Raw genomic sequence first — 55819 nt, forward strand, 5'->3', positions numbered from 1 at the left:
TAAGTCGCCGTTACCGCAGAAACGGATATGTACTCCGTCAGGCCGCCTTCGCGAGCAGGCTCGCTCCCACAAGGAATATCCGAAACATGGCCTAATGTTGGCAGCGGGCATTTCAGGCCTTGGCGACAACCCATGTCGTTCGCCAAGACCTGTTCACGTCAACTCAAACCAGCTTGAGCACAACGTTGATGTTGTTGCGCGTGGCTTTCGAGTACGGGCAGTACTGGTGCCCGGTGTCGACGATTTTCTGCGCGGTTTCGCGATCCAGCCCCGGCAGGCTGACATTGAGCCGCGCCTGCAACAGATAGCCGCCTTCGTTGGTGCCCAGGTCGACTTCGGCATCCACGGCCACATCCTTGGGCAGCGCCACTTTCATTTCCCTGGCCGCCACCTGCATCGCGCCGATAAAACAGGCTGACCAACCGGCAGAGAACAGTTGCTCCGGATTGGTTCCGCCGCCACCCGCTCCCGGAGACGACAGCTTCACGTCAAGAATTCCGTCAGAACTGCGGGAAGCGCCGTCGCGCCCCCCGGTGGTGTGGGTTTTGGCGGTGTACAACACTTTATCGATCTGGTTCATGGTGACCTCCTGATTGAGTTGTAAGGAACCGGTTTCAACACCCCATCCGGTCGTTGGGATGGTCAATCAATATAGACGTCACAGCCCCACAGCGTGGTCGATCCGACCGACGCCCGCTTGTTCTTTTTACTTACGCGCCAACTTGTACCTGACGCAGTCTTCATAAAAGCTCTGCCGTACGGCCGTCGGTTTCAATCGCGACGGACTGTCATAAGTTTGTTCTGTAATGCCAAGTGCCATCATGCGCATCCATGTTTTGGCAAACTTGTAGACCTGTATTTTCTGGCGCGCGGCGTACAGGGAAACACCTGAAAGCTTGAGCTCCTGAGCCCTTGCAGCGGTGCCAGCGCCCCAGCTGCACACGTACTGATCATTGCTGGCCAGCTCTTTGGCGTGAGCCGAACTGGCTATGCCCGCAACAACTAGCGGGATTAATGCGATCCATGTCTTGCGCATCTTGACCTATTTAACCGGTTGAAAATGAACTAATTTTGCTGAGGATTTTTAAACTTGGGGGCCAGCATCCTGCCTTTTTTGCGATTTAGTGCAAAAACCGAAATGGCTGAGGTCATTTCTTGCGAGTTTTCAAACCTTTGCTATAGCTAAGACTCTCAATCGCCAACTAAGTGAGGCAACGGAATGTCAGTCGCAAAGAAAATGAGTGTGGGGCAACTGACAATGTTGACCGCGGTCAACATGTTGGGCTCAGGCATTGTGCTACTACCGACGAAACTCGCGGAAGTCGGTGCAATTTCGATTCTCTCCTGGCTGGTGACGGCCACCGGCTCCCTCGCTCTGGCCTACGCCTTTGCGCGATGCGGGATGCTCAGCCGCAAGACCGGTGGCATGGGCGGCTATGCCGAGTACACCTTCGGTAAAGCGGGTAACTACATCACCAACTACACCTACGGCCTCTCACTGTTGATTGCCAACGTGGCGATCAGTATTACTGCCGTGGGTTATATCCAGGTGTTGTTCGGGATAAAACTTGATTCCCTGCAAGTAGGCCTGGCGACCATCGCCTTGTTATGGATCACCACCTTCGCCAACTTTGGCGGCGCCAGCATTACCGGCCGGATCGGCGCGGTGACAGTCTGGGGTGTGATCGCACCGGTGGTGCTGGTATCCACGGTCGGCTGGTTCTGGTTTGACAGCAGCGTCTACGCCGCCGGCTGGAACCCCCACGACAAGAGCTGGTTCGAAGCGGCAGGCGCCTCGGTGGCGATCACCCTGTGGGCCTTCCTCGGCCTGGAATCGGCTTGCGCCAACACCGACGCGGTGGAAAACCCCGAGCGCAACGTACCGATAGCCGTACTGGGCGGCACCCTGGGTGCGGCGGTGATCTACATCGTTTCCACCAACGTCATCTTCGGTATCGTCGGCAACGCAGAGCTGGTCGCGTCCACCGCACCTTTCGGCCTGGTGTTCGCCAAGATGTTTACCCCGATGGTCGGTGACATCGTGATGGCGGCAATGGTGCTCGCCTGCATCGGTTCGCTGCTGGGTTGGCAGTTCACCATCGCCCAGGTGTACAAAAGCTCGGCAGACACCGGTTACTTCCTGTCGATCTTCGCCAAGGCCAACAAGGCGGGAACGCCGATTGTCGGCATGATGGTATTGCTCACCGCGCAGACCGCGCTGGCCCTGCTCACCATCAGTCCCGACCTGAGCAAGCAGTTCGACACCCTCGTCAACCTCGCCGTGGTCACCAACCTGGTGCCTTACATCCTGTCCATGGCCGCGCTGATGACCATGCAGAAGGTCTCCAACGTACCGGAAGGCAAGGCGCTGGCCACCAACGTCATCGCCCTGGTCGCGGCAGCCTACAGCTATCTGGCGCTGTACAGCTCCGGTGAGCAGGCGCTGATGCTGGGCGGCGTGGCCACCATCTTTGGCTACACCCTGTTCGGGTTCGTCAACAACCGCCTGATCCGCCTCGAAGCTCTCAACAACAGCGTACCGACGCAAACCGTCAGTGCGCAGCACCTCACTGCCGAGCCAGTGCCGGTGAACAACCTGACTAATGCCACTCTGGAGGTTCAATCATGACGGAATATAAACACTCGCTGGGAATGCTGGCGCTACTGGTCAGCAGTCCGCCGGACAAGCGAACAGTGTTTGGCCGTGCCCTGGATCAACTGGTTCACGACGTAGAGGGACGTGGCGTCAGTGTCCTGGCCTCGGAAAGCCTCAGTGATGCCGCCTCGATCCTGCGCTCGGACCCTGCCGTTCAATGCGTGCTCATCCGATGGGAAATGGACGCGAGCGAAGGCCACGCCGACTGCATCAAACTGCTGGTCAAACTGCGCGAACGCAACACACGTGTGCCGGTGTTCCTGATCAGTGACCGCACCACCGCCTCGAGCATTCCGCTGCTGGTGATGCAACATGCCGACGACTTCATCTGGCTGCCCGAAGACACTTCGCGCTTCCTCAGCGGGCGTATCCTGGCCGCTATCGAACGTTACCGTCAGGCCGCCCTGCCGCCGATGTTCGGCGCACTGGTGAAGTTCGCCCGTACCTATGAATACTCCTGGCACACCCCCGGTCATGCCGGTGGTACAGCGTTTCTCAAGAGCACTGCGGGACGTGCCTTCTACGAGTTCTTCGGCGAGAACCTGCTGCGCTCCGACCTGTCGATCTCGGTCGGCGAACTGGGCTCGCTACTCGATCACAGTGGCCCTATCGGCCAGGGCGAACGCTATGCGGCCAAGGTCTTCGGCGCGCACCGCACGTACTACGTGACCAACGGTTCGTCGATGTCCAACCGCGTCATCCTCATGGCCAGCGTCACGCGCAACCAGATCGCCCTGTGCGACCGCAATTGCCACAAGTCCGCCGAACATGCGATGACCCTGTCCGGGGCGATTCCGACCTACCTGGTGCCGACCCGCAACCGCTACGGCATCATCGGCCCGATCCTGCCGCAGACCCTGAGTGCAGAAGGCGTGAAAGCCGCCATCGCCAGCAACCCGTTGGTCAAGACAGGCATCGACCCGACGCCGGTGCACGCCATTGTCACCAACTCCACCTACGACGGCCTGACCTACAACGTCACCCGCGTCGAAGAGTTGCTGGGCGAAAGCGTTGACCGTCTGCACTTCGACGAAGCCTGGTACGGTTATGCGCGCTTCAACCCGCTGTACAGCGGACGCCATGCCATGCACGGCGACCCTGGCGATCACGACAAGTCCAAGCCGACCGTGTTCGCCACCCAGTCGACCCACAAGTTGCTGGCCGCCCTGTCCCAGGCCTCGATGATCCACGTGCGCGACGGCCGCAACCCGATCGAACATGCACGCTTCAACGAGTCGTACATGATGCACGCCTCGACCTCGCCGAACTACGCGATCATGGCGTCCTGCGACGTCAGCTCGGCGATGATGGAAGCACCGAGCGGGCAGATCCTCACCAGCGAATCGATCGAAGAAGCCATCAGTTTCCGCCAGGTGCTCTCGCGCATGCACAACGAGATGCTGAGCAAGGACAACTGGTTCTTCACTTGCTGGCAACCACCGACCGTACAGGTGGGCGCAGCGACCGTGCCGTTCCATGAGGTCGACCCGGTACAGCTTAAAACCGACCCGAACTGCTGGGTCCTGCACCCGAACGCGGTATGGCACGGTTTCGGTGACATCGAAGACGGTTACTGCATGCTCGACCCGATCAAGGTCTCGGTACTCAGCCCGGGCATGGGCGATGACGGCACCCTGCTCGACTCCGGCATCCCCGCTTGCGTGGTCACGGCGTACCTGGGCCGCCAGGGGATCGTGGTCGAGAAAACCACCGACTTCACCATCCTGTTCCTGTTCTCGATCGGCATCACCAAAGGCAAGTGGGGCACGCTGCTCAACGCCCTGCTCGACTTCAAGCGTGATTACGATGACAACGCCGAGCTCGAGCTGTGCCTGCCCGACCTGTACAACGCCCACCAGCAACGCTATGCCGGCATGGGCCTGAAGGATCTGGCCAACGAAATCTTCGCCGCCATGAAGAAACACAAGACCACCGCCAACATGTCCCAGGCCTTCGGCACCCTGCCAAAAGCCGAGTTCAGCCCGGTGGAGGCGTACGAAAAACTGGTGCGCAACGAAATCGAACTGGTCACCCTCAAAGAAGCGGCCGGGCGCCTTGCCGCCACCGGTATCGTGCCGTATCCACCAGGCATCCCGCTGCTCATGCCAGGTGAGAACGCAGGGCCTGCGGACGGTCCGTTGCTGGCGTATCTCAAGGCACTGGAGGCGTTCGACACATCCTTCCCGGGCTTCACCCATGACACCCACGGGATCGAAGTCGAGGACGGCGTTTACCGGATGCTGGTATTGAAATAATTCAGGCAGGTTCATCGCAACCCCTGTGGGAGCGGGCTTGCTCGCGAAGGCGTGGTGTCAGTCGGCACAACTGTCGATTGACACCACGCCTTCGCGAGCAAGCCCGCTCCCACATTGCTTTGCTGCCCCTCAAAATCCCTATGGGCAAATTCGATCACGGCGCTCTATGATTGAATCCCATGACCACCTGCGCTCCGATTCGCCAACCCTGCCCGCCCGGTGCCTGCGACTGCGGGCGTGATCCGCTGCTGGAAACACCAGGGGCGGATGTGCGCATTCTGTTTCTGACCCGCAACGAAGAAAAACGCCTGATCGAACGCCTGGAGAACCTGCAGAGCCTGAGCGATCTGGAGCACGTGCAACAACGCATGTTCGAACAGCTGGGGATCCGCGTGGACATCGCCCCCGGCTTCAATGAAGTGCGCACCATGCGCGGCATCGGCATCCAGATTGGCGAACTGCCGGGGCTGTGCCGCAAGACCCGCGCCAGTATTCCCGCAGCCATTCGCCGTGCCATGGAGAAACGCCCGGAGATTGCCTACGAACTGCTCAATGCCAACGACCTGTTGCGTGATGCCTGATGAAACCTTTTCTCGAATTCCCTTGCACCGACGAGATTCTCACCTCGTTCGCCCTGGCCATCGGTGCCGACCTGCAGGGCTACCGCAACCATATTTACCGGGTACTGAATTTCCATAGCGCCCTCAGTGGTGCCGAAAGCCTGCCCCCGCTTGCCATACAAATCGCGGCGGCGTTTCATGACCTGGGCATCTGGACCGATGACACCCTCGACTACCTGCCGCCATCCATTGCCCTGGCCACTGAATACCTCGACGACCAACATCGGCCGGAACTGAAGGAAGAAGTCAGTGCCTTGATCCTCGAGCATCACAAGGTGCGTCGGTATCAGGGCGCTCATGCCGACAGCGTCGAACCCTTCCGCCAGGCCGATCTGGTGGATGTCTCCCTGGGCCTGGTCCGTTTCGGCTTGCCCCGAAGCTTCATCAAGACCGTGCAGTCGACTTTTCCCGACCATGGTTTTCACTCGATGCTGATCAAGCGTTCGTTCCGGCAATTCATCCACTCGCCGCTGCGACCGCTGCCCATGTTTCGCTGGTGAAACAAGCCACTGCCCTCCCCCTCGAACAACCACCTGAACAGGATCAGCGGTCGTACATGAATCGCGAGGCGCTGCTATGCCTTCCATGGGAGATTCTGCCGCAAGCCAGCCAGGACGGACCTGTAAACCCCGCGCGGCCACGGCCCCGGCGCCAGCCAGGTGCGCGCATGAAAACCGGTGCCGATCCGCAACAGGAGGTGGCCTATGTTATTCATCGTCAGTTGGACAATCAGCCCGGACAACCGAGATGCCGCCATCGCGCGTTTTCTCAAGACCGGTGGCGCACCGCCCGCAGGCGTCACCATGCACGGACGCTGGCACGCCGTAGGGAGTTCGGCCGGCTTCGGCATTGCCGAGGCGAGCGACCTGGTACAGATTCAAAAATGGGTGCTGGAGTGGAACGACCTGATGAGCATGGACGTGCACGCCGCATTGACCGATGAGCAAATGGCACCATTGCTGGCCGCCACTGCGGCCCGGTGATGACGATCAGGGCGGCGGGCACCGCTCGCCGCCCTGATCTGGCCGGTGTCCTTGGCGGAGCATATTTTCGGCTAAATGCGCCTGAATCAATGCTTTCTGACTACTCATTACTGGATATTTCGCAATTCAAACCTACGCTCAAAGTTCACTGGGATAGCTATGGTCGAACGCCAATGATCACGGGAAAAAGTCCGTCGAACCGGCATGAAATCTTCTACTTTGGAGAGAGTGTCCCGGATGCAATCCGCAGCAATGGGTTCAAGTACCGCTTCATCGACCATCCTGATGTCAGGTAAACAGCCAAATTCAGGGGTGGCCGGTACAGTTCACCCCCGAACTCAAAATGGACATTTGACGAGGTAAGTACATGCCGACGAGAACACTTGCCCGGCCTGCTTGCGCGCTTCTCGCCCTGTGCTGTCAACAGGCCTGGGCCGGCGGCATCATGCTTTACGAAATCGGCACCGATAACGCCGGCCTCGCCAACGCCGGCGCCGCCGCCCGCGCCCAAGGCCCCTCGACCATCGCCAGCAACCCGGCGGGCATGAGCTACCTCCCCGGCACGCAGATCACAGCCGGCTTGCAGGTCCTGTACGGCGATTTGAGTTTCGACCGCGATTCCGGCACCAACGTTTCGGGCAGCGGCAGCGGCAATGCCCTCGATCCGATTCCCGGTGGCAGCTTCTTCATCAGCCATGAACTGGACGAGCACTGGAGCGTCGGCTTCGGCCAGTACGGCGACTTCGGCCTGGCGGTCAAATACGACAACGACTGGTCCGGCCGTTATTTCGCGCAGGAATCCAGCCTGCTCGGCTTGTCCCTTGTACCGAGCGTGTCTTACCGCTTCAACGAGCAATGGTCGGTAGGCCTGGGTCTCAAGGCCATGTATGGCATGCTGAAGGCACAAACGGCGATCGACCGCTCCCCCTTCGGCTTCACCGACCGCACCGACAGCCAGTTCAAATACAAGGACAACGCCTGGGGTTATGGCGCCAACGTCGGAGTGATCTACGCCCCACAACCCGGCACGCGCATTGGCCTGACCTACACCAGCCAGGTCGACCTGGACTTCAAGGACCGATTGGACGTCAAGGGCGACGGCCGCCTGCTCGAGCGCGTCAACAACACCGATACCGAACTGGACATCAAGGTGCCGCAGACCGTGACCCTGAGCCTGTTCCAGCAGCTGGACCGGCAATGGGCCCTGCTGGCCTCCGCCAACTGGCAGGACTGGTCCGAGTTCGGCGATATCGGGGTACAGGTCGACACCACTGCATTCGGCGCGCAATCGAAAACGATCGACGCCGGTTTCAAGGACACCTGGCACCTCTCCCTTGGCGCGCAATACCAGGCCACCGAACAGCTGTTGTGGAACTTCGGCGTGGCCTATGACAGCAGTGCCGTCTCGGACGGCAACCGTAGCGTGATCGTGCCGATGAACGAATCCTGGCGCATTGCGACAGGAGCCACCTATGCTCTGAACAAGGACACCGATGTCAACGTCAGTTGGGCAATGGTCTGGCTGGGTGATATGCCGGTCGAGCAGACCAAGTCCCCATCGGGCAATCAAATCTCCGGTCAATTTGACAATGCCTGGATTCAAGCCTTGACCGGGAACATGACCTGGCGATTCTGATGCACTGCAAACGAAAGAACGACGATTTCATCCAAGGAGTAAACACCACTATGAATCTGTCCCGAAAACTGCTGGTCGGCGCTGCGCTGGCAAGCCTGTTGCTAGGCGGTTGCACCTCGAAAGTGACTGAAAAGGCGCAATACTCAGGTTTCCTGTCCAACTACAACAACCTGCAGGAAGTCCAGACGCCGAGCGGTGGAACCGCGATGCGCTGGGTCAGCCCTTCGTGGAACCCGAACGCTTATGACACCGTGGTGTTCAACAAGTTGGAGCTGTACCCGGCCCCAAAACCCAATGAGCGGGTCAACCAGCAGACCCTCGCCGACATTCAGAACTACATGACCAGCAAGGCCAAGGCCACGCTGGGTCAGAAGTACCGTGTAGTGTCCGACACCTCCGCTGCACCGGCGGGTTCCCGGTCACTGATCATGCGTGCGGCGATCACCGGGGTGAGCGCCGAAAACGAAGGCATGAAGTGGTATGAAGTGGTCCCCATCGCGGCCGTTGTCGGGGCAACGCAGGCAGCCACCGGTCACCGTGACCAGGAAACCATCCTGTTCATCGAAGCCGAATTCATCGACGCCAAGAGCAACCAGACCGTGGCCAAAGTAGTGCGCAAGGTATTTGGCACCGCCCTGGAGAACGAGAGCCAGAAGGTTACCGCCAAGGACTTCAAGGCGGCGATCGACAAAATGGGTGCCGACTTCCAGGCGTTCCTCAAGTAACACGCTCTTGTGGCGAGGGAGCAGGTTCCCTCGCCACAGGGAGTCCGCTACGAGCCATTCCCCCCTCCGATGCTTCCCGGCAGTGATTGCCTCTTCGCGAGCAGGCTCGCTCCCACACTGGATCTTTTGCCAAGGGCAGATGCACCCGTCAGGCCGTCCCCCGGGCCTGCTGCTCCAGGTGCAATTGCAACTGCGGATCGATCTGCAATGCCGCGGCCAGTTCATCCAGATAGTTGCGCTCGGCGTCCTGCTGATCGTCCACCAGCATCACGCTGGCCAGGTACATCTCAGAAGCCATGCCCGGGTCGGTGGCCGACTGTGCCACTTCACTGGCGTCCAGTGGCTTGGCGACCTCATCGTCCAGCCATTGCTGCAATTGCGGATCGTCGGTATGACGCCCGATTTCAGCGCTGATCATCTGCTTCTCGGCGTCATCGATCCGGCCATCGGCCTTGGCCGCGGCAATCAATGCCCGCAGGATCGCATGGCTGTGTTCTTCGGCTTCCGGGCCGGCCAGCAAGTCCACGGTCCGTGGCGCCTCTTGCGGTGCCGACGCCTGACTGCGCTGCCAGGTCTGGTACGCCTGGAACGCCATCATGCCGAGGGACGCCAGCGCCGCGTAATTGGTAGCGCCGCCGGACCGGCTTTGCGCTGCACCGCCCATCGGCGAGCCGCCGCCAAGCAAGCCACCGAGCAAACCGCCCAACCCTGCGCCACCGCTACCCGCACCGGTGCCGCCGCCCATCAACCCGCCCAGCAATCCACCGAGGTCGCCGAGCCCGCCCTGGGCCGAGGCGCCACCGCCGCCCTGTTGCGCCATCGAACCCTGGCCGGCGCGCAATAACTGTTCGAGCAGATCGCTGGTGTTCATGACGCTTGTCCTCTTGGGAAGGGTTTTATCCAGTCAGGCAACGATAGACCTCGCAGACGAATGTGCCAGCACCGTTGGGCTGACACGCCCGCGCTACCCGGGATTTGTCCGGGGTGTTTTTTTGCCGGGCAGCTAAGATTCATAGGTGGTGAACCTTATTCCCGGATCCCCGGTCGATACCTGCAACCCGACCCGCTTTGCCACCGCCCCCGTTCGCGGGGTGACAACTGGCTTGCTTCATTCACTGGAGAACGCCCCCATGATCTCAACCCTGCACATCGCCAGACTCAAAGCATGGGGCGCCCATGGTTTCACTGCCACCGGCGTAGTCACCGCCTTCCTCGCCACCCTGTCATTGCTGGATAACCAGCCGACCCATTGCCTGCTGTGGCTGGGCGTTGCCCTGATCGTCGACGGACTGGACGGCGCGCTGGCGCGCAAGGTCAACGTGCAGTCGGTGTTGCCGAGCTTCGATGGCTCGATCCTCGACCTGGTGATCGATTACCTGACGTATGTGTTTATCCCGGCACTGTTCATCTATCGCTACATCCCCTTGCCGGACTACACCTTGCTGCTTAGCGTGTCGCTGATTCTGGTGTCGTCGCTGTTCTGCTTCTGCAACGTCAACATGAAGAGCAAGGACAACTATTTCCAGGGCTTCCCCGCCGCCTGGAACGTGGTTGCCCTGTGCCTGTACATCATCGCCCCGTCGCCGTGGATCACCTTCCTTACCGTCATAGGCCTGGCCCTGCTGACCGTGACCCGGATGAAATTCCTGCACCCGTTCCGGGTGCGCCGGTTCATGCCGATCAACATTGCGGTGACGGCCATCTGGTTGCTGTGCAGCTTGTCGCTGGTGCTCAACCATCCGCTGATCAACCCGTTGGTGATGGGGCTGTGGCTGCTGATGTCGGCGTATTTCCTGGGCATCTGCTTCTGGCGTACGGCGCTGGAGTGGATCGACGAATCGCGGCTCAAGTAGCCATGCCGGTCCATATCGTTCAACTCGGATCACCCCGTCGTCCCGATGAAGGGTTGCGCTTGGGCACAGTGCGCCGCCCTCCCCGTGGCGTACCGAAAGCCGAATTCGCCAGTCGGGATTTTTATGATGTGTGGCAGCCGCTGCTGTCGCCCAGTACGCAGTTGGTGGCCGAGGCCAAGGCTGCGCAGGATGCCAAGGCCTGGGAGGTGTTCCGGCGCAAGTTCAAGACCGAGATGAACCAGCCCGCCGCCAGTCAGATGCTTGACCTGCTGGCCGCGCTGTCCCACCAGACTTCACTGGCCGTGGGCTGTTATTGCGAGGATGAAGCGCATTGTCACCGGTCGGTGTTGCGCGAGTTGCTGGCGGCGCGGGGTGCCGAAGTGATCTAGATGCCATGACCAGCACACAATCCCTGTGGGAGCGGGCTTGCTCGCGAAAGCGGTCTTTCAGTCGAAGATGCTGTGGCTGACACACCGCTTTCGCGAGCAAGCCCGCTCCCACATTGGACTTGGGTCAACTCAACGCCGCGTAATCACCACTTCCAGGTATTCACTCGGCACCACCAGCGACTTGTCACCCGCCCGGTTCATCCGGTTGATCAGTTCGGTCAGGTCCGTCTCCAGGGCCTTGGCGCCGTCGGCGGGCAGCGCGGCGAAGGCCTTGTGCATCGGCCCGTACCAGTTGCGGAAGGTGTCGATGAAATGCGCCGCCGAGCGATAGCGGAAATTGAACGTGCGACGCGTCACCTGGAGCAGAAATTCGCGCTCGTCAAAATGCTCGTGCAACCAGGCTTCGGTGCCCCAGCGCGACGGCGGACTCGCGCCCGGTGGAGGTGGCAGGTGCTGGCCCAGGGTCTTGAACATCTGGCCGACGAAGCCTTCCGGCGTCCAGTTGGCCAGGCCGATCCGCCCACCCGGGCGACAGACCCGCGCCAGCTCCGCAGCGGCCTTGGGCTGGTCCGGCGTGAACATCACGCCGAAGGTCGACAGTACGGCGTCGTAACTCGCATCGGCAAACGGCAAGGCTTCGGCATCGGCGACCTGGAAGGCGACGTTCAGGCGTTCTGCCCGGGCCCGCTCTTCGCCGCGCTCGAGCAAGGCCGCGACATAGTCGGTGGACGTCACCTGGCAACCACGGCGCGCCGCCGCGAGGGTCGCATTGCCGTTGCCGGCGGCAACGTCGAGCACGCGCTCATCGCACAACAGGTCGCAGGCTTCGGCCAGCTGCTCGCCGACAATTTGCAGGGTGGTGCCGATCACGGCGTAGTCGCCGCTGGCCCAGGAGGCCATCTGGCGGTTTTTCAAGGCAGTCAGATCAATGGGTGTACTCATGAAGACAGTCTCTGGTTCGAAACACGAATCGGGCCTGACCGCGGTTACTCCGCCGTCGTCGGATCGATGATGTTCATGACCTGGGAAATGCGGTTGGCGGGAAAACCGCTGATTCTGGCGTGCTCCTGGATCTGCGCCTCGCTCGGCGAGATATACACGCAGTAGAGCTTGTCACCGGTGACATAACTCTGCAGCCACTGCACCTCTGGCAACTCACGCAACGCCCGGCAGGACTTTTGCGAAGCGGCTTTCAAATCCCTTTCCGACAGAGCTCCGGCGCCCTGGATCTCACGTTCAATGACGAACTTCGGCATGGCAACCTCTCTTTTCTTGTTGTGGGTGGCAGGGCCGGTACAGACCCTGTGAACTCACTATCGTCCCGACGGGCGCTGGCGTCCTGTCCGATCGTCGCCCAACCCTGCCCGATCGTCCGGAGATTCCACGTTGCACGCCGAGGCGTTCACAATCAGGAATCCTTGCACGGGAAACCCCAATGGACGCCCTGTCACAGACCCTGCGTGTCGTGCACCTGGTCGGCGCGATCTTCATCAACGCCCGGTTCACCGCGCCCTGGTGCTACCAGTCGCCCAGTGCCGACACGGCGGCGCCTTTTCTGGAGCCCGATGCGGAACGGGTGGTGATCTTTCACCTGATCACCGAGGGCGAGTGCTACGTGGAACTGGGTGATGACCCGCCGCTGCTGCTGAGCGCGGGCGACGTGGTGATCTTCCCCCAGGGCGATGCCCATCGCATGTGCTCCCGACCGGGATTGCCCCCGGCCACGGGTGCGCGGCTGGATGCGGTGCTGGCGCGCCGGCCCCGGCAGTTGAGTTATGGCGGCGGTGGCGCAGTCACCCGCCTGGTGTGCGGCTACCTGGCGTGCGACACGCGGCTGGCGGGCATGTTGCTCAAGGGCTTGCCGGCCGTGGTGCGGGTCAATGTGCGCGGTTCGAGCGCCGGTGTCTGGCTGGAGTCTTCGGTGCGCTATGCCCTCGCCGAAGCCCGCTCGCCCCGCCCCGGCGGCGAAGGGGTATTGGCCAAACTCGCCGAAGTACTGTTCATCGAAGTGCTGCGCCTGTACATGAACGAACAGGGCGAAGGTCGCACCGGCTGGCTGGCCGGCGTACGTGACCGCATCGTCGGCGCCGCCCTCAACGCCTTGCACAAAAAACCCTGCTACGCCTGGACGCTGGACGAACTGGCACGCACCGCCAGCACTTCAAGATCGGTGTTGGCCGAACGCTTCCAGCAACTGGTGGGGATGTCGCCGATGCAGTACCTGACGCAATGGCGCATGTTGCTCGCCGCCAATCTGTTACGCAGCAGCAACAGCTCCTTGACGCGGATCGCCGAAGAAGTCGGCTACCAGACCGATACCGCCTTCAGCCGGGCCTTCCGTCGCGAGTTTGGTGCGCCGCCGGCGGCATGGCGGCGCGGTCAGGAGAAAAAGGACATGGCCCACGAGGCAAGACCTGTGAGCCATTGATCGAGCGGGTCAGGCCGCTGGCGCGCTGGCCTTGGCCTCCTCCAGCAACTGCTGAATCATTTTTTCCTGAGTGTCGTAGCTGCCTTCACCGAAGTGGCTGTAACGCACCTGACCCTTGGCATCGATCAGGTAGTGCGCCGGCCAGTACTGGTTGTCGAAGTTGCGCCAGATCGCGTAGTTGTTGTCGATCGCCACCGGGTAGGTGATGCCATACTCCTTCACCTTGGCCTTGACGTTGTCGATGATGCGCTCAAAGCCGTATTCGGGCGTGTGCACGCCGATCACCACCAGGCCGTCCTTTTCATATTTCTTCGCCCAGTCCTTCACGTACGGCAGGGTGTGCCTGCAGTTGATGCAGTCGAAGGTCCAGAAATCCACCAGCACCACTTTGCCTTTCAGGGCTTCGTTGGTCAGTGCAGGCGAGTTGAGCCAGTCCACTGCGCCGGACAGCGAAGGCATCGCGCCCTGGGCATTGTCCATGGTGCTGTCGGCCTTGACCTTGCTGACCAGGTAATCGACGACTTTCGGCACGGTTTCCAGCACGCCTTTCTCGACACTGCTGACACCTTCGGACGAGGTGTTGGCCAGCAGCACGTCATTGGCCCCCGTTGCGATCACCGCCGCACCGGCCAGCACCGCAACCCCGGCGCCGCGACGCAACCAGCCGGTGACCGGAATCGACGGCTTCAGGCGATTGACCAGGCCGCGACCGGCAAAGATCAAGGTGCCCAGGGACAGCGCACTACCCGCGCCATAGGCCACCAACAACAGGCTGGTGCCGGCGTTCGCGCCTTGCAGCATGGCGCTGGTCAGAATCACCCCGAGGATCGGCCCGGCGCAGGGCGCCCAGAGCAACCCGGTGGCGACACCGATCATGATCGAAGCCAGCGGCCCGGACATCTTGCGCGAGTCCGGGTCGATGCGATTGCCCAGCAGCACGAAGGGACGGGCCAGCCAGTCGCCGACCCGGGCGGAGATCAGCGACAGGGCGAACAGCACCATCACCGCCAGCGCTACGTGGCGGCCGGTGTTGCTGGCCTGAATCACCCACTCGCTGCTGACCACCGCCAGGCTGGAAACCAGTGCAAAGGTCAGGACCATGCCGCCGAGGGTGAGCAGGATCGAGGAGCGTGTGCGGTCGGTTCCAGCGAACAGGAACGGCACGACCGGCAGGATGCACGGGCTGAGGACGGTCAATATGCCGCCCAGGAAAGCGATGAGTAACATGGGATCACCAGATACAGATTAAAGGGCGACATAAGGCCAGTGTGGGAGCGGGCTTGCCCGCGAAGACGTCGGAACATTCACTAGAGATGTCACCTGCAAGGCCGCCTTCGCTGGCAAGCCAGCTCCCACAGTGGATTCGGGTGTTCTCAAGCTGTTTGCTCATCCAGCCGTTGGCCCTGAGGCGTGCGGCTGGCGCCGTTCTCGGCGAGCATCTGCCCTTGCGGTGTGCGGCTGGAGCCGTCTTGCGCGAGGAAGCCCTGGGTGCCCTTCTCGGCTATCGGCGTGAGCTGGAAGCAGGTGTTGCTGGCGCAGGCGCTTTGCTCGACAGCGGCGTTGGCGTGGGCTGCCGCACCGGCGACGGCAAAGGCGATGGCGGTCAGGTAGCGGGAAATGTTTTTCATGATGTCCTTCCTGTTTCAAATGGATTAAAGGGTGGTTGATCGCAACACTCAGTTTTGCGAGTTGCAGTTGTCGGCGAATTTGCGGTAATCCAGCACCTGGGTTTTCGATTGGGAGTCGAGGTACGTCAGCCGCGCATTCACCACGCCGCAAGAAGGTGCAGAGTCCTCGGTCAGCGCCACCACCTTCCTGATGTCAAGTTGGGTGCCGTAGGTGTAGGTTTTTGGAGTGACATCGGCTTCGGCACGGGCCGACAGGGTGCAGATGTTCAGGGCGGCAAACAGGCAGGCGGCGTAGATGGCTTTGGTGTTCATGGCGAGTTCCTCAAGGTTTCAACAGGCTGATCGTTGGTTGATCCGAGGCGCTCTGGTTTGCCTCGATGGAACCTATTAAAAGCTTGCGAGGTATCTCGTCTGTGTCGGGAATCGGCGAGAATCAATCGGTACGTATCAGAACGGTGCCTGGATACAAAGCAATACAAAACCGCTGGAAACCGGCTTTTTTGCCTTCGTGTGTATCCGCAGGCAGGCCGGATACACTGCAATACAAAGGGCGGCAGGCGACCCCGCCGAGGCTCGATAGACTGTGTGGCAATCCCCATTCATCAGAGGTTTGGCCCAATGGATCACGTTGATCACATCCTCATCGTTGACGATGACCGCGAAATCCGCGAGCTGGTAGGCAACTACCTGAAGAAGAACGGCCTGCGCACCACCGTCGTGGCGGATGGACGGCAGATGCGCGCCTTTCTGGAAACCACCCCGGTGGACCTGATCGTGCTGGACATCATGATGCCGGGGGACGATGGCCTGCTGCTGTGCCGCGAATTGCGCGCCGGCAAACACAAGGCCACGCCGGTGCTGATGCTCACCGCCCGCAACGATGAAACCGACCGCATCCTCGGCCTGGAAATGGGCGCCGACGACTACCTGGTCAAGCCCTTCGCGGCCCGTGAACTGTTGGCGCGGATCAACGCGGTACTGCGGCGTACCCGCATGCTGCCGCCGAACCTGGTGGTAACCGAAGCCAGCCGCCTGCTGGCCTTCGGTCGCTGGCGCCTGGACACCTCGGCCCGTCACCTGCTCGATGCAGACGGCACCATGGTTGCCCTGAGCGGCGCCGAGTATCGATTGCTGCGGGTGTTTCTCGATCATCCGCAACGGGTGCTCAACCGTGATCAATTGCTCAACCTGACCCAGGGTCGCGACGCCGATCTGTTCGACCGATCCATCGACCTGCTGGTCAGCCGTCTGCGCCAGCGCCTGCTGGACGACGCCCGCGAACCGGCCTACATCAAGACCGTGCGCAGCGAAGGCTATGTGTTTTCCCTGCCGGTGGAAATCCTGGGCGATCAATCATGAGGCAGGCGTTGCATTGGCCGCGCACCCTGGCTTCGCGGCTGTCGCTGATCTTCCTGATCGGCCTGATCCTCGCCCAGGCATTGTCCTTTGGCGCGCAGTACTACGAGCGCTACGAATCCTCGAAAAACACCATGCTCGGCAACCTGGAAACCGACGTTTCCACGTCCATTGCCATCCTCGACCGCTTGCCCGCCGATGAACGGGCCGGCTGGCTGCAACAACTGGAACGACGCAATTACCGTTACCTGCTCAATGAGGGCTCGCCGGGCACGCCCATACGCACCGACATGCCCGATGCGCCCATCGCCATCGCCTCGATCAAGGACGCCATCGGTCACGATTACCCGATGAGCTTTACCGACATCCCGGGGCCGAACAAACATTTTCAGGTGCACTTGAACCTGGCCGATGGCAGCCCGCTGACCATCGACGTTCGCCCGGCGATGGTGCCGTTGTCGCCCTGGCTGCCCATCGTGTTGCTCGGGCAGCTGGCGCTGATGCTCGCCTGCTCCTGGCTGGCGGTCAGAATCGCCATCCGCCCCCTCACCCGCCTCGCTGACGCTGTCGAGAACCTGGACCCCAATGCCCACCCCGTGCTCCTGAACGAAAAAGGCCCGAGCGAAGTCGCCCACGCCGCCAAGGCCTTCAACTCGATGCAGGCACGCATCGCGGCGTACCTGAAAGAACGCATGCAATTGCTCGCGGCGATTTCCCACGACCTGCAAACCCCGATCACCCGCATGAAGCTGCGCGCCGAATTCATGGACGACTCCAGCGAAAAAGACAAACTGTGGAACGACCTGGGCGAGATGGAACACCTGGTACGCGAAGGCGTGGCCTACGCCCGCAGCATCCACGGCGCCACCGAAGAAAGCCGCCGCACCGACCTCGACTCGTTCCTCGACAGCCTGGTGTTCGACTACCAGGACATGGGCAAGGACGTTCAACTCACCGGCAAGAGCGCAACCGTCATCGACACCCGCCCCCACGCCTTGCGCCGAGTGCTGGTCAACCTGACGGACAACGCCTTGAAGTTTGCCGGCGCAGCCGAGTTGCAGGTGGAAAAACAGGCCGATGGCAACCTGTCGATCAAGATCCTCGACCGCGGCCCGGGGATCGCCGAGGAAGAACTCAAGCAAGTGATGGAACCCTTCTACCGCGTGGAAAACTCCCGCAACCGCAGCACCGGCGGTACCGGGTTGGGGTTGGCGATTGCCCAGCAATTGGCGATCGCGATTGGCGGAGGGCTGACCTTGAGCAACCGTGAAGGTGGCGGGTTGTGTGCCGAGCTGAGATTGCCGGGCCAGGCGTAAGGAAAGGGTTGGGTGGCAGGGTGGCTTCGTGAGCAATCCGGCTTGCGAAGGCTTTTTGGCTGGCGACGTTGTTTTTGTGTACATATCCGGTTCTGCGGTAACGGCCACTTAAGGTTCCGCTCTTACAGCGGGTTACTTGGAAGAGCCCCAAGTAACCAAGGGCTCTTGCCCCTGACGTTCGGTGCCTCGCCAAGGCTCGGCATTCCCTCGCTCCGGTCCTGCTCCGTGGGCCCGCCGCGATCGGCCATCCATGGCCGTACGCGGCTAACCCGCCATCCATGCCGGGTTGCCCACTGCGCAGAACCTGCGCTCGGCCTCTCGAGGGGGCAAGCAGATCAAAAGCAAAAGCAAAAGCGAGGCGGCCTACTGGCCGACCTGATCTAACGTGACCGCGCCCCCCCTGTAGGAGCGAGCCTGCTCGCGAAAAACGCCAGGACACCGCGGGGATTCAGACCGCCCGCGTCATCGTTGACGTCCATCGTCGGAACGCCGCCCGGAGCAAGCTCGCTCCTACAGATGCTGAGTGCATCTGCAAGAAATTGGTTGGCTGGCAGGCCGCCTTCGCGAGCAGGCTCGCTCCCACAAAGTAATTGGGCATTCCCTGTAGCTGTGTCTGGCCGAGACCCCATGTGCTTGAACTGTTTTGTTACCTATGTGGGTGAGTCATACCCGAGCGTTTTTTTGCTTACTTTTTTTAGGCGCTTGTAAAAAAAGTGAGTCGCCGTAAGGGCGAAACCGCCAGCCGCCACAACCCAAAAAACGGATATACACACAGCACAACAACAGCCTGGTCGGCCCAAAGGCCGCCAAGGTCAAACAACCCCAACAACCCCCTCCCCATGCATCTGCCGCAACAACCCCAACCCCCCCTCGAAAAACACCGAAGAACCCACCTGCCCCGCCTCCACCGCCAACCCCTGCAACTGCTCACCCCCGGTCAGCCCGGGAAACTCACCAATGCGCTGCAACAACCGCCACGCCAACGGACTCAACCCGGAAAACCTCACACTCCAGTCCTCATCCCGACGCACCAGCAAAAAGGTCGGCTGATCAGGTAAAACCTCCGGCTGAAAATCGGGCCCCAACAACTGCACCGGCCAGGCATACGCCAACGGCCAGGCCAGCGGCGACACCTGCAAGGGCCGATCCAGCAACATCGCCGCATCACCGACAACCAGGGGCTCGGCATCGGACTGCTGCAAAACCATTTCCACCCACTCGTAATGCGCCAGCTCCACCATGAACGACGGCCAAGCCCCCTCACTCAACGCCTCGGGCCCGGTCGCAAGAAACTCGACAAACTCCTCAGCGATTTCACCAAACTTCGGAGTCCGGGCCCGGTAGTCCCGCAAAAAGATCCGCACCAGCGAACGCCATTGCTCATCCCCAATAATTTTCAACAGCACCGGAAAAGTGCCACTGAGCAGCGAAGACAGATTGGCAAACACCAGATCACGGTAAACCTGTGCCCGGGCGGGGTCCATTTCGGCGGGTGGCGCATTGTGTTCAGGGTCACGCAGGTACAGGCCCATGGTGGTTTGTTGATGCAAAAGCCCCGACTTATCCACGGTTCACGCCCTCCTGCTGCAAACGGCGAATGGTCTGCAATTCCGCCACCAGTTCGGCGAATGCCGGAAAGTTGAAATCGCGCTCCAGCAAGGTCGGTTGCGCACCGAACCGGGCATACGCCTGGGCCAGCAACGACCACACCGCCGGTTTGACCGAAGCGCCATGGGTATCGATCTTCAAGGTATCGGACTCGTCGAAATGCCCGGCAATGTGCATGGCCACCACCCGACCGGAATCGATGCCGGCCAGAAACGCCTGGGGATCGAAGCCGTGGTTGATCGAATTGACATAGACGTTGTTGACGTCCAGCAGCAAGTCGCAATCGGCCTCACGCAGCACGGCATTGGTGAATGTCACCTCGTCCATGTCCTGTCGGGGAGCGGCGTAATAGGAAACGTTCTCCACCGCCAGGCGTCGACCGAGGATGTCCTGGGCCTGACGAATCCGCGCGGCGACGTGGTGCACCGCTTCTTCGGTGAAGGGCAGCGGCAACAGGTCGTACAGGTGACCGTCGTCGCTGCAATAGCTCAAATGCTCGCTGTACAGCGGCACGTTGTAGTGATCGAGAAAGCCGCGGACTTCCTGCAAGAACCCGACGTCCAGCGGCGACGGCCCGCCCAGGGACAGGGACAAGCCATGACAGGACAACGGATAACGCTCAGCCAGGGCCCGAAATGCCGCACCATGGGCGCCGCCGATGCCGATCCAGTTTTCCGGGGCGACTTCCAGAAAGTCGAAATCGCCTGTCGGTGCGGCCTGGAGGTCTTTGAGTAAACCGCGACGCAGGCCAAGCCCTGCGCTGGCCTTGGCTACGGGGGGAATGGGTGTCTGCATGATGTCGATCTCAAACGGTGTCTGGGGTGCGAGCACCGTATGGATGCTCGCCGTCAGACACAGTTAATCGAAGGGGTGTATCGGGCCTGTGTTCATTTGTGCCGGAAAATGCCAGCGTCTGTATCGCCGGCAAGTCCATACACACTGCGGTACAAACCCGCCACTGGCTGTCAGGCCAGATCGTATTTCTCACGCACCAGATGGCCGATGCCCATGCGATCGAGCACCGTCATCGGGCACAGGAACGTCACACGCACCGTGCCCGGCAGGCGACTGATATCGATCGAGCCGGTGATGGTGGCGCGGTTGAGGACTTCGTCATAAGGCAGGCCGGTGACGGAAGCGGCGCGTTGCAGGCCGTTTTCCACCGCCAGATTGAGGTTCTCGCCGCTGCCGATGAAGGTGATCGGCCCGCTCTGTTCGATCTCGTGCTGCCCCCAACGCTCGCCCAGCTCACGGACTTTAGCCTTTTGTCCGGCGTTCATTGGCCGGGCCATCGGCGGCAAGTCATCGAGGTTTTGCAACAGGATCGGCCCTTCCAGGGTCAGGTTCTTCACCACTTCCACTGTCACTTCGGTTTCCCCGGAGCAATCGGTGGCGTGTCCGGCGATCTCGCCGTTGCCCTGCTGGGCATGCATGTCACCCATGTACACCCCGGCACCGGGAACTTTCACCGGGCAAATCAGCACGCAACCCTCGCGGATCGAGTTGGTGTCCATGTGGCCGTCGGTTTTCGCCGCGTGCAGTTCTTCGCGGGTCATGCCGAAACGGTGCGGTGCATTGATCAGGTACTGACCGAAGTCGGCGCAGTTGTGGGAGTCGGGCAAGTCCCGCGATGGCAAGGTGCCGATGTTGCCGAGAAACGGCCGCATGTGAGCCGCAACGCCGGGGATATCGGCACGGGCCAGGGACAGGATCGAATGTTGGGCAGCGAACTCCGGCAGTGCCGACATTTCTGAAGCGTTACCCGCCAGGCGATTGGCGATGTCCTGATTGACCGTCAGGCTGACCTGGTTCTGCGCATCGAACACAATCACATAACCGTGGCTGAACCGAAACGCGCTGACCTCAGCTCCACAATGGTTGCAGCGAATGGCCTCGGCGCCGATGCCTTCGACATGGCTGGCGGGATGATCGGCGCCACAGGTGGAGCAGAATTTCGAGACGAACGGATCGCCGTTGTAGCGCCCCTCGACAAAGCTCATGACCCCGGACGAAGTCGCCAGCGACGTCACGCGCATGCTTTTGATCTTGATGGCCACCGCATCACCGATTTGCGCCCCGGCGATCGCCACCGGTTGCGTCACTTCATGCCCGCCCTCGAAGGCTGGCGTGATCATCGGCCCCCAACAGCCCGGCGGTGTACCGGTGATCAGCGTGCCGCCGTCGGCCAATGGCCCGAGCATCGGCTGGCTTGGGCCGATGATGCCATGGGTGTAGTGATCGACCCGCAGGCGATCCACGGGTGTGACGTCGGGATCGGTTTGAGACACAAGCGTTGTCATGGATATCCCCTTGACCGCATCAGGCGCGGAACAGAGTCAGGAGCGTACGACCGCCGGTTGCGACGGCCAGGGAAAGCGTCTTGGCCGCCACGGATCAACGGCGCCAAAACGGCCTTCACAGTTCATCGCAGGTTTGTATCGGGACTGTGTTCGGCAGGGGCCTGAAGTTGCGCGGGACTGTATCGAAAGGCCGGTGAGATACAGTGGGATACATCAGCCCTCTGTGGGGGTCAGTGTCGCTCGGGGACAGGTAGCTTTCGTCGCTCAACGCCGCGCTGCCAGGGCTGCAAACTAAACTTAATGCACACAGGACCGGCTCAGCGTCCTGCACATCCCCACGACCACCGCCCAGTGGCGAATGCCCCGCCAGACAATGCCCCTGGACCGTGATCCTGCTGAAGGAGCACACGTGATGGACGAGGCCAGACTCAACGATTTCATGGGCAATCTGGTGAATGACATGGGCGGCGCGGCAATGCTTGCCAACGTCATCCTCGGCGAAGAGCTCGGCCTGTACCGGGCCATGGCCGACAGCCAGCCCGTCACCCCCGAAACCCTTGCCGGGAAAACCGGCTGCAACACCCGCCTGCTGCGCGAATGGCTCAGCGCCCATGCCGCCTCCGGCTACATGGAACACCACGACGGCCAGTTCCGCCTGCCCGAAGAGCAAGCCCTGGCCCTGGCCATCGAAGATTCACCGGTCTATATCGCCGGTGGCATCGGTGTCGTCGCTTCGTTTTTCCACGACAAGGACAAGCTGGTCAACGCCATGCGCGGTGACGGAGCCCTGCCCTGGGGAGAACACCATCCGTGCATGTTCAGCGGCACCGAACGTTTCTTCCGCCCAGGCTACAAGGCCCATTTGGTCGCCGAATGGTTGCCGGCCCTCGACGGCGTGGTGGCCAAACTGCAAGCCGGAGCCAAAGTGGCGGACATCGGCTGCGGCCATGGTGCTTCGACGGTGATCATGGCCCAGGCCTTTGCGGATTCGCGCTTCGTCGGCTTCGACTACCACGCGCCCTCCGTGACCGTCGCCACCCAAAGGGCCGAAGAAGGCGGCGTGTCCGGTCGGGCCCGGTTCTTCCAGGGCACGGCCAAAAGCTACCCCGGCAGCGACTACGACCTGATCTGCTACTTCGACTGCCTGCACGACATGGGCGACCCGGTGGGCGCGGCCAGACATGCTTATGAATCGCTGAAAGACGACGGCACGGTGCTGCTGGTCGAGCCCTACGCCAACGACTTGCTCGACGACAACGTCAACCCGGTCGGACGCCTGTTCTACGCCGCCTCGACGTTTATCTGCACGCCGAACTCGCTGTCCCAGGAAGTCGGCCTCGGCCTCGGCGCCCAGGCCGGTGAAGCGCGGTTGCGCAAGGTGTTTACAGAGGCCGGTTTCACGCGCTTTCGCCGGGCCACCGAAACGCCGTTCAACCTGATTCTGGAGGCGCGCAAATAAACACCCCCCGCCATCTCTGTAGGTGTAGGAGCGAGCTTGCTCGCGATAAACGCGATCACGCCGCGGGGTGTCAGGCTTACAGTGTTATCGTTGACGACCATCGCGAGCGAGCTCGCTCCTACAGGCCTGCACAACATGTTCGACAAGCTGATCCACGAACAGCTCGATCGCCTCCATCAGCTCATGGCCGACGCGCCGTTCGCGGTCCTGACCGGGGCTGGCATCAGCACGCCCTCGGGCATCCCGGATTATCGCGACAACCAGGGCGTGCGACGGGGCCGGCAGCCGATGATGTACCAGGAATTTCTCTCAGCCCCGCAATCCCGGCAGCGTTATTGGGCGCGGGCGATGCTTGGCTGGCCACGGGTGCGTCAGGCGCAGCCGAACGTGGCCCACGACACCCTGGCCAGTCTGCAAGGCCGGCGACAGATCGGCGGGTTGATCACCCAGAACGTCGATACCCTGCACGACCAGGCCGGCAGCCATGACGTGATCGAACTCCACGGCAGTTTGCATCGGGTGTTGTGCCTCGATTGCGGCCGGCGCAGCGAGCGTGATTCGATCCAGCGCTTGATGGAAACACAGAATCCGTACCTGGCCGGCGTCGATGCCGTGCAGGCGCCGGACGGCGACACCTTGCTCGACCCGGCCTTCGAGGCACGCTTCCAGGTCCCGCATTGCCCGCATTGCGCCGGGGAACGGCTGAAGCCGGATGTGGTGTTTTTTGGCGAGAACGTCGCGCAGGCCACGGCGGCCAGGGCGATGGCCGCCGTCGAACAGGCTGCCGGGTTGTTGGTGATCGGCTCGTCGTTGATGGCCTATTCGGCATTTCGCTTGTGCCGGGCCGTGGTGGATCAGGGCAAGCCGTTGATTGCGATCAACCTGGGCAAGACCCGGGCGGACGAGATGCTGGAATTGAAGATCGAGGGGGCGTGCGAGCAGCTTTTACCGTTGTTGGCCGAGCGACTCTCTTCCTGATCAACACATACCCCTGTGGGAGCGGGCTTGCCCGCGAAGAGGCCGGCACATCCAACATCTTTTTTGCCTGACCCACCGCTTTCGCGAGCAAGCCCGCTCCCACAGGAAACAGTGATCAGCCCATGGCAACTCGTTGCCCGAAATTTTCTTCTTTCAACACATCAAACATCGCCTGCGCTGCCGCCGACAGTTCTCCCCCCGGCAACGTCAGTACCCCAAGCGCCCGCTCCACGACCGGGTCACGCAATGTGATGCAACGCGCACCCAGTTCACGCATCTGCCCGGCACACAAGGCTGGCACGGCGCTTACGCCCAGGCCACTGGCGACCATGCGCCCGACCGTCGCCAGTTGATGGCTTTCAAACTCCACCGGCAGCTTCATGCCGCGGGCCTGCAGGTGCTCTTCCAGCATTACCCGCACGGTGGAAGGTCGCTGCAAGGTGATGAACGGCTCCTTGAGCAGAGTCTGCCAATCGATGTCATCCAGCCCGGCCAGCGCCGAGTCCAGGGGCACCACCGCGACGAAACGGTCGATGTACAACGGCGTGAACTGTAGCGACGAACTCATTGTCGGCTCGAACGCCACCCCCAGTTCAACCTGGCGGTCACGGACCATTTCCAGTACCTGCTCGTTGATCACATCGTTGACCGTGACGTTGACATTCGGATAGCGGGCGCGGAACGTCTTGAGGATCGGCGGCAGCAGGTTGCCGGCGAACGATGGCATCGCCGCCAGGGTCACCCGGCCGCGTTGCAGGGTGAAGCGCTGGCGCATTTCGTCCTCGGCATTGTCCCAGTCGGCGATCAGGCGGCGCGCCAATGGCACCAGGGATTCGCCTTCGGCGGTCAGCGCGACGTTACGTGTGTTGCGGGTGAACAGCCGCCCGCCCAGGCCCTCCTCCAGCGCCTTGATGGTCAGGCTCAGGGCCGACTGCGACAGGTGCAGGCGCTCGCAGGCCACGGCGAAACTCAGGCTCTGGGCCACGGCCAGGAAGGCACGGATCTGCTTGATGGTCATCTCGCTACGCTCAAGTTGTAAGCTGCTAGCTTCAAGCTGCAAGTTTAGAGCAGCAGTTTATTGAGTTTTATCTATCAATCAACCTTAAAAATCAACTTAACAAATGAATCAAGCAGCGCGACACTCAACCCCATTCGGCTAGCCAGCCGCCCACAAAGAATAAAAGAGGTGCATATGGCAGGTTTCGACAAGCGCGTGAGTTCCTATGAGGAAGCTCTGGCAGGTCTTGAAGACGGCATGACCGTGATCGCTGGCGGCTTCGGCCTGTGCGGGATTCCGGAGAACCTGATCAACGAGATCAAGCGCAAGGGCACTCGCGACCTCACTGTGGTCTCCAACAACTGCGGCGTCGACGGTTTCGGACTGGGCGTACTGCTGACCGACCGCCAGATCAGCAAGGTGGTGGCGTCCTACGTCGGCGAAAACAAGCTGTTCGAAGAGCAACTGCTCAAGGGCGAAATCGAAGTCATCCTGACCCCGCAAGGCACCCTCGCGGAAAAAATGCGTGCTGGCGGCGCCGGCATCCCGGCCTTCTTCACCGCCACCGGTGTCGGCACTCCGGTTGCCGAAGGCAAGGAAGTGCGCGAATTCCATGGCCGCAAGTACCTGATGGAAGAGTCCATCACCGGCGACTTCGCCATCGTCAAAGGCTGGAAAGCCGACCATTTCGGTAACGTGATCTATCGCCATACCGCCCAGAACTTCAACCCGCTGGCGGCCACCGCCGGCAAGATCACCGTGGTCGAAGTCGAAGAAATCGTCGAACCCGGCGAGCTGGACCCGGCGCAGATCCACACCCCTGGCATCTACGTCGACCGGATCATCTGCGGCACGTTCGAGAAGCGCATCGAACAGCGCACCGTGCGTAAGTGATCCCCTGCCCCCGGACCGAATGAAGGAATAAAAACAATGGCACTTTCCCGCGAACAAATGGCTCAACGCGTCGCCCGCGAAATGCAGGACGGCTTCTACGTGAACCTCGGTATCGGCATTCCGACCCTGGTCGCCAACTACATCCCCGAAGGCATGGAAGTCATGCTGCAGTCGGAAAACGGATTGCTGGGCATGGGTCCCTTTCCTACTGAAGAAACCATCGATGCCGACATGATCAACGCCGGCAAGCAAACCGTGACCGCACGTACCGGCGCGTCGATTTTCTCCTCGGCCGAGTCCTTCGCGATGATCCGTGGTGGTCATGTCGACCTGACCGTGCTGGGCGCCTTTGAAGTGGACGTGCAAGGCAACATCGCCTCATGGATGATCCCCGGCAAACTGGTCAAGGGCATGGGCGGTGCCATGGACCTGGTGGCTGGCGCAGACAACATCATCGTCATCATGACCCACGCGTCCAAGGACGGTGAGTCCAAGCTGCTGTCGCAATGCAGCCTGCCGCTGACCGGCGCCGGTTGCATCAAGCGCGTGCTGACCGACCTGGCTTACCTGGAAATCGAAAATGGCGCTTTTGTCCTCAAGGAACGCGCTCCTGGCGTCAGCGTTGAAGAAATCGTCGCCAAAACCGCTGGTAAACTGATCGTCCCGGACCACGTACCGGAAATGCAGTTCGCTGCCCAGTGAGGAATCATTCCATGCAAGAAGTCGTCATTGTTGCCGCCACGCGCACCGCGATCGGCAGCTTCCAGGGTTCCCTGGCCAATGTCTCCGCTGTCGACCTGGGCGCGGCGGTGATCCGCCAGCTGCTGGCCCAGGCCGGCCTGGACCCGGCGCAAGTCGATGAAGTGATCATGGGCCAGGTGCTGACCGCCGGCGCCGGGCAGAACCCTGCGCGCCAGGCCGCCATCAAGGCCGGCCTGCCCTTCGCCGTGCCGGCGATGACCCTGAACAAGGTCTGCGGCTCCGGTCTCAAGGCCCTGCACCTGGGCGCCCAGGCGATTCGCTGCGGCGACGCCGAGGTGATCATCGCCGGTGGCCAGGAAAACATGAGCCTGGCCAACTACGTCATGCCAGGTGCGCGCACCGGTCTGCGCATGGGTCACGCGCAAATCGTCGACACCATGATCAGCGATGGCCTGTGGGATGCGTTCAACGATTACCACATGGGCATCACGGCCGAGAACCTGGCCGAGAAATACAGCCTGACGCGCGAGCAGCAGGACGCGTTCGCCGCCGCCTCGCAGCAGAAAGCCGTGGCCGCCATCGAAGCCGGGCGCTTCGTTGACGAAATCACACCGATCCTGATCCCGCAGCGCAAGGGCGATCCGTTGTCCTTCGCCACCGACGAGCAGCCACGGGCCGGCACGACCGCCGATTCCCTGGGCAAGCTCAAGCCGGCCTTCAAGAAAGATGGCTCGGTGACCGCCGGCAATGCTTCGTCACTGAACGACGGCGCCGCCGCCGTGATCCTGATGAGCGCCGACAAAGCCAAGGCCCTCGGCCTGCCAGTGCTTGCAAAGATCGCCGCTTACGCCAACGCAGGTGTGGATCCGGCGATCATGGGCATCGGCCCGGTATCGGCCACTCGCCGCTGCCTGGACAAGGCGGGCTGGTCCATCGACCAGCTTGAGCTGGTTGAAGCCAACGAAGCCTTCGCCGCACAGTCCCTGGCCGTGGCCAAGGACCTGGAATGGGACTTGAACAAGGTCAACGTCAACGGCGGCGCCATCGCCCTGGGCCACCCGATCGGTGCCTCGGGTTGCCGTGTGCTGGTGACGCTGCTGCATGAAATGCTCAAGCGTGACGCCAAAAAAGGCCTCGCCACCCTGTGTATCGGTGGTGGTCAGGGCGTGGCACTGGCGCTCGAGCGGGCTTAAAGCGTTCAACAGACGGCGCGGGGACCCACGAAGAACCGTCGCCGCCTGGAAAAACACCCGGTGTGACGCAAGTTGCACCGGGTTCTTTTTTGCCTGCGTTTTTATCAGGTAGACCGCGTTATCGTTCTTCGCGAGCAAGCCCGCTCCCACAGGGGATTTGTGAGCACTGAAGATTAACTGTGGGAGCGGGCTTGCTCGCGAAGGGGCCAGATCCGTCACCCCAAAAACCGCAGAATCAACAGGTTCAGAGTGCCGCCCCCAGCAACTGCTGGCGCAGCTCGGGGTTGCTGGTACGCGGATCGAGCCAGATGGCAAAAAAAGCCTGGGCGAATTGCAGGTCCTTCACTTCACGCAACAACTGCTGGCCAAGAAAAAACCGCGCGCCCTGCCCTGGCAAATAGACACCGGTCAAACGCGTGCCAGCCTGCACATCGACGAAGGACTGGTGCATTTGCGCCTGCCAGGATGCCAGTTGCTCGTCACTGATCTCGGTACCGGCAAGCCGCTTGATTTCCCTGATGCTGGCGTTCACCAGGTCTTCACGGGAAATGCTGCGCTGGTAGACCAATTCCAGGGCAAACGGCTGATCGCTCGCCAAGGGCCGTGACGTACTCCAGAGCCGCGCACTGTAGACATCGAAGCCGTACTTGCGGAATTCGCCACTGCCGAGAATCTGCGCACCGGGCAGTGAATCCTGCCAATTGGCCAGGGCCTGACAGCTCAGCAGTACAAGCAGCCACAGACCATGGCGCAGCAGCGATCGTTGACGGTTCATGACGGGTTGGCCTCGTTGCGGGATGCCCGGACAAAACGTATGCGCAAAAGACCCTTTCGTACAATTTTCGAGGGGCTTTATTTTTGTATACAAAACTCGCACACAGACAAGGCAATCTACCTGATGCAATGTTACCGTTGCCACCTCACACAGGTCGGAGACGTGCGCGTGTTGATGCTCAAACTGCTGGTGATTCCAGGCTTCCTGCTGCTGATTTCCCTGGCGGGCAAACGCTGGGGGCCGAGCGTGGCCGGCTGGTTGTCGGGACTGCCGGTGGTGGTCGGGCCGATCCTGTTGTTCCTCGCCCTTGAACAAGGCCAGGCGTTCGCTGCGCAATCGGCCACCGCTGCGCTGTCTGCCATGGTCGCAATGATCGCGTTTTGCGTGACCTACGCCCAGGTCGCACAACGGGCCGGATGGCCGCTGGCGTTGCTGGTCTCGCTGTCGACCTGGGCGGTGTTGGCGGTTGCCCTGTCGCTGGTCCCGGCGTCCCTGGTGTTTTCGGTGGGCGCCGCCGCCAGCGCGCTGCTCGCCGCACCGTACCTGTTCCCCACCGTGCAACCGGTGCTCAGCGGCCCGGCGCCGAAATCCGACAAGCTCCTGCTGCGCATGGTGGCCGGTGCGGTGCTCACGCTGGTCGTGACGCTGCTGGCCAGCACCGTGGGCGACCGCTGGAGCGGCTTGCTGGCGGTGTTCCCGGTATTGGGCAGCGTAATGGCGGTGTTCTCCCAGCAAACCCGGGGCCCGGCCTTTACCGCCGCGTTGCTGCGCGCCACCGCCACCGGCATGTATTCGTTCGCGGCCTTCTGCCTGGTATTGGCGCTGGCGCTGCCGACGATGGGGATGAACGCCTTTATCCTCGGCATCGCGGTGTCGGTGGCCATGCTGGGCGTGACCAAGCGCTTGCTGGCACGGCCGCTCGGCCCGACGACGGACACTGGAGGAACGGCGATCAAACGCTAAGCTGCATCAAGTCATCGGGCCAGGATGTTGCCCGCCTCAACGCGCTGAAGGAACAGACATGACTGCATCTCGCTTGCGCACTGCCCGTTCGGCGACCGCCGTGGGCGTGATTGCGATCTTCCTCTGGTCCTGCCTGGCGTTATTGACCACCCTCACCGAAGGCATCCCGCCCTTTGAGCTGCTGACCTTGAGTTTCGCCGTGGCGTTTGCCGCGAGCCTGATCACCCTCGGCCGCCACGGTTTGGCCGGGTTCAGCAGCTGGCGCCAACCCTGGGCCGTCTGGGTGACCGGTTTCATCGGCATTTTCGTGTATCACGCGCTGTATTTTTTCGCCCTCAAGGTCGCGCCTGCCGCCGAGGCCAGCCTGATCAATTACCTGTGGCCCTTGATGCTGGTGCTGCTGTCGGCCTTCGCTGCCGGAGAAAAGCTGCACAAGCGCCAGGTACTCGGCGCGGTGCTGGGCCTGGCGGGCACTGCGTTCATCATGCAGCAACGCACCACCCACTCGGCGGCGACGATGCCGGTCGCTGGCTATCTGGCAGCGTTCGGCTGTGCGCTGATCTGGGCGGGCTACTCGGTGTTCAATCGTCGTTTCAGCGCAGTACCGAGCAGTATCATCGGCGCAATCTGCGGCATGTCGGCCGCCGCCGGGCTGGTCTGCCATCTGGCCTTCGAAACCACCGTATGGCCTGATTTCAATCAATGGGCTGCGATTGTCGTCCTTGGCCTCGGGCCGGCCGGGCTGGCGTTTTTCGCCTGGGACCACGCCACCAAACATGGCAACCTGGCGACGCTGGGGGCGCTGTCCTATCTGGCCCCCTTGATTTCGACCCTGCTGCTGATCGTCATCGGCCATGGCCACGCCAGCCCGATCCTCATCGTGCCCGCACTACTGATCATTGCCGGGGCGGTGATCGCCACCGCACAGGCGCCGGAAAAAGCGCCGACAACCCGTTCGATGGTTTCGCACGAGTAGAGCAACAACCTCGTACGTCAATCGAACGGGTTTGCTTCAACATCAGCCTCAGTTCCAACCCCTACCCGACTGAGGCCTGCACCATGCAATTCTTTTTCCACCCTTCGCCGAACCCGATGAAAGTTGCCCTGCTGCTCGAAGAGCTGCAAACACCCTACGAATTGATTGGCGTCGACACCTTCAAGGGCGCGCAACACCAGCCAGCCTTCCTGGCGATCAACCCGAACGCCAAGGTACCCGCGCTGGTGGATGGCGATGCCACTGTGTTCGACTCCCAGGCGATCCTGCTGCACCTGGCGCAGACACATCAGCGCTTCCTGCCGACGTCCGCTGCCGGCCAGGCCGAAATGCTCTCGTGGCTGATGTTCATCGGTACCGGCCTGTCACCGTTTTCCGGCCAGGCGGTGCACTTCCTGCACCATGCACCGGAAGACCTGCCTTACGCGAAAAACCGCTACTTCAAGGAAGTCGAACGCCACTATCGCATCCTCGACGAGCGCCTGGCCCGGCATCAGTACCTGGCTGGCGACACCTACAGCATCGCCGACATGGCCCTGTGGGGCTGGGCCAACTATGCGCCCTACATCCTCGGCGAGAACGGTCTGGCGGCGTACCCGAACGTCAAGCGCCTGTTCGATGAAATCAGCGCCCGCCCGGCCGCCCTGCGCGCCCACGGCCTGAAAGAAAAACTGGTGCTCAAGGCCGAATTCGACGAAGAAACCCGTCGCAACCTGTTCCCGCAAAACCAGGTGTAATCCACCGGTTCCAGCCTTCGAGGGTGATGAAATGAGTGATCAAGTCGCGTTTATCGTTTACCTGCCGGCCAAACCGGAACGCTTTGCCGAAACCAGAGAACGCCTGCTGGATGTGGTGCATCAGATGTCGGCCGAGCCGGACTTCGTCAACACCTGGGTGCACCAATTGCAGGACGAGCCCAATACCCTGGTGCTGTACGAAACCTGGAACTGCAGCAAGCAAGACTTCATCGCTCGTCACTTGAGCAAGCCGTACCGCCAGGACTACGAGCAGTTGCTGCCGGAACTGCTGGCCAGCGAACGGCGGATCGAGTTTCTCGACGTGATCCAGAGCTATCCGGTACGGCGCAAGGCCTGATCCGGGCACATCTTTGTGGCGAGGGGGCTTGCTCCCGCTGGGTCGCGAAGCGGCCCCCTGCATTCTTTCAGGAGTACCGCATAGAGAGGACGAGCGACTGCTTCGCAGTCGAGCGGGACGGTGCAGCGATCCGACAAGCTCCCTCGCCACAGGTGATTAGTCGGTCAAAAGAGAGTGACCACTCGTTAGGGCACACTGGAATGCATCGCAACCTCCGTGGGATGATCGCGCCCCACCGCGCGCCCATCCCTGGAGATTCCGATGTCATTGTTGAGTAAAAAAGCCCTTGTCCTGCTGCTGGCCGCTGCTACCGGCCTGGGGGCTTTGAATGCGCAGGCGGCCAAGGCCACTTCCAGCGATAACGCGCCCGCCCAACAAGTCTCGATGCTTGGCGGCAAGTTCACGTTCAACCTGCCCAAGGGTTTCCTCGCCAACCCGCTGCCCGCCAGCCCGGACGGAGCGACAGGCACCCTGTACAGCAACGCGACCACCAAGACCGTGGTCATCGCCGCTGAAAACGACTTGCCCAAGGGTATCGACGTCAAGGACAACGACGGCCAGTTCCTCGACAGCACCGTGGCCGACTTCGATTTGGCGCAACGCAAATCCCTGCCTGACTACAACAAGCTCAGCGAGAAAAGCCTGACCCGGAAAACCGGATTGGGCTTGCGCCAGGTCGATGGCACCGCCACACAGGGCGGCGGCATGACCCTCACCACCACGCTGATGGCGGCCTCCGGCACGCGCATGACGGTGATCCAGGTGATCTCCCGTCCTGGCGACATGGCAGCCCACGAAACCCTGATCAAACAGATCGTCAGCGGAAAATAGGGCTCAGGGGTTCAGGCGCTGCAACCAGGCGCTCAAGTCCTGTATCTCGTCGGCGCTGATGTTGTGACCGACACCGGGGTAGCCGTGAAACTCGGGTTCGAGTGACACGCTCTGCAACAGGCTGTTGGCTTCGGTGCCGTCACTGTAGGGAAGGCGTTTGTCCTGCTCGCCATGGCCGATGAAAATCGCCAGCGACTGGCGCTTCTCATCCGGCTTGAGCTCGGCCTTGAGCACCGGCAGGACCCGCCCGCTCAACGCAGCGATCCCGCCCAGCGCCTCGGGATGCCGCAGCCCCACTTCGTAGGACATGATCGCACCCTGGCTGAAGCCGACCAGGAACACTTTCTCGGGTTCGGTGTGATACTTCTTCGTGGCTTGTGCGACGAAATCCAACAACACCTGGCCACTGGACTTCAGATCATCGGTCTCCCCGTTGTAGGCCCCTTCGCCCTTCTTGCGAAACCACTGATAACTACCCGCCTCCATCACCAAAGGCGCCCGCACCGACAAATAGGTGTAGGACGCGGGCAAGTCATCCTTGATGCCGAACAGGTCCTGCTCGTTACTGCCGTAACCGTGGAGGAAAATCACCAGGGGCTGATGGTTCGAATCGGCGCTGGCCTGCTCCAGGTACTTGAGCGGCAAGTCGGTTTGCAGCGGGGTTTGCGCGTGAACGGCAGTGGATGCCAACAGCGTGAGCAACGCGAGAATCTTCAACATGGGTCTTCCTTCACGGAATGCAGGATTCGCGCAAGAGCCTAACACTGAGAACCTGGCAGGAACATCTCGGGCGTGGCGGATGCCGCCTTCGCGAGCAGGCTCGCTCCTACACACCCGCGCCATTCAGGTCGACTGTCAGGCCGCCATCGCTGGCAAGCCAGCTCCCACAGAAGAGCAGAGCAAAGCAGGTCGGCGTACACCCGCTCTGCCCTTCACCACTCAACAGGCCGAGTGTTAGCTCGCCTGCCGCTCTTGATCTTGATCTTGATCCACCCGCCGCCTCGACAGGCTGAGCGGAGGTGTTCATCCGGGGAATGGCGCGCAGCGCCGTGCGGCGCATGCCGCACACATTGCGGGGGGGTGCAGCGAAGCAAACCGTGGGGCAATGCCCCCGGATGAATGCCGGAGCGAAGGAACCCCGAGCCCAAGCGAGGGGCCGGACGTTCGGGGCGAGCGTTTTTTTGCTTACTTTTTTTTAGGCGCTTGTAAAAAAAGTGAGTCGCCGTAAGGGCGAAACCGCCAGCCGCCGTTACCCAAAAAACGGATATGTACACCAACAAAAAAACACAAGCTGTCAGGCCAACCCCGGATCAGTCGTTGATCAACTTCCCCACCCGAATCGGCTCACGCCCGGCAACTTTCGCCTGCCAGGTGCCCGGCTGGGTATAGCGCCCACGGTCAATGGCAAACAGCACACCGCTGGTACCCGCCCGTACGATGGTGACCTTGTCGTTCAACGGATCGACCACCTCGAACAGCGCATCGCCCTTCTCCACCCACTCCCCGGCTTCACGCAGGAAACTGACCACACCGTGATGCGGTGCAAACAGGTATTGAGTGCCTTCGAACGGCATGCCTTCACAGCATTCGGCCGGTGCCGCCGGCCAGGTGCCGGAGATCAAACCCTGCTCGGCGAGGAACCCGAGAATGGCCTCGCAATTGGCCTGGGCCTGGTCGACGCGGGTGTCACCCATGCTGCCCAGCTCCAGCGTAGTCGCCAGGTTGGCCGGCGGAATCGCCGCCGCCGGGAACGCCCTGGCCAGACGCAACCATGGCGAAGAACAGGACTCATCGAACGAACTGCCGCCGGAGTCTTCACACAACAGCGCCACGCCGGCCTTCAAGCGCGCCGCCAGGGATTGCCATTGTGGCCAGTGCTGCGGCAAGGCATAGATGTGAATCGCCGCATCGAAATCACAATGCAGGTCAAGGGTGATGTCGGCGTCGCAGGCATGGCGCAGCAACAGGCGGTGCATCGCTTCGAGCTGCGAGGTCGCTGCCGGCAAGCCGTCGAGAACCTGACCCATGGTCTGGCGAATCAGTGTGATGTTGGCCTGGGCATCGCTGCCGAGGCGATCGCCGATCAATTCGGCCACCGGCGCACTGAGTTCGACGAACGAGCGGTTGAAGTTCTTGCCGCTGCCCAGCTCGAAACGCCCCATGTGGCTGCCTTGCAGGTGCTGATCGAGGCCAATGGGATTGGCCACCGGCACCAATTCGATCACAGCGTTCAGTTGTCCCTGTCGTTCAAGTTCGGCCAGGCGTTGCTTCAGCTCCCAGGCCGTGCGCATGCCCGGCAGTTCGTCGGCGTGCAGGCTGGCCTGGATGTACACCTTGCGCGGGCCGGAGCCATAACGGAACACGCTGAGGGTACGCTCGCTCCCGAGATGGCTCCAGGGCAGTGAATGGTCGATGCGTTGCATGTGGGGAACTCCTGAGTGTCTTTGCGGTGAGATCACCTGTGGGAGCGAGCCTGCTCGCGAAAGCGCCGTGTCAGGCAACGTGAATATTCAATGTGCCGACGCCTTCGCGAGCAGGCTCGCTCCCACAGGTCTCTCTACGCTGAAAATGATTGCACAAAAAAAATGGCAACCGCGCCAACGGTTGCCATTTTTTCAGCCTGCTCGCTTACTCGCCGTAAACGTCAAACTTGAAGTACTTGTCCTGCACTTGCTTGTACTTGCCATTGGCACGGACTTCGGTGATAGCGGTGTTGAATTTTTCCGCCAGCTCCTTGTCGCCCTTGCGCACCGCAATGCCGGCGCCGCCACCGAAGTACTTCGGATCGTTGTACTCAGGGCCGACGAAAGCAAAACCCTTGCCGGCGTCGGTTTTCAGGAAACCGTCGTCCAGGTTGACCGAGTCGGCCAGCAGCGCGTCGATGCGGCCGGAGACCATGTCCAGGTTGGCTTCCTGTTGCGAGCCGTAACGCACCAGGTCGATGCCGGCAGGCACCAGCACTTCCGTGGCGAAGCGGTCGTGGGTACTGGCGCGCAGCACACCGACTTTCTTGCCCTTGAGTTCGGTCAGCGGGTCCTTGATATCGGTGCCTTCCTTCATCACGAAGCGCGCCGGGGTGTGGTAGTACTTGATGGTGAAATCGACGTTCTTCTTGCGGTCGTCAGTGATGGTCATGGACGACAGGATGGCGTCGATTTTCTTGACCTTCAGCGCAGGGATCAGGCCGTCGAACTCTTGCTCGACCCAGGTGCATTTGACTTTCATCTGCTCGCACAGGGCATCGCCGATGTCCACGTCGAAACCGGTGAGCTTGCCGTCAGGGGTTTTCATCGAGAATGGCGGGTAGCCGGCTTCGATGCCGATGCGGATCGGCTTGGCGTCTTCAGCCACGGCGGTCAGGGACAACATCGACAGTGCCAGGGCACCGAACATCACTAGCTTCTTCATTTATAACTCCTGTGTGCGGAGGCTTTTATTGGCAGCTTCGATTGGCAGCGTTCGGCCATCGCTTTGTGGGCGGGAACCGAAGTGGCCGGCAGTCTAGAGCGGCTACAGGTGGGTAAATTACGCCGAGGCGACAAATATTTATAGAAAAGTGGCACCAAGAGGGAAGCCATGAGGTGAACGCGCAATGACGATGCAAAATTGCCCTCTTTGCGTCCCATCGAGAGTAGCGCAATGCCCACGTTGAACCTGATCCAGCATCACCCCGCCGAAGGTCCGGGTGCCATCGCCCTTTGGGCCGAGTCCCGAGGGCTGGCGCTGAAGGTGTTTCGCGCCGACCTCGGTGAGTTGCCGCCCGTCAGCGCCGATCCGCTGATCCTGTTGGGCGGGCCTTATGAATCCAATGCCGGCCCGGCCTGGCTGGAGGCCGAACGGCAATGGCTCAAAGGCAGTCTGGACCTGGGTGGGGCCGTGTTCGCCATTTGCCTGGGGGCTCAGTTGCTGGCGTTGAGCCTGGGCGGGAATGTACGGCGGATGGCACGCAGCGAAACCGGATGGACCACCGTGAACTTCATCGATGGGCAAAGACTGAAAGTACTGGAGTGGCACGAAGATGCCATCGACCTCCCGCCTGCCGCGCAACTGCTGGCCAGCAGCGCGCAATGCGAACAACAGATGTACCGCGCCGGGCCGACGCGGCTGGGGTTGCAGTTTCATCCGGAGTGGAACGCCGAGTCGGTGGCCGTGCTCAATGCGCACTTTGGCGATGAGTCGCCGTTGCCCAGAGGACCGCAGGACGGTGCTGCCTACGCCGACGTGTTTACGTGGTTGCAGGCAACACTGGATGAGTGGTGGGCGGCCTCCAAGCCACACTGATCAATGGCGATTGAAGATCAGCATTCACAACCGATCGCGGCATTCGCGGGCAGGGGCACCCCGACACTCAACTCAAACCCTTCATCCAGCCATCCGGTCACGCCACCGATCATTTCCTTGACCGGATAACCCAGGGCCGCCAGTTTCACCGCAGCCTTGTTGGCACCGTTGCAATGAGGCCCGGCGCAATAGACCACAAACAGGCTGTTTTTCGGATAACGGGCCAGGCCTTCGGCGCTCAGCAAGCGCCCCGGCATGTTGATCGCTCCCGGCACATGCCCGCGTTCGAACGCCAGCGGGCCACGAACATCCACCAGAACGAAATCGACTTCACCGCCCTGCTGGCTGGCGTAGACGTCGGAACAATCGGTTTCGAACGTCAGACGGTTGCTGAAGTGCATCAGGGCGATGGCCGATGGGGCCGCGGGAATGTCACGAACCAGGCTGGTCATGGGCTGTACTCCAAAGTAGCGGTGGGTGTGGGAAGACTTTATCCGCCCGTCACTTGCGGCTACAGTGGCGTACAGGACACCCACCGGGAACTTTCCGCCAAATGCAGCCCACCCCAGGAACAGTCGCGATACTGGCCTACGACGGACTCTGCACCTTCGAGTTCGGCATTGCCGTGGAGATCTTTGGCCTGCCACGACCCGAATTCGATTTTCCGTGGTACGAACATTGTATAGTCGCTGTCGATCAAGGCCCGATGCGTGCCATGGGCGGCATCCAGATCCTGGCCGATGGCGGCATGGAATTGCTCGCCAATGCCCGCACCGTCATCATTCCCGGCTGGCGCGACCGCAGCGCCGCGCCCCCCGCGCCGTTGATCGCCGCCCTGCGCCAGGCCCATGCGCGGGGGGGGCGGTTGCTGTCGATCTGCTCCGGTGTTTTCGTTCTCGCCGCCACCGGGTTGCTCGACGGGCGCGGCGCGACCACGCACTGGCGCTATGCCTCGGAGCTGGCCGAGCGGTATCCCGGCATCCTGGTGGACCCGGACGTGCTGTATGTCGATTCCGGCCAGGTGATCACCTCCGCCGGCAGCGCGGCAGGCATCGATGCCTGCCTGCATCTGGTGGCACGGGACTTCGGCACGCAGGTGGCCAATTGCGTGGCCCGGCGCCTGGTCATGTCGCCGCAACGCAGCGGCGGCCAGGCGCAATTCATTCCAACGCCTGTCAGTCCCACACCGCGCAGCGATCTTTCCCGCGTCATGCAGTGGGCACGTGAGCGTTTGCACGAACCGCTGGAAGTGCGAGACCTGGCCAGCAAAGCCGCTATGAGCGAACGCACGTTCCTGCGCCGCTTCACCGAAGCCAGTGGGCAGTCACCGAAAACCTGGTTGCAGCACGAACGTCTGGGCCGCGCCCGCGAACTGCTGGAAAGCAGTGACCAGAACACCGAGCAGATTTCCGAACGTTGTGGTTATCGCTCGGTGGAAAGTTTCCGGGTGGCGTTTCGCACAGTGGTTGGCGTGCCGCCGTCGGTGTATCGGGAGCGGTTTGGGCGTGGGGGCAATGCTGTTTCTTGAGGTGTTCTCGAGGCCCTCTTCGCGGGCAAGCCCGCTCCCACAGGGTTCGCGCAATCCTTGTGGGAGCGAGCCTGCTCGCGAAGAGGTCAGCCCGGCCACCTTACCGCTCAGGGTTTTCTCAGCAAATAAGTATCCATGATCCAGCCATTGGCCAGCCGCGCCGCCTTGCGCACCCGCTCGATTTCATCCGCCACGTCCTTGAGCTTGCCGCTGATCAGGATTTCATCCGGCGTCCCCAGATACGCCCCCCAGTAAATCTCGGTGTCCTGATCCACCACCTGACGGTAGGCATCCTGAGCATCGAGCATCACCACCAGGCTGTCGGCATCGCTCACCTGCCCTGCCGCCAGGCGCCGGCCGGTGGTGATTTCAACGCAGCGGCCAATCTGGTTCAGCGGCACCTTGTGTTGTGCCGCCAACGCCTGGACGCTGGTAATGCCGGGGATCACCTCGAACTCGAACGTGCAGGCACCTGAAGCCTGGATGGCCTGCAGGATGCGAATGGTGCTGTCGTACAACGCCGGGTCGCCCCACACCAGAAAACCGCCACACTGGCCGTCGGACAGCTCTTCATTGATCAGCCGTTCGAAGGTCTGCTGCCTGGCCTGGTTCACGTCGTCGACACTGGTCTTGTAGTCCAGCTCTCCGCGCTCGCGCTCAGGGCTGTGGGCTTCGACAAAACGGTAAGCGGGGTCGGTGATGTAGCGTTCGCAGATTTCGCGCCGCAGATCGATGAGTTTGCCTTTGCCCCGGCCCTTGTCCATGAGGAAAAAAACATCGACCCGGTTCAGCGCTTTCACCGCTTGCATCGTGATGTAGTCGGGATTGCCGGCACCGATACCGATGACCAGGAGTTTTTTCATCACGGCAGGTCCTCGGCATCGGTGCCCGGCAAGCGTAGCCGCCAGCGGCCATGGAACCTCAACTCGAGCGCCGACAGGGGGTCGACGTCGATCAGGCCGGACGATCCCCCCTGCAACACCTGCGTCAGCGCGGCGCGGATGACAAAGGGATGGGTAATGGCAACGATGTGCCCTGGCGTCGACTGCAACGCTGTCAACCACGCCCCCACCCGCTCGTCCAGTTGCAGCAGCGACTCGCCGCCGTGAGGTGCCGAAGCCGGATCCCCCAGCCAATGCTGGAGCGCCTCGGGGTCGGTTTTTTGCAGGTCGCCGATGCGCTTGCCAGCCCAGCGCCCGAAATCGCAGTCCTTCAACGCGTCGACAATCTGCGGCGCACTGCCAAACAGTTCAGCGGTTTGCCGGGTGCGCAATTCCGGGCCGCAGACAAGGTGCAGCGCGCCCTTGAATTGATTGCAACGGGAAAGCCTGAGCGCTTGCCAATCCATCTCCAGAGGCTCGTCCAATGGAAAACGCGCCAATTTCTGAGCAACGGTTCGAGCGTGGCAAATCAGGGTTAAACGGGTTGCCTGCACCGGCAATCACTCCAGGGATGGAAAGGAACAAAGGCCTCGGCTGAGCGCCATGGCGCAATTGTGCCGCAAGAAAGCAGGCCCTGGGGGTGTTTAATTCCCCCTGCATGAAAGGGATTCCTACAGTCATTTCCTGCCAGGCTTTCTGTAATGGCTGACCGCAACTCAGGCAATCACCTACAAGACTTTACGAGATCGGCGTAGCCCCTTGGTACAGGCATTTCGCCCCATTTTCGGGCACGGCCAGGCCCTGCGAAAATTAACTAGACAGGCAGTACGCGATAATTAAATACTCCTTTCAACGGACTGTTAAAACATGAACCAAACTCATCCAGCAGGAGCCCGGATGCCCTTTCCCGAACACCCGATCAACGCGCCCGGCCAGGTATCTATCCGGCTGAGTCGCACGATCCTCGTTTAATGCGGTCCTTCTCCAGCAACACCTGACAAGAAAAACAGTGGCGCCTGACAACCCTCAGACGACCACCGGCTTAACGTGTGGAAAAACCGACAGTGATAGTCAGGTTCGGCTCAACCGCCGAATCGTTTGATACAGGAGTGTCTCCATGCTGGTCTTGCGTCCAGTCGAGTTAGCCGACCTGCCCCGGTTGCAGAAGCTGGCTCGTGAAAGCCTTGTGGGCGTCACATCCCTGCCCGACGACAGCGCACGGCTGCGCGGAAAAATCCTTGATTCCTGTGCCTCGTTCGAAAAGGCCATAGAGAGCCATGGCCCGGAAAACTATTTTTTTGTCCTCGAAGACCTGACCACGCAGCACCTGGTCGGCTGCTCGGAAATCCTCGCCACCGCGGGGTACAGCGAGCCGTTCTACAGCCTGCGCAACCGGCACTTCACCAGTGCCTCGAGGGAGCTGAACATCGAGCACGGCGTACCGGCCCTGTCGCTGTGTCACGACCTCAGCGGCCACACCTTGCTGCGCGGCTTCCATATCGATGCCGCACAGGTACGCACCGCGCATTCCGAACTGCTGTCGCGGGCGCGCCTGTTGTTCATCGCGGCCCACGCCCGACGTTTTTCCGATACGGTGATCACCGAGATCGTCGGCTACAGCAGCGATGACGGCCACTCGCCATTTTGGGATGCCGTGGGCAAGCATTTCTTCGACTTGCCCTACGTCGAGGCCGAACGGCTTTGCGGCCTGCAGAGCCGCACCTTTCTTGCCGAACTGATGCCGCACTATCCGATCTACGTGCCCATGCTGCCCCAGGCGGCGCAGGACTGCATCGGCAGCATCCATCCCGATGGCCAGGAGGCCTTCGATATCCTCCAGCGTGAAGGTTTCGAAACCAACAGCTACATCGATCTGTTCGATGGCGGCCCCACACTGTTTGCGCGCACGTCAGGCATTCGCTCCATCGTCCATAGCCAGTGCGGTATCACGCGGCCTGGCCCGGTGATCGATGCCCGGGGCCGCTTTCTGGTGAGCAACGAATCCCTCAAGGATTATCGGGCCATCGTCGCCGATCTTGATTACACCACCGGGCAACCCGTCACGCTGGATGCTGCCATGTGCAGCGCGCTGAAGGTGACCGAGGGCAGCCCGATCAGGCTGATCGCCCTGTGAACACCCACCAGGGTCAATGCCATCGCCCGAGCACACGCGAACAAGGAACAGCCGCATGATTGTCCGTCCGGTCCAGATCACCGACCTGCCCGCCGTGCTTGCACTGGTGCGTCAGGCGGTTCCGGGGCTCACCAGCCTGCCGGCCGACGAAGAGCGCCTGGCCTATCGGGTCCGCTGGGCCCAACGCACTTTCGCCGGGCAGGTTGATCGGGCCGACGCCGATTATCTGTTCGTGCTCGAGGACGACGAGCAGCAAGTGGTGGGCGTCAGCGCCCTGAAGGGTGGCGTCGGCCTGCGCGAGCCCTGGTACAACTACCGGGTCGGGCTGACGGTCAGTGCTTGCGCGGACCTGGGTATCCAGCGCCAGATCCCGACCCTGTTCCTGAACAATGAATTGACCGGGCAATCGGAGGTCTGCTCGTTGTACCTGCGCCCCGATCAGCGCCAGGGAAGCAACGGCCGTTTGCTGTCGCTCGGGCGTTTGCTGTTTGTGGCCGAGTTTACGCAGTTGTTCGGCAACCGGCTCATCGCCGAATTACGCGGAAGTGCTGACGAACGAGGCGGCTCACCGTTTTGGGACAGCCTGGGCCGACACTTTTTCAAGATGGATTTCAGCCATGCCGATCACTTGTCCGGGCTGGGCAACAAATCGTTCATCGCCGAACTGATGCCGCGCCAGCCGCTGTACACCTGCCTGCTCACCGAACAGGCCCAGGCGGTGATCGGCAAGGCCCACCCCAATACCGGGCCGGCGCTGAAGATCCTCAGCGCCGAAGGATTTGCCCACAAGGGCCATATCGATATCTTCGACGGCGGACCGGTCATTGAAGCCCCGGTTTCCGAGATCCGCACCGTGCGTGACAGCCATCCACTGTCCCTGGTCATCGGCTCGCCGGACGAAAAAGCGCCCACCTGGCTGATCCACAATCGTCGCCTGGAAAACTGCCGCATTACCTGTGCCCCGGCCCGACAGGTGGGCAACAGCCTGGTGGTCGATCGCCTGACCGCCAAGCGCTTGCAGCTGCAACCCGGTGACTCGGTGCGCGCCGTGCCGTTGCTTGACCTGCGGCAACAGACCGAGGCGGCGTGATCTATCAGGTCCATCGTTGCGAAGTCAATCTGCCCAACCCAGCAAATTCGTCATCATTGTCCCCCGGTGCGCGTGATAGCCTTTTATCTCTTCGGCGTTGACACTTTTGCTCAAGCCCTTCCATTCCATTGGTGGAACTCATATGTCCAGGCTCTCCCATCAAGATTTGCGCCGCAATTTTCGCCAATTGCTCGCCTCCGACACCTGCTACCACACCGCCTCGGTGTTCGACCCGATGTCGGCCCGTATCGCCGCCGACCTTGGCTTCGAAGTCGGGATCCTCGGTGGTTCGGTCGCCTCGTTGCAGGTGCTGGGCGCCCCTGACTTTGCCCTGATCACCCTCAGCGAGTTCGCCGAACAGGCCACCCGTATCGGCCGTGTCGCCCAGCTGCCGGTGATTGCCGACGCCGACCACGGCTACGGCAACGCGCTCAACGTCATGCGCACCATCGTCGAACTCGAACGTGCCGGCGTCGCCGCGCTGACCATCGAAGACACCCTGTTGCCCGCGCAGTTCGGCCGCAAGTCCACCGACCTGATCACGGTCGCCGAAGGCGTCGGCAAGATCCGCGCGGCACTGGAAGCCCGCTGCGACAGGGAAATGGCGATCATCGCCCGCACCCACGCCGGCATTCTGCCGGTGCAGGAAATCATCAGCCGCACCCGGCAATATCAGGACGCCGGGGCCGACGGCATCTGCATGGTGGGCGTCAAGGACTTCGACCATCTGGAGCAGATCGCCGAGCACCTGAGCGTGCCGCTGATGCTGGTGACCTACGGCAACCCGCTGCTACGCGATGACAAGCGCCTGGCCGAACTGGGTGTGCGCGTGACCATCGACGGGCATGGCGCGTACTTCGCCGCGATCAAGGCGACCTACGACAGCCTGCGCGAGCAACGCCAGATCCTCACCCAGACATCGGACCTGAGTGCCACCGAGCTGACGCACACCTACACGCAACCGGAAGAGTACATCCGCTACGCGGAAGAGTTCATGAGCGTGAAGGAATGACGCTTTAAACCGATACGCCGCCTTCGCGAGCAAGCCCGCTCCCACAGTGTATTTTGTTGAACACAAAGCTTGTATTCACTCCAGATTCCTGTGGGAGCGGGCTTGCCCGCGAAGGGGCCGTCAAAGCCAACACTGATTCCGCCTGACACACCGTCTTCGTCGGATCGCCGCCCGGAGCAGGCTCGCTCCCGCAGGTCATGCAATGGACAGTCATGCCGAGTCGAGCAGTTCGCGATGGGGCTTTCCGCCGCCGCAACAGATCACCCGATTCCGCCCGGTGGTCTTGGCTTCGTACAGCGCATGATCGGCGTCGTTGAGCCAAAGCGTCGCGTCGGCATGGGCCGGGTTGAATGAGGCCAGGCCAATGCTCAGGCTGACTTTCAGCGCCGGGTTCTGCTCGTACCCCAGGGTGGCGAAGCGATCACGCAGGGCATCCATGACGGCGGCGGCGCGGCTCAGGGGAAAGTCCGGAAGGATCACGCAGAACTCGTCACCGCCGTAGCGCCCGGCCACATCGGTCGCCCGCAGGTTCTGCTTGAGCATTTTGCTCAACTGGCGCAAGACGATGTCACCGGCAACATGGCCATAGGTGTCGTTGATGGCCTTGAAATGGTCGATGTCGATCAGGGCGATCGCCCCGCCTTTCTGCTGGCGTTTGCAACGCTGGAACTCGACCTCCAGCTGGTCCTTCCAGGTGCCATGGTTGAGCAGGCCCGTCAGGCTGTCGGTGCGGCTCAGTGCCAGCAGCTCACGTTTCTGACGGCCAAGGGTATGGGCCTGGCGAAAGCAGATCCAGCCCAGCGCCAGCGGATACAGGCACAGTAACGGCAAGCAGGCATAGAGCTGCATCGGACTGGTGGCTGGAATGAACGCCGGGGCGAAAATCTGCAGACCGACACCGATGCCCAGCACTTGTGCGGCCGTCCCGGCCAGCAGGAAGCGCATGCCGCCGATGGCCACGTTGTTCATGGCCATCATGGAAATGGTGGTCGCGCTGGGCAGTGGATTGAACTGCATCGCTGCAATCCAGAAGCCGCCGAGAAAGGCATCGATCAGCAGATTGCGGTGTTCGGCATGATAGGGCGCCCTGGCCCGACGCGCCCATTGGTACGCCAGGTGCGGCCAGAGCAGGCCGTTGAACCACATGAAACCCCAGACCCAAGGCGCCGGATCGAGTGGATACATCGCCGCGCTCACGCACACCAATCCCAGGGCCAACCCCAGGATTCGCGATGTATAGAGCCTCCTGGCCAATGAAAATCCCTTTCCTCCCGTTTTTGCCATAGGGCCTCTGTACCACTCGACGGAATGCGATAACAGCCTGTGCCTCTGCGCTGGAGTCTATCAGGGCGAGATTAAATAGCCATCACCGGCTGGCGGGCTGATATCACGGCATCACGCGCCTGTAAAAGCAAAAGCCTCGTCTCCAGAAACGGCTATACATGAAAGAAGGGGTTGATCGATGACCATAAGAGGAGGCCCATGCAGACCTTTCAAGTATTGATCATCGGCAGCGGGTTTGGCGGCCAATGTGCAGCAATCAATCTGCTCAAGGCCGGCATCGACGACTTCCGCCTGCTGGAACGACGGGATTTCTTCGGTGGCACCTGGTGCCAGAACACCTACCCCGGCGCAGCCGTCGATGTGCCCTCGCCGCTGTACTCCTTGTCTTTCGCCCCGTATCGCTGGACGCAGATGTTCGCCGAACAGGCGGAACTGCATCGCTACACCCGCCATGTGGTGGAACACTTCGGCTTGCGGGACAAGGTGGAGCTGGACGCCAATGTCGAGCGCATCGAATGGGACGACACCAACCGGCGCTGGACGGTGCACACCGCCGGCAAAGGCACGTTTTGCGCGCAGTTCCTGATCAACGCGACGGGACCGCTGAGCCAACCGGTGGTGCCGCATTTCGACGGACAGGAGCGCTTCGAGGGCAAGACTTTCCACACCAACAACTGGGATCACACCTACGACTACCGGCAAAAACGCGTGGCCATCGTCGGCAGCGGCGCCAGTGCGGCCCAGGTCATTCCGGCCATTGCCCCGCACGTCAGGCACTTGCATGTGTTCCAGCGCACGCCTCACTGGGTGCTGCCCAGGGCCGACCGCAGCTTCGGCCGCTTGCAGCGCTGGCTGCTGGGGTTCAAGCCCGCCTACAAGCTGCTGCGCTGGGCGATCTACTGGCAATTCGAAACCCGGGTGATTGCCTTCAAATATTCGAAGCCAGCCGTACACATGGTCCAGCGCCAGGCCCTGGGTTTTCTCAAACGCCAGGTAGCAGACACCGAACTGCGGCGCAAACTGACGCCGGACTACACCATCGGCTGCAAACGGGTGATCCTGTCCAGCACGCTGTACCCGGCACTGGCCCGCAGCAACGTGACGTTGCACAGCCGCGAGCAAGGCATCGCGTCCATCGACGAAACCGGCATCGTGACCCTCGATGGCCAACACATCGACGTCGACCTGATCGTCTGGTCCACCGGCTACGACGCCACCGACGGGGTGATTTCCTACCCGGTAACCGGCAAGAACGGTACCCGCCTGAAGGACGTCTGGGCGCAATACCCGCGGGCCTACCTCGGCACCGCCCTGCCCGACTTTCCCAACCTGTTCATCGTCACCGGGCCGAACACCGGCATCGGCCACACCTCGGCGCTGTTCATCATCGAATCCCAGATGAATTACATCCTCGACTGCATTCGCACCTTGAAGACTCAAGGTTTACGCAGCATCGAAGTTCGCCATGAGGCGGAACGTACCTACACTGAAATGATCCACCGGGAAATGGAACGTACCGTGTGGAAGTCCGGTGGTTGCCACAGTTGGTACCAAAGCAAGAGCGGTCATGTGATTGCCATGTTTCCGGGGTTCAGCTTCAGTTTTCATCGCTTGACCCGAGCGCTGAAACCCGCCGATCACATTTTGTCCTGAGCAGATAGAAGGGAGACGCATGATGCTTTTGTTGTTCGTCGTTCTCGCAGTATTCGTCGCCTGGAGCTGGCTGACCTACCCGGCCATCGGCTACTGGCTCTATGACCTGAACATGGCGGCCGAGGCCAAGCTTTACCGGCTGCACAAAATCGTCGTGCCCATCCCCGAGATGACCGTCTCGACCTGGCAAGGCGGGCCGTACGAGGCCACCAGCAATGTGCTGATGCTCCATGGCTTCAGCGCCGACAAGAACCTCTGGCTGCGTTTCGCCCGGCACTTTGTCGGCAGCCACCGGGTGATCATCCCGGACATCGCCGGCCATGGCGAAACCGGCTTCAAGGCCGGTGGCGGCTACGACATCCCGCTGCAGGCCAAGCGCATGATCCAGTTGCTGGACGTGTGCGGGGTCGAGAAGGTGCATGTCATCGGCAATTCCATGGGCGGCTACATGGCGGCGTGGCTCGCGGCCACGTACCCGGAACGCATCGTGTCCGTGGCCCTGATCGACCCGGCCGGGGTCACCTCACCCGAACCCAGTGACCTTGAGCGGCATTTGGCCAAGGGCCACAACCCGTTCCTGATTCATTCGCGCGAAGAATTCCGGCGTTTCTACGCCATGACCATGGCTTCGCCACCCTGGGTACCGAAGCTGGTGCTCGATGCCGTCGCCCAGCGCTATGAACAGTCGCGCGAGGAGCTTGAAGAAATCTTCCGGGATTTTCGCGCCAGCCCGCCGATGGAACCGCACCTGCCCGACATCACCGCCCCGGCGCTGTTGCTGTGGGGGCGCAAGGACCGGCTGATCGATGTCAGCAGCGTGGCGGTCTGGAGCAAGGGCATCGTCGATCTGCGCGTGCACATCTGGGACGCCGTCGGGCACATGCCCATGGTGGAAGCCCCCACGGGTTCTGCGCGCCTGTATCGCGAATTTTTGGCATCGCTGCGTTCGGAGAGCCCACAGGATCAACGACTGCACTAGGGAAACTAATTGAGAACGCCCTATTGCAGTCCTTTGCAGAATGAAGTTCGTCAGAAACTTCGTTTGTCGGCGTCGCTGAAGGCTGCGATCTTTCGTCCATCCTTTACGTCACCGCGCCAGGAATCCTGTTCATGAACCACCCGAATTTCGTCAGCCCTGACCTGATCCGCCAGCGCTTCTCCAAAGCGATGTCCGACATGTACCGCGAGGAAGTGCCGTTGTACGGCGCGTTGATGGAACTGGTGGAACAGACCAACCGTCACGTGCTGCAAAGCGATCCGCAGACCCTGCAGCAGCTCACGAGCACCGGCGAGATCGAGCGCCTGGACCTGGAGCGCCATGGCGCCATTCGTGTCGGTACGGCCGATGAACTGGCGACCCTCGCCCGCCTGTTCGCGGTGATGGGCATGCAACCGGTGGGTTACTACGACCTGACACCGGCCGGTGTGCCGGTGCATTCCACAGCGTTTCGCGCGGTGCACGAAGCCTCGTTGCAGGTCAGCCCGTTCCGCGTGTTTACCTCGCTGCTGCGCCTGGAGTTGATCGAAGACCTGGAGCTGCGAGCGTTTGCCCAGTCGATGCTCGACCAGCGCTCGATCTTCACCCCCAAGGCCCTGGAGCTTATCGAGCTCGCCGAATCCCGGGGCGGCCTGACTGAGCCGCAAGCCCTGGCGTTCGTCGAGCAGGCCCTGGAAACCTTTCGCTGGCACCACAGCGCCACCGTCACCGCCGGGCAGTATCAACAGCTCAGCGCCCAGCATCGGCTGATCGCCGACGTGGTGGCGTTCAAGGGGCCGCACATCAACCACCTGACGCCTCGGACCCTGGACATCGACATCGTCCAGGCGCAAATGCCGGCCCATGGCATCACCCCCAAGGCGGTGATCGAAGGCCCGCCCCGCCGTCAGTGCCCGATCCTGCTGCGCCAGACCAGTTTCAAAGCCCTCGACGAGCCGATTGCCTTCACCGATCAACACGAGGCGCGCGGCAGCCACAGTGCCCGCTTCGGCGAGATCGAACAGCGCGGTGCCGCCCTCACGCCCAAGGGCCGCGCACTGTACGACCGCCTGCTCAATGCCGCACGGGACGAACTCAAGGACTTCCCCAACGAAGCCAACGCCGCGCGCTACAACGCCCTGATGGCGCAACATTTCAACGAGTTCCCCGACACCTGGGAAGGCATGCGCCAACAGGGCCTGGCTTACTTCCGCTACTTCGTGACGGAAAAAGGCCTGGCGGCGGGCGACCTGACAAACACCGCACTGGAAGACCTGCTCGGCAGCGGTTACCTGCGGGTTGAACCGCTGGTGTACGAAGATTTCCTGCCGGTCAGCGCGGCGGGGATTTTCCAGTCAAACCTGGGGGACGCGGCGCAGACCCGCTACGGTGTGCACTCCAATCAGCAAGCGTTCGAAAAGGCCCTGGGGCGGCCGACGATCGATGAACTGGGGCTGTATGCCCAGAGTCAGCAGCGTTCGATCGAACAGTGTTTCGCCGCGTTGGCCGATGTTGTTCAAGTCAATAAGAAACATGTCTGAACGACGTCTTACAACTTCATGAAAACAACCGGGTCATTCTGCCAGGACCCGGCAAAAAAAACGGGTGACCTGCAGGTCGCCCGTTTTTTTGTATTCGAAACTTTCAGTGCAGCAATCAAAGTGTTCGCCCAGTGCACTGGCCTCGGCAATCCATGCACTGGTAAAGAGCCCCGCACTGGGCGAACGGAAAGTATTTTAGTAGAAGTGGCTAAATATGTCCGTGCGCGAAAGATGAAATTTATCGACATCATATTTAATAATATGTCGATTCAAATACTATCCAGTATCGAACTACGAACCCACCAGTTCGACCATACGAGTTGATTATTCCTATACAAATCCTGCATAAAAACAATCAACCCGTATAGAGCCGATATTAGTGCTTGCTGGTCACTGTCAATATATCGGTGTAAACCACGTTCACGCTTTGCCCGACTTTCAACTCCTTGAGTTTGGCCTGGACTTCAGGCCGCTTGACGTCAACCGTCTTGGACTTGCCTTCCGGGTTTTCGAACGTTACCTGGTTTTTCTTCAGGTCAATGTGGGTGATTTTAAGTTGCACTTTCACCTGACGGTAAGCTTCACCGGCCGGGCTGGCGCTACCAGGTGCTGCACGCACCTCGCCACTGACTTCGGCGGAGCCTGGCAGGCCTTTGTCGACATCGGTGTCGAGGTAGGCCGCAATGGCGCTGGTGACCCTGATATCGACGGTATCGCCGGCCTTGAGGTTGCCGAGGTTTTTCGCCTTGTCGGTCAATTGCACCGGGAACTCGTTACCCTGCGGGCCTTTGAGGACCACGGAATGGTTCGCTGTATCAACCGAAACGACTTTGGTGGAGACCTGGTCAGCCACCACCACTTCGGACAACGGGATATCGGCGGCAACCGCGGCAAAACTGGCGGTCGACAGCAAAGTAGCGAGAGTAATGGCTTTGGTCAGTGCGTGGCGTTTCATAGGCAGAACTTTCCCTGTGATAGATGGCAACAGACGGCGTTGAAGCCAGGCTCAACGCCATGTGTGCGATGAGCATAGTCGCTGTTCGGCGAGTGGTCGCCGCGGGCCGTTGAATTTCCTGGCGCAAGTTACCGGTACAGGTTACTGGTAACCGGTCATTTCCAGATATCCGTTCCCTGCATGGCTGCCACTGAGGCGTACCGGGCCTTCCCAGTAAGGAATGCGCAAGTCCATCCAGGCCTGGGGATTGAGTGCGCTGATGACAATATCGAGGTGCCTGGCGGGAATCCTGATCGACCAGCGAACGGGCATCTCGCGCCCGGCCACGCGGGCGGTGTCTTGCGGCGTCAGGCTGATGTCGCTGGCGTGCAGCGGTTGTGTCTGGCCCTGGGCGTCGATCCAGGTGCCGGTGAGGTAAGGTTCGCCGTCCTTTTGCCGCATGCGATAGAGCATCACCTGCTCGCCGCTGTCCAGGTGCAGGGAGAACCAGTCCCAACCGCTCTGGTTGGCCGTCAGGGGCTGGCTGCTCCATTCGCGGTCGAGCCAGGCCGGGCCACTGACCTGGAAGGTTTGACCGTCGATGTCCAGGGTGCCGCTGGCCTTGAAAAACGGCTGGCTGTAGTAATAGGAGGCCTGGCCCTGTTCGGATTTCTGGCTGAAGCCCTTGTCTCCTTGCAGCACCAGCGGACCTGTCGAGGTCAACTGCAACCGATAGCCAAAGCGCTTGTCGCGAGCGCTGAGCAGCAGGTCGGCCAACGGATTGTCGGCAGGCGCCTGACTGCGCAATTGCCAGTCGTCGATCCATGCGTTGAACGGCGCGATGCTGACACCGGCCTGACCGACGCCGCCCCGGGCATAGCGTTCGGCTGCGTGATGCGCCGTCGCCGACGTCACCGCCGCGTGGCCGAGCCAGATCGTCTGGTTCTGCCAACCCGACACCTCGGGTGCGGCTTTCAAGGCACTGCGGAACAAGGTCCATTGCGCGCCGAACTCATGCCCCAGGTCGTCCTTCAGGTTGGCCGTGATGTACCACCACTCAATGCGAAAACCCTCGTGCGGGCCGTGATCCGCCGGGAAGCTGAACACCCGACCGGGCACCACCGGGGTGAACGCCGCGGCCTGGTTGCCCAGCCCGGCAAAACCCTTTTCTACCGGTGCCGGTTGCTCGCAACCGCTCGCCAGCAGCACCAGGAACAACACGCCGGGCTTAATCTTCATGGGCAAAGGTCCGCAGCAGATCCGCCGGTTGCGTGCGGTACAAGCGCAACAACGGCCAGGCCGAGGCCAGTAACGTCGCCACCAGCGCCAGCCCCATCAATTGCAACAGTTGCCAAGGAAACACCCGCAACGGCAGGCGCCAGCCAAAGGCCTGCACGTTGATCACCGTGTCCAGGCACCACGCCAGGGCAATGCCCAGCGGCAATGCCAGCACCAGGGTCAGCAGCGCCAGCAACCAGGTTTGCCCAAGGTTGAGCAACATCAGGTGCCGCCGTGTCACGCCCAGCGCCCACAGCGGCGCCAGTTGTCCGAGACGGCTCTGGCTTTGGGTCAACAAGCTGATGAACAGCGCAACGCCAGCCACGCACAACGTCAGGCTATTGAGTGCGGCAGTGGCGGCGAAGGTGCGTTCGAAGACTTGCGTGGACCAGTCCTTGAGCCGCGCCTGATCGACAATGCGGCTGTCGTCCAGGGTAAAACGCGCCTGCAACGCCGTGACGAACGCCGGGATCGATGCCGGCTCGATGCGCAGGTTGAAGCGGCTCGGCGTCAGTTGCGGCCAGCCGTGCAACAGGTGGCGGAAGTTCACCAGAATGTGCCCCTTGGGATTGCCATAGTCGGCGTAGATCCCGACGATCCGTGGCGACCACGGGCCCGTGGGCGTCGGCAGCGTCACATGATCGCCCAGTTGCACGCGCAGGCGCCGGGCCAGTTGTTCGCTGAGCATCACCGCATCGTCCTTGGCCAGCCGCTCCCAAGAGTCATCGCCCAAGGCCTCGAGCAGCGGCCAGTGCTGGCGATAGGTCGGGTGATCGATGATCCCGGACAGGTCCGTCGGCCAACCCTGCAACTGGATCGACACCTGCCAGTTGGGCAGCACCGCCGCCAGTTGCGGTTGCTGGTTGAGCCAACCGTGCAGCTCCCGGGCCTGGACCGGGTTCTGGGGGTTGAGGTAAAGCTCGGCCGTCAGCCGTTGTTCGAGCCAGTCGCTGAAGGTCTGGCGAAAGCCGGCGGTCATGCTACCGGCCCCGATATTCGCCGCCATCGCCAACAGCAGCGCCATCAATGCCAGGCTCAGGGCCGGCAATTGCTGGCGGCAATCGGCAATAAACCATTGGCCAAGCACCGAGCGACTGCGCTGCGAGCACAGATTGAGCAGCGAACTGAGCACCACCGGCAGCGCCAGTGCGGCACCGATCAACAGCGCCGCCATCAACACGAAGCCACTGGCCAGGCTGTCGCCGAAGACCAGCGCCAGTAGCGCGATCACCCCGGCCATCGCCGCCACCGCGCCCTGGCGTCGCAGCCAGCGGGCATGGGCCTGATGCCAGGCCTGCGGGTCGGCCAGCGCCAGCAAGGGCAAGCGCGCTGCCCGCAACAGACTGTTGACCCCGGCCAGCATTGCGCCAATCAGGCTCAGGCCAATACCGCTGAACCACCATGACAGGCTGAGGCTCAACTGCCCCGCCACTTCGGCGCCGTACAAACCGCGCAGGCTGGCGGCGACATCCGGCAACAGCATGCTCGCCAGCAGGTAGCCGCTGACCACCCCGGCCACCCCGCCGATCAGGGCCAGTGCGCCCAGCTCGACGGCGAGACAGGCGATCAGCACCCGCACACTCACACCGCAGGCACGCAAAGTCCGGAACAAGCCTCGCCGCTGCTCCAGCGCCAGGCCGATCGCGGCATGCACGATGAACAGACCGACCACGAACGACAACACCCCCAGGGCATCGAGGTTCAGGTGAAAGCTTTCGGTCAGGCGTGTCAGGTTGTTTTCTTCACCGGCACTCTTCAATTGCAGCTGTCCCTTGAGCGCGTCCGGCAGCGGTGCGCTGAAGTCCTTGGGTAACAGCAGTCGCGACAGTTGGTCGGGCAAACCGAGAATCTGCTGGGCAAAACCGATGTCCACCAGCAGCACACCGGGCGCCATATCGGCCTGTACATGCAACGGCGGCAGTGCCGCGCCAGTCAGGTTCAAGGGCCGCTCACCTTCGCGCAAGCCCAGCGCCTGCAAGGTCTGCGACGATATCCAGGTACTGCCCGGCGGGCTGAAAAAGCCGACCACCTGGTCAATCGCCAAGGCCTGCCCGGCCACCGCAGCGCCCGCCGGCAGCGACACCGGCTCGATGCCCAGCAACTGCAGGCGCTGCTCTTCATGCCCCTTGAGCGTGAGCCGCCCTTGCAGCACCGGCGACACGGGCCACCCCGCCTGGCGCAGATCGATAAACCATTGCTGGGGGAAGGTGCCGCCGCCAGGTGCACTGAGGCTGGCCTGAGGTTCGCCGCCGATCAACTGACTGGCACGGGCATAGCTGTCGCGGGCCTGGCTGTTGAGCGCCTGGACACCGGTCAACAGACTGGTGGCCAGCCACAACCCGGTCAGCACGCTGAAAAACTGCACCGGATGCTGCCGCCAATGGCTGAGCAATGCGCGCAGGGTTTCGCCAAAGATGCGCATGTCAGCGCTCGCCCGCACTGGCCAGGCGACCACCGCACAGCAAGGTTTTCTCCGCCAGCCGCGCCGCCACGCCGGGACTGTGGGTGACCATCAACAGGCTGGTGGGGCTGTCGTCGAGCAACTCCAGAAGCAACTGCAACACCTCGGCGCCGGTGGTTTCATCGAGGCTGCCGGTGGGCTCGTCGGCCAGCAGCAATGGCGGGCGTGACGCCAGCGCCCGGCCCAGCGCAACCCGCTGCTGCTGACCGCCGGACAGTTGCTCCGGGTAGCGCCGCAGCAAATCGCCCAAGCCCAGGCGCCGCACCAGATGCGCTTGCCAGCGTGGATCATGGCGCCCCGCCAGACGCGCCTGAATCGCCAGGTTGTCTTCGATCCGCAGGCTGCCGATCAGGTTGAATTGCTGGAACACCAGGCCGATTTCCGTGCGGCGCCAGTTCGCCAGTTGCCCTTCATTCATCTGTTCCAGACGATGCTCGCCACTGCGGATGCTGCCGCGATCGACCTTGTCCAGCCCGGCGATCAAGTGCAGCAAGGTGCTTTTGCCACTGCCCGACTCGCCCATCAGCGCCAGGCTGCTGCCGGGCCTGAGCGTCAGGTCGACGCCTTGCAACACCGGCAGCGGCCCTTGCGGTGTGGCGTAGCTTTTGAAAACGCCGTGGACTTCAAGCATGGGTCAACCTGTTGAATAAGCGTCGCCCAAGAATAGCGGCCCTGAATGGTTTTTGTCCGGTGACGCTCATCGCCCCGCTCGCCCATCGCCCTACCCTCGAAGCTGGTTCGACCATAACGATAAAAACGGAGACGCCATGCCTCGTTTCACCTTCAGCCCTCGTGGGCTGCTCGCTTGCCTGATCACTGCCTGTCTCGCGCAATCGGCGGTCGCCGCCGCTGAACCGGTCGCGGCCAGCCCGCAAACCAAGGCCAGTAACGCCGCCGTGCTGCAACAACTGCCCTTTACCGACCGCACCGACTACGAGTCGGTCACCAAGGGTTTGATCGCGCCCTTCAAGGACCAGGTCAAGGACGCCTCGGGCAAGGTCATCTGGGATATCCAGGCCTATGACTTCCTCGCCGGGGAACAGGCCCCGGATTCAGTCAACCCGAGCCTCTGGCGCCTGGCCCAGCTCAGCGCCCATGCCGGATTGTTCGAAGTCAGCCCACGGCTGTATCAAGTGCGCGGCCTCGACCTGGCCAACATGACCATCATCGAAGGCGACGACGGCCTGATCATCATCGACCCGCTGACCATGGCCGAAACGGCCAGGGCGGCACTGGACCTGTACTACCGGAACCGTCCTCACAAACCGGTGGTGGCGGTGATCTACAGCCATACCCACGTCGACCACTTCGGTGGCGTGCGCGGGGTCATCGACGAGGCCGACGTCAAGGCCGGCAAGGTCAAGGTGTTCGCCCCCGCCGGGTTCATGGAACACGTGATGAGCGAGAACGTCTACGCCGGCAACGCCATGAGTCGCCGTGCGCAGTTCCAGTTCGGCAGCCTGCTGCCCCGCGGTGAAAAAGGCCAGGTCGACGCCGGCCTGGGCAAGAGCACGCCGAGCGGCGGCACCGTCACCTTGATCGCGCCCACCGACCTGATCGACAAGGAACTGGAAACCCGCACCATCGCCGGCCTCGACGTGGAATTCCAGTTGACCCCGGGCACTGAGGCGCCGGCGGAAATGAACCTGTACCTGCCGCAGTTGCGCGCCTTGTGCATGGCGGAAAACGCCACGCAGATGATGCACAACATCCTCACCCCGCGCGGTGCGCAAGTGCGCGATGCCAAGGCCTGGGCGCAGTACCTGGACAGCAGCCTGGCGCGTTACGGCGACAAGAGCGACGTGCTGTTCGCCCAGCACAACTGGCCGACCTGGGGCGGTGAACGCATCCGCACCTTCCTCGCCGACCAGCGCGACATGTACGCCTTCCTCAATGACCGCACCTTGCACCTGCTCAACCAGGGCCTGACGCCGCTGGAAATCGCCGACTCGATCAAGAAACTGCCCGGCAACCTGGACCAGAAGTGGTACACCCGTGGCTACTACGGCTCGCTGAGTTTCAACACCCGCGCGGTGTATCAGCGCTACATGGGTTTCTATGACGGCAACCCGGCCAACCTCAATCCGCTGCCACCGGTGGATTTGGCGAAACACACGGTCGAAGCCATGGGC

At 61.7% G+C, this 55819-nt stretch carries 55 protein-coding genes (1 of these 55 cut by a window edge); 31 read left to right on the forward strand and 24 right to left on the reverse strand.

Going from position 1 to position 55819, the window contains the following annotated elements; translation table 11 throughout:
• Positions 1 to 163: 163 nt before the first annotated feature.
• Positions 164 to 580, reverse strand: a complete 417-nt coding sequence (locus ACLD1X_RS23370) for an organic hydroperoxide resistance protein (protein WP_007991821.1) — start codon at positions 578 to 580, stop codon at positions 164 to 166.
• 126 nt (positions 581 to 706) lie between these two features.
• Positions 707 to 1036 (reverse strand): hypothetical protein, encoded by a 330-nt coding sequence (locus tag ACLD1X_RS23375; protein WP_429371692.1) that lies wholly within the window; start codon positions 1034 to 1036, stop codon positions 707 to 709.
• A 183-nt stretch (positions 1037 to 1219) separates the two neighbouring features.
• On the opposite strand from ACLD1X_RS23375, the gene potE reads away from it, so the two are divergent.
• The 7 genes from potE (at position 1220) to ACLD1X_RS23410 (ending at position 8875) form a co-directional block, all read left to right on the forward strand.
• Positions 1220 to 2629, forward strand: coding sequence for a putrescine-ornithine antiporter (potE, locus tag ACLD1X_RS23380; RefSeq protein WP_429371694.1), 1410 nt, complete (start codon positions 1220 to 1222; stop codon positions 2627 to 2629).
• The gene (locus ACLD1X_RS23385; RefSeq protein WP_429371696.1) at positions 2626 to 4911 is read left to right on the forward strand and encodes an Orn/Lys/Arg decarboxylase N-terminal domain-containing protein; all 2286 of its coding nucleotides are present in this window, start codon (positions 2626 to 2628) and stop codon (positions 4909 to 4911) included. Before potE ends, ACLD1X_RS23385 begins: the two co-directional genes overlap by 4 nt.
• A 179-nt stretch (positions 4912 to 5090) precedes the next feature.
• Complete coding sequence (locus ACLD1X_RS23390; RefSeq protein WP_429371698.1) at positions 5091 to 5492, forward strand: hypothetical protein; 402 nt, start codon at positions 5091 to 5093, stop codon at positions 5490 to 5492.
• Positions 5492 to 6031: a phosphohydrolase gene (locus ACLD1X_RS23395; protein WP_429371700.1), complete on the forward strand. Its 540-nt coding sequence runs from the start codon at positions 5492 to 5494 to the stop codon at positions 6029 to 6031. Before ACLD1X_RS23390 ends, ACLD1X_RS23395 begins: the two co-directional genes overlap by 1 nt.
• A 204-nt stretch (positions 6032 to 6235) precedes the next feature.
• Complete coding sequence (locus ACLD1X_RS23400) at positions 6236 to 6514, forward strand: DUF3303 domain-containing protein (protein WP_429371702.1); 279 nt, start codon at positions 6236 to 6238, stop codon at positions 6512 to 6514.
• 367 nt (positions 6515 to 6881) lie between these two features.
• Positions 6882 to 8150 carry an OmpP1/FadL family transporter gene (locus ACLD1X_RS23405; protein WP_429371704.1) on the forward strand — a complete coding sequence of 423 codons (1269 nt, stop codon included), beginning with the start codon at positions 6882 to 6884 and terminating at the stop codon, positions 8148 to 8150.
• 50 nt (positions 8151 to 8200) lie between these two features.
• A complete protein-coding gene (locus ACLD1X_RS23410) occupies positions 8201 to 8875 on the forward strand; it encodes a DUF3313 domain-containing protein (protein ID WP_429371706.1) in 675 nt (224 codons plus the stop codon).
• A 148-nt stretch (positions 8876 to 9023) separates the two neighbouring features.
• On the opposite strand, the gene ACLD1X_RS23415 is transcribed toward ACLD1X_RS23410, so the two are convergent.
• A complete protein-coding gene (locus ACLD1X_RS23415) occupies positions 9024 to 9746 on the reverse strand; it encodes a tellurite resistance TerB family protein (protein ID WP_429371708.1) in 723 nt (240 codons plus the stop codon).
• 259 nt (positions 9747 to 10005) lie between these two features.
• On the opposite strand from ACLD1X_RS23415, the gene pcsA reads away from it, so the two are divergent.
• Together pcsA and ACLD1X_RS23425 are read left to right on the forward strand one after the other, a co-directional pair.
• Positions 10006 to 10728, forward strand: coding sequence for a phosphatidylcholine synthase (gene pcsA, locus ACLD1X_RS23420; protein WP_429371710.1), 723 nt, complete (start codon positions 10006 to 10008; stop codon positions 10726 to 10728).
• A gap of 2 nt (positions 10729 to 10730) precedes the next feature.
• Entirely contained in the window at positions 10731 to 11117 is a 387-nt protein-coding gene (locus ACLD1X_RS23425; RefSeq protein WP_429371712.1) for a DUF488 domain-containing protein, read from the forward strand.
• 129 nt (positions 11118 to 11246) lie between these two features.
• Here the strand turns inward: ACLD1X_RS23425 and ACLD1X_RS23430 are convergent, their stop codons facing one another.
• Positions 11247 to 12059, reverse strand: a complete 813-nt coding sequence (locus ACLD1X_RS23430; RefSeq protein WP_429371714.1) for a class I SAM-dependent methyltransferase — start codon at positions 12057 to 12059, stop codon at positions 11247 to 11249.
• Between the two features lie 44 nt (positions 12060 to 12103).
• Positions 12104 to 12373, reverse strand: coding sequence for a DUF4242 domain-containing protein (locus tag ACLD1X_RS23435; protein WP_007995963.1), 270 nt, complete (start codon positions 12371 to 12373; stop codon positions 12104 to 12106).
• A 179-nt stretch (positions 12374 to 12552) separates the two neighbouring features.
• Between ACLD1X_RS23435 and ACLD1X_RS23440 the strand changes: the two genes are divergently transcribed.
• Positions 12553 to 13545, forward strand: a complete 993-nt coding sequence (locus tag ACLD1X_RS23440) for an AraC family transcriptional regulator (protein ID WP_429371716.1) — start codon at positions 12553 to 12555, stop codon at positions 13543 to 13545.
• A 9-nt stretch (positions 13546 to 13554) separates the two neighbouring features.
• On the opposite strand, the gene ACLD1X_RS23445 is transcribed toward ACLD1X_RS23440, so the two are convergent.
• From ACLD1X_RS23445 to ACLD1X_RS23455, 3 genes are all read right to left on the reverse strand, one after another.
• The gene (locus ACLD1X_RS23445; RefSeq protein ID WP_429371718.1) at positions 13555 to 14772 is read right to left on the reverse strand and encodes a cytochrome c biogenesis protein DipZ; all 1218 of its coding nucleotides are present in this window, start codon (positions 14770 to 14772) and stop codon (positions 13555 to 13557) included.
• A gap of 146 nt (positions 14773 to 14918) precedes the next feature.
• Entirely contained in the window at positions 14919 to 15173 is a 255-nt protein-coding gene (locus ACLD1X_RS23450; protein ID WP_429371720.1) for a hypothetical protein, read from the reverse strand.
• 48 nt (positions 15174 to 15221) lie between these two features.
• Positions 15222 to 15485 carry a DUF2790 domain-containing protein gene (locus tag ACLD1X_RS23455; protein ID WP_429371722.1) on the reverse strand — a complete coding sequence of 88 codons (264 nt, stop codon included), beginning with the start codon at positions 15483 to 15485 and terminating at the stop codon, positions 15222 to 15224.
• 306 nt (positions 15486 to 15791) lie between these two features.
• Here ACLD1X_RS23455 and ACLD1X_RS23460 point away from each other — a divergent pair, with 306 nt between their 5' ends.
• Positions 15792 to 16532, forward strand: a complete 741-nt coding sequence (locus ACLD1X_RS23460) for a response regulator (protein ID WP_008023822.1) — start codon at positions 15792 to 15794, stop codon at positions 16530 to 16532.
• Positions 16529 to 17845, forward strand: coding sequence for an ATP-binding protein (locus tag ACLD1X_RS23465; RefSeq protein ID WP_429371725.1), 1317 nt, complete (start codon positions 16529 to 16531; stop codon positions 17843 to 17845). The genes ACLD1X_RS23460 and ACLD1X_RS23465 overlap by 4 nt, the downstream gene beginning before the upstream one ends.
• Before the next feature lie 812 nt (positions 17846 to 18657).
• Here the strand turns inward: ACLD1X_RS23465 and ACLD1X_RS23470 are convergent.
• The 3 genes from ACLD1X_RS23470 to ACLD1X_RS23480 all read right to left on the reverse strand — a co-directional run bounded on the left by ACLD1X_RS23470 (position 18658) and on the right by ACLD1X_RS23480 (position 21753).
• The gene (locus tag ACLD1X_RS23470) at positions 18658 to 19413 is read right to left on the reverse strand and encodes an HvfC family RiPP maturation protein (RefSeq protein WP_429371727.1); all 756 of its coding nucleotides are present in this window, start codon (positions 19411 to 19413) and stop codon (positions 18658 to 18660) included.
• Complete coding sequence (locus ACLD1X_RS23475) at positions 19406 to 20248, reverse strand: HvfB family MNIO-type RiPP peptide maturase (RefSeq protein ID WP_429371729.1); 843 nt, start codon at positions 20246 to 20248, stop codon at positions 19406 to 19408. Before ACLD1X_RS23475 ends, ACLD1X_RS23470 begins: the two co-directional genes overlap by 8 nt.
• A gap of 170 nt (positions 20249 to 20418) precedes the next feature.
• Positions 20419 to 21753: an acetamidase/formamidase family protein gene (locus tag ACLD1X_RS23480; protein ID WP_429371731.1), complete on the reverse strand. Its 1335-nt coding sequence runs from the start codon at positions 21751 to 21753 to the stop codon at positions 20419 to 20421.
• 412 nt (positions 21754 to 22165) lie between these two features.
• Between ACLD1X_RS23480 and ACLD1X_RS23485 the strand changes: the two genes are divergently transcribed.
• Positions 22166 to 23212, forward strand: coding sequence for a class I SAM-dependent methyltransferase (locus ACLD1X_RS23485; protein WP_429371733.1), 1047 nt, complete (start codon positions 22166 to 22168; stop codon positions 23210 to 23212).
• A gap of 135 nt (positions 23213 to 23347) precedes the next feature.
• Complete coding sequence (locus ACLD1X_RS23490) at positions 23348 to 24190, forward strand: NAD-dependent protein deacetylase (RefSeq protein ID WP_429371735.1); 843 nt, start codon at positions 23348 to 23350, stop codon at positions 24188 to 24190.
• A gap of 115 nt (positions 24191 to 24305) precedes the next feature.
• On the opposite strand, the gene ACLD1X_RS23495 is transcribed toward ACLD1X_RS23490, so the two are convergent.
• Complete coding sequence (locus ACLD1X_RS23495; protein WP_429371737.1) at positions 24306 to 25208, reverse strand: LysR substrate-binding domain-containing protein; 903 nt, start codon at positions 25206 to 25208, stop codon at positions 24306 to 24308.
• Positions 25209 to 25382: 174 nt separating this feature from the next.
• On the opposite strand from ACLD1X_RS23495, the gene ACLD1X_RS23500 reads away from it, so the two are divergent.
• From ACLD1X_RS23500 to ACLD1X_RS23510, 3 genes are read left to right on the forward strand one after another with little or no spacing between them, the layout of a single operon-like run.
• A complete protein-coding gene (locus tag ACLD1X_RS23500; RefSeq protein ID WP_046816298.1) occupies positions 25383 to 26081 on the forward strand; it encodes a CoA transferase subunit A in 699 nt (232 codons plus the stop codon).
• Positions 26082 to 26117: 36 nt separating this feature from the next.
• Entirely contained in the window at positions 26118 to 26783 is a 666-nt protein-coding gene (locus tag ACLD1X_RS23505) for a CoA transferase subunit B (RefSeq protein ID WP_157713070.1), read from the forward strand.
• 11 nt (positions 26784 to 26794) lie between these two features.
• The gene (locus tag ACLD1X_RS23510) at positions 26795 to 27976 is read left to right on the forward strand and encodes an acetyl-CoA C-acetyltransferase (protein ID WP_429371740.1); all 1182 of its coding nucleotides are present in this window, start codon (positions 26795 to 26797) and stop codon (positions 27974 to 27976) included.
• A 244-nt stretch (positions 27977 to 28220) separates the two neighbouring features.
• Here the strand turns inward: ACLD1X_RS23510 and ACLD1X_RS23515 are convergent, their stop codons facing one another.
• On the reverse strand, positions 28221 to 28751 hold the full coding sequence (locus ACLD1X_RS23515) for a chalcone isomerase family protein (RefSeq protein WP_429371742.1): 531 nt from the start codon (positions 28749 to 28751) through the stop codon (positions 28221 to 28223).
• Between the two features lie 168 nt (positions 28752 to 28919).
• Between ACLD1X_RS23515 and ACLD1X_RS23520 the strand changes: the two genes are divergently transcribed.
• The 5 genes from ACLD1X_RS23520 to ACLD1X_RS23540 all read left to right on the forward strand — a co-directional run bounded on the left by ACLD1X_RS23520 (position 28920) and on the right by ACLD1X_RS23540 (position 32634).
• Positions 28920 to 29714 carry a hypothetical protein gene (locus tag ACLD1X_RS23520; protein WP_429371859.1) on the forward strand — a complete coding sequence of 265 codons (795 nt, stop codon included), beginning with the start codon at positions 28920 to 28922 and terminating at the stop codon, positions 29712 to 29714.
• A 58-nt stretch (positions 29715 to 29772) separates the two neighbouring features.
• Positions 29773 to 30690, forward strand: coding sequence for an aromatic amino acid exporter YddG (gene yddG, locus ACLD1X_RS23525; RefSeq protein WP_429371744.1), 918 nt, complete (start codon positions 29773 to 29775; stop codon positions 30688 to 30690).
• A gap of 83 nt (positions 30691 to 30773) precedes the next feature.
• Positions 30774 to 31445, forward strand: coding sequence for a glutathione S-transferase family protein (locus tag ACLD1X_RS23530; RefSeq protein WP_429371746.1), 672 nt, complete (start codon positions 30774 to 30776; stop codon positions 31443 to 31445).
• Between the two features lie 31 nt (positions 31446 to 31476).
• Positions 31477 to 31803 (forward strand): putative quinol monooxygenase, encoded by a 327-nt coding sequence (locus tag ACLD1X_RS23535; RefSeq protein ID WP_429371748.1) that lies wholly within the window; start codon positions 31477 to 31479, stop codon positions 31801 to 31803.
• Positions 31804 to 32064: 261 nt separating this feature from the next.
• Positions 32065 to 32634, forward strand: a complete 570-nt coding sequence (locus ACLD1X_RS23540; protein ID WP_429371750.1) for a hypothetical protein — start codon at positions 32065 to 32067, stop codon at positions 32632 to 32634.
• 3 nt (positions 32635 to 32637) lie between these two features.
• Here ACLD1X_RS23540 and ACLD1X_RS23545 read toward each other — a convergent pair whose 3' ends face one another.
• The 3 genes from ACLD1X_RS23545 to ACLD1X_RS23555 form a co-directional block, all read right to left on the reverse strand.
• Entirely contained in the window at positions 32638 to 33354 is a 717-nt protein-coding gene (locus ACLD1X_RS23545; protein ID WP_429371752.1) for an alpha/beta hydrolase, read from the reverse strand.
• A gap of 590 nt (positions 33355 to 33944) precedes the next feature.
• Positions 33945 to 35057, reverse strand: coding sequence for a succinylglutamate desuccinylase/aspartoacylase family protein (locus ACLD1X_RS23550; protein WP_429371754.1), 1113 nt, complete (start codon positions 35055 to 35057; stop codon positions 33945 to 33947).
• Positions 35058 to 35262: 205 nt separating this feature from the next.
• Positions 35263 to 36042 (reverse strand): ABC transporter substrate-binding protein, encoded by a 780-nt coding sequence (locus tag ACLD1X_RS23555; RefSeq protein ID WP_429371756.1) that lies wholly within the window; start codon positions 36040 to 36042, stop codon positions 35263 to 35265.
• A 231-nt stretch (positions 36043 to 36273) separates the two neighbouring features.
• On the opposite strand from ACLD1X_RS23555, the gene ACLD1X_RS23560 reads away from it, so the two are divergent.
• On the forward strand, positions 36274 to 36915 hold the full coding sequence (locus ACLD1X_RS23560) for a type 1 glutamine amidotransferase (protein ID WP_429371758.1): 642 nt from the start codon (positions 36274 to 36276) through the stop codon (positions 36913 to 36915).
• A 17-nt stretch (positions 36916 to 36932) separates the two neighbouring features.
• On the opposite strand, the gene ACLD1X_RS23565 is transcribed toward ACLD1X_RS23560, so the two are convergent.
• Entirely contained in the window at positions 36933 to 37367 is a 435-nt protein-coding gene (locus ACLD1X_RS23565) for a rhodanese-like domain-containing protein (protein ID WP_429371760.1), read from the reverse strand.
• Between the two features lie 101 nt (positions 37368 to 37468).
• Here ACLD1X_RS23565 and ftrA point away from each other — a divergent pair, with 101 nt between their 5' ends.
• Positions 37469 to 38443 carry a transcriptional regulator FtrA gene (gene ftrA, locus ACLD1X_RS23570; protein ID WP_429371762.1) on the forward strand — a complete coding sequence of 325 codons (975 nt, stop codon included), beginning with the start codon at positions 37469 to 37471 and terminating at the stop codon, positions 38441 to 38443.
• Positions 38444 to 38550: 107 nt separating this feature from the next.
• Here the strand turns inward: ftrA and cobF are convergent, their stop codons facing one another.
• Both cobF and ACLD1X_RS23580 read right to left on the reverse strand, forming a co-directional pair.
• Positions 38551 to 39306, reverse strand: a complete 756-nt coding sequence (gene cobF, locus ACLD1X_RS23575) for a precorrin-6A synthase (deacetylating) (protein WP_429371764.1) — start codon at positions 39304 to 39306, stop codon at positions 38551 to 38553.
• A complete protein-coding gene (locus ACLD1X_RS23580) occupies positions 39306 to 39878 on the reverse strand; it encodes a histidine phosphatase family protein (RefSeq protein WP_429371766.1) in 573 nt (190 codons plus the stop codon). Before ACLD1X_RS23580 ends, cobF begins: the two co-directional genes overlap by 1 nt.
• Before the next feature lie 563 nt (positions 39879 to 40441).
• On the opposite strand from ACLD1X_RS23580, the gene ACLD1X_RS23585 reads away from it, so the two are divergent.
• The 3 genes from ACLD1X_RS23585 (at position 40442) to ACLD1X_RS23595 (ending at position 43560) form a co-directional block, all read left to right on the forward strand.
• On the forward strand, positions 40442 to 41458 hold the full coding sequence (locus ACLD1X_RS23585) for an arginine N-succinyltransferase (protein WP_429371768.1): 1017 nt from the start codon (positions 40442 to 40444) through the stop codon (positions 41456 to 41458).
• A 55-nt stretch (positions 41459 to 41513) separates the two neighbouring features.
• Positions 41514 to 42548, forward strand: coding sequence for an arginine N-succinyltransferase (astA, locus tag ACLD1X_RS23590; RefSeq protein ID WP_429371770.1), 1035 nt, complete (start codon positions 41514 to 41516; stop codon positions 42546 to 42548).
• Positions 42549 to 42690: 142 nt separating this feature from the next.
• Positions 42691 to 43560 (forward strand): isocitrate lyase/PEP mutase family protein, encoded by an 870-nt coding sequence (locus tag ACLD1X_RS23595; protein ID WP_429371772.1) that lies wholly within the window; start codon positions 42691 to 42693, stop codon positions 43558 to 43560.
• A gap of 210 nt (positions 43561 to 43770) precedes the next feature.
• Here ACLD1X_RS23595 and ACLD1X_RS23600 read toward each other — a convergent pair whose 3' ends face one another.
• Positions 43771 to 44844 carry a diguanylate cyclase gene (locus tag ACLD1X_RS23600; RefSeq protein ID WP_429371774.1) on the reverse strand — a complete coding sequence of 358 codons (1074 nt, stop codon included), beginning with the start codon at positions 44842 to 44844 and terminating at the stop codon, positions 43771 to 43773.
• A 198-nt stretch (positions 44845 to 45042) separates the two neighbouring features.
• On the opposite strand from ACLD1X_RS23600, the gene ACLD1X_RS23605 reads away from it, so the two are divergent.
• From ACLD1X_RS23605 to hglS, 3 genes are all read left to right on the forward strand, one after another.
• Positions 45043 to 46497 (forward strand): flavin-containing monooxygenase, encoded by a 1455-nt coding sequence (locus ACLD1X_RS23605; protein ID WP_429371776.1) that lies wholly within the window; start codon positions 45043 to 45045, stop codon positions 46495 to 46497.
• Positions 46498 to 46519: 22 nt separating this feature from the next.
• Complete coding sequence (locus ACLD1X_RS23610) at positions 46520 to 47476, forward strand: alpha/beta fold hydrolase (RefSeq protein WP_429371861.1); 957 nt, start codon at positions 46520 to 46522, stop codon at positions 47474 to 47476.
• A gap of 131 nt (positions 47477 to 47607) precedes the next feature.
• Positions 47608 to 49014 (forward strand): 2-oxoadipate dioxygenase/decarboxylase HglS, encoded by a 1407-nt coding sequence (hglS, locus tag ACLD1X_RS23615; RefSeq protein ID WP_429371778.1) that lies wholly within the window; start codon positions 47608 to 47610, stop codon positions 49012 to 49014.
• 376 nt (positions 49015 to 49390) lie between these two features.
• Here hglS and ACLD1X_RS23620 read toward each other — a convergent pair whose 3' ends face one another.
• From ACLD1X_RS23620 to ACLD1X_RS23635, 4 genes are all read right to left on the reverse strand, one after another.
• A complete protein-coding gene (locus ACLD1X_RS23620) occupies positions 49391 to 49969 on the reverse strand; it encodes a hypothetical protein (protein ID WP_429371780.1) in 579 nt (192 codons plus the stop codon).
• Between the two features lie 141 nt (positions 49970 to 50110).
• Positions 50111 to 51187 carry a lipocalin-like domain-containing protein gene (locus tag ACLD1X_RS23625; RefSeq protein WP_429371782.1) on the reverse strand — a complete coding sequence of 359 codons (1077 nt, stop codon included), beginning with the start codon at positions 51185 to 51187 and terminating at the stop codon, positions 50111 to 50113.
• Positions 51177 to 53648 carry an ABC transporter permease gene (locus tag ACLD1X_RS23630; protein ID WP_429371784.1) on the reverse strand — a complete coding sequence of 824 codons (2472 nt, stop codon included), beginning with the start codon at positions 53646 to 53648 and terminating at the stop codon, positions 51177 to 51179. The genes ACLD1X_RS23625 and ACLD1X_RS23630 overlap by 11 nt, the downstream gene beginning before the upstream one ends.
• A 1-nt stretch (position 53649) precedes the next feature.
• Positions 53650 to 54318 (reverse strand): ABC transporter ATP-binding protein, encoded by a 669-nt coding sequence (locus ACLD1X_RS23635; protein ID WP_429371786.1) that lies wholly within the window; start codon positions 54316 to 54318, stop codon positions 53650 to 53652.
• Positions 54319 to 54454: 136 nt separating this feature from the next.
• Here ACLD1X_RS23635 and ACLD1X_RS23640 point away from each other — a divergent pair, with 136 nt between their 5' ends.
• Positions 54455 to 55819: the 5' portion of an alkyl/aryl-sulfatase gene (locus tag ACLD1X_RS23640; protein WP_429371788.1), read on the forward strand. Its footprint extends 609 nt past the window's final position; only the first 1365 of its 1974 coding nucleotides appear in the window; the start codon lies at positions 54455 to 54457; the stop codon falls past the right edge of the window.

The sequence above is a fragment of the Pseudomonas sp. 18173 genome (assembly GCF_050432945.1).
GTDB lineage: Bacteria > Pseudomonadota > Gammaproteobacteria > Pseudomonadales > Pseudomonadaceae > Aquipseudomonas.

Bases quoted from the DNA above. Each gene is read 5' to 3' on its own strand.
- ACLD1X_RS23630 (WP_429371784.1), bottom strand. From the start codon at position 53,648: ATGCGCATCTTTGGCGAAACCCTGCGCGCATTGCTCAGCCATTGGCGG.
- ACLD1X_RS23500 (WP_046816298.1), top strand. From the start codon at position 25,383: ATGGCAGGTTTCGACAAGCGCGTGAGTTCCTATGAGGAAGCTCTGGCA.
- ACLD1X_RS23565 (WP_429371760.1), bottom strand. From the start codon at position 37,367: ATGACCAGCCTGGTTCGTGACATTCCCGCGGCCCCATCGGCCATCGCC.
- ACLD1X_RS23390 (WP_429371698.1), top strand. From the start codon at position 5,091: ATGACCACCTGCGCTCCGATTCGCCAACCCTGCCCGCCCGGTGCCTGC.
- ACLD1X_RS23560 (WP_429371758.1), top strand. From the start codon at position 36,274: ATGCCCACGTTGAACCTGATCCAGCATCACCCCGCCGAAGGTCCGGGT.
- ACLD1X_RS23600 (WP_429371774.1), bottom strand. From the start codon at position 44,844: ATGGCAAAAACGGGAGGAAAGGGATTTTCATTGGCCAGGAGGCTCTAT.
- ACLD1X_RS23545 (WP_429371752.1), bottom strand. From the start codon at position 33,354: ATGTTGAAGATTCTCGCGTTGCTCACGCTGTTGGCATCCACTGCCGTT.
- ACLD1X_RS23490 (WP_429371735.1), top strand. From the start codon at position 23,348: ATGTTCGACAAGCTGATCCACGAACAGCTCGATCGCCTCCATCAGCTC.
- ACLD1X_RS23610 (WP_429371861.1), top strand. From the start codon at position 46,520: ATGCTTTTGTTGTTCGTCGTTCTCGCAGTATTCGTCGCCTGGAGCTGG.
- ACLD1X_RS23595 (WP_429371772.1), top strand. From the start codon at position 42,691: ATGTCCAGGCTCTCCCATCAAGATTTGCGCCGCAATTTTCGCCAATTG.
- ACLD1X_RS23620 (WP_429371780.1), bottom strand. From the start codon at position 49,969: ATGAAACGCCACGCACTGACCAAAGCCATTACTCTCGCTACTTTGCTG.
- ACLD1X_RS23555 (WP_429371756.1), bottom strand. From the start codon at position 36,042: ATGAAGAAGCTAGTGATGTTCGGTGCCCTGGCACTGTCGATGTTGTCC.
- ACLD1X_RS23515 (WP_429371742.1), bottom strand. From the start codon at position 28,751: ATGAACCGTCAACGATCGCTGCTGCGCCATGGTCTGTGGCTGCTTGTA.
- ACLD1X_RS23385 (WP_429371696.1), top strand. From the start codon at position 2,626: ATGACGGAATATAAACACTCGCTGGGAATGCTGGCGCTACTGGTCAGC.
- ACLD1X_RS23485 (WP_429371733.1), top strand. From the start codon at position 22,166: ATGGACGAGGCCAGACTCAACGATTTCATGGGCAATCTGGTGAATGAC.
- ACLD1X_RS23435 (WP_007995963.1), bottom strand. From the start codon at position 12,373: ATGCCGAAGTTCGTCATTGAACGTGAGATCCAGGGCGCCGGAGCTCTG.
- ACLD1X_RS23425 (WP_429371712.1), top strand. From the start codon at position 10,731: ATGCCGGTCCATATCGTTCAACTCGGATCACCCCGTCGTCCCGATGAA.
- hglS (WP_429371778.1), top strand. From the start codon at position 47,608: ATGAACCACCCGAATTTCGTCAGCCCTGACCTGATCCGCCAGCGCTTC.
- ACLD1X_RS23400 (WP_429371702.1), top strand. From the start codon at position 6,236: ATGTTATTCATCGTCAGTTGGACAATCAGCCCGGACAACCGAGATGCC.
- ACLD1X_RS23410 (WP_429371706.1), top strand. From the start codon at position 8,201: ATGAATCTGTCCCGAAAACTGCTGGTCGGCGCTGCGCTGGCAAGCCTG.
- ACLD1X_RS23465 (WP_429371725.1), top strand. From the start codon at position 16,529: ATGAGGCAGGCGTTGCATTGGCCGCGCACCCTGGCTTCGCGGCTGTCG.
- ACLD1X_RS23505 (WP_157713070.1), top strand. From the start codon at position 26,118: ATGGCACTTTCCCGCGAACAAATGGCTCAACGCGTCGCCCGCGAAATG.
- ACLD1X_RS23460 (WP_008023822.1), top strand. From the start codon at position 15,792: ATGGATCACGTTGATCACATCCTCATCGTTGACGATGACCGCGAAATC.
- ACLD1X_RS23540 (WP_429371750.1), top strand. From the start codon at position 32,065: ATGTCATTGTTGAGTAAAAAAGCCCTTGTCCTGCTGCTGGCCGCTGCT.
- ftrA (WP_429371762.1), top strand. From the start codon at position 37,469: ATGCAGCCCACCCCAGGAACAGTCGCGATACTGGCCTACGACGGACTC.
- ACLD1X_RS23440 (WP_429371716.1), top strand. From the start codon at position 12,553: ATGGACGCCCTGTCACAGACCCTGCGTGTCGTGCACCTGGTCGGCGCG.
- ACLD1X_RS23585 (WP_429371768.1), top strand. From the start codon at position 40,442: ATGCTGGTCTTGCGTCCAGTCGAGTTAGCCGACCTGCCCCGGTTGCAG.
- ACLD1X_RS23405 (WP_429371704.1), top strand. From the start codon at position 6,882: ATGCCGACGAGAACACTTGCCCGGCCTGCTTGCGCGCTTCTCGCCCTG.
- ACLD1X_RS23430 (WP_429371714.1), bottom strand. From the start codon at position 12,059: ATGAGTACACCCATTGATCTGACTGCCTTGAAAAACCGCCAGATGGCC.
- ACLD1X_RS23475 (WP_429371729.1), bottom strand. From the start codon at position 20,248: ATGCAGACACCCATTCCCCCCGTAGCCAAGGCCAGCGCAGGGCTTGGC.
- ACLD1X_RS23635 (WP_429371786.1), bottom strand. From the start codon at position 54,318: ATGCTTGAAGTCCACGGCGTTTTCAAAAGCTACGCCACACCGCAAGGG.
- ACLD1X_RS23510 (WP_429371740.1), top strand. From the start codon at position 26,795: ATGCAAGAAGTCGTCATTGTTGCCGCCACGCGCACCGCGATCGGCAGC.
- pcsA (WP_429371710.1), top strand. From the start codon at position 10,006: ATGATCTCAACCCTGCACATCGCCAGACTCAAAGCATGGGGCGCCCAT.
- ACLD1X_RS23445 (WP_429371718.1), bottom strand. From the start codon at position 14,772: ATGTTACTCATCGCTTTCCTGGGCGGCATATTGACCGTCCTCAGCCCG.
- ACLD1X_RS23550 (WP_429371754.1), bottom strand. From the start codon at position 35,057: ATGCAACGCATCGACCATTCACTGCCCTGGAGCCATCTCGGGAGCGAG.
- ACLD1X_RS23495 (WP_429371737.1), bottom strand. From the start codon at position 25,208: ATGACCATCAAGCAGATCCGTGCCTTCCTGGCCGTGGCCCAGAGCCTG.
- ACLD1X_RS23605 (WP_429371776.1), top strand. From the start codon at position 45,043: ATGCAGACCTTTCAAGTATTGATCATCGGCAGCGGGTTTGGCGGCCAA.
- yddG (WP_429371744.1), top strand. From the start codon at position 29,773: ATGACTGCATCTCGCTTGCGCACTGCCCGTTCGGCGACCGCCGTGGGC.
- ACLD1X_RS23375 (WP_429371692.1), bottom strand. From the start codon at position 1,036: ATGCGCAAGACATGGATCGCATTAATCCCGCTAGTTGTTGCGGGCATA.
- astA (WP_429371770.1), top strand. From the start codon at position 41,514: ATGATTGTCCGTCCGGTCCAGATCACCGACCTGCCCGCCGTGCTTGCA.
- ACLD1X_RS23415 (WP_429371708.1), bottom strand. From the start codon at position 9,746: ATGAACACCAGCGATCTGCTCGAACAGTTATTGCGCGCCGGCCAGGGT.
- potE (WP_429371694.1), top strand. From the start codon at position 1,220: ATGTCAGTCGCAAAGAAAATGAGTGTGGGGCAACTGACAATGTTGACC.
- ACLD1X_RS23530 (WP_429371746.1), top strand. From the start codon at position 30,774: ATGCAATTCTTTTTCCACCCTTCGCCGAACCCGATGAAAGTTGCCCTG.
- cobF (WP_429371764.1), bottom strand. From the start codon at position 39,306: ATGAAAAAACTCCTGGTCATCGGTATCGGTGCCGGCAATCCCGACTAC.
- ACLD1X_RS23370 (WP_007991821.1), bottom strand. From the start codon at position 580: ATGAACCAGATCGATAAAGTGTTGTACACCGCCAAAACCCACACCACC.
- ACLD1X_RS23480 (WP_429371731.1), bottom strand. From the start codon at position 21,753: ATGACAACGCTTGTGTCTCAAACCGATCCCGACGTCACACCCGTGGAT.
- ACLD1X_RS23455 (WP_429371722.1), bottom strand. From the start codon at position 15,485: ATGAACACCAAAGCCATCTACGCCGCCTGCCTGTTTGCCGCCCTGAAC.
- ACLD1X_RS23450 (WP_429371720.1), bottom strand. From the start codon at position 15,173: ATGAAAAACATTTCCCGCTACCTGACCGCCATCGCCTTTGCCGTCGCC.
- ACLD1X_RS23535 (WP_429371748.1), top strand. From the start codon at position 31,477: ATGAGTGATCAAGTCGCGTTTATCGTTTACCTGCCGGCCAAACCGGAA.
- ACLD1X_RS23395 (WP_429371700.1), top strand. From the start codon at position 5,492: ATGAAACCTTTTCTCGAATTCCCTTGCACCGACGAGATTCTCACCTCG.
- ACLD1X_RS23625 (WP_429371782.1), bottom strand. From the start codon at position 51,187: ATGAAGATTAAGCCCGGCGTGTTGTTCCTGGTGCTGCTGGCGAGCGGT.